Source organism: Amycolatopsis sp. GA6-003 (assembly GCF_046267895.1).
Classification (GTDB): domain Bacteria; phylum Actinomycetota; class Actinomycetes; order Mycobacteriales; family Pseudonocardiaceae; genus Amycolatopsis.
Genome location: NZ_CP176499.1, coordinates 5,911,661 through 5,967,586, shown reverse-complemented (window position 1 = coordinate 5,967,586; position 55,926 = coordinate 5,911,661). Strand labels below are relative to the sequence as shown.

Below are 55,926 nucleotides of genomic sequence, written 5' to 3'. Positions count from 1 at the left end.
CCGGCCGCGGCCGCCGCCCGGATGCCGTTGCTGGAGTCCTCGACCCCGAGGCATTCGCTCCCCGATTTGCCGAGCCGGGCCGCCGCCTCCAGGTACACGTCCGGGTTCGGTTTGCCCCGCGCGACCTCGGCGCTGGACACCGTCGCGGTGAACTCGCCGGTGAGCTGGTGCTTTTCGAGCACCGCGTCGATCACCCGGCGGGCCGCCGACGACGCGAGCGCGACCGGGACCCGCTCGCTGACCTCGCGCACCATCTCCCCCGCGCCGGGAAGCAACGGAGCCTCGCCCGCGTCGATCGAGGCGATCATGCCGTCGACCACCGCGCGTTCCACCTCGTCCGCCTGGTCCGGCACCCCGCACCGCCGCGCGAGATAGCCAGCCCATTCGGGCGCGCTCATGCCTTGTACCGAGGCCGTGTCCTCCGCCGTCCACTCGACCTGGTGGCGAGCGGCGAAAGCGACCCAGTTCTCCTCCCAGAGGTGTTCACTTTCCACCAGGACACCGTCCAGGTCGAACACCACCGCGTCGAGCGTCATCCACCAGATCCCTTCAGAGAGCGAGCCCGTTTCACACGAGCAATGTTAAGTTAACAGCGACGATGAGAAGTTAGCAAGAGTGTTCACACCAGGAGGGCACTAGTGGGCGCACGGCTGCTGCTGGCCAGGCACGGACAAACCGAATGGCACGCGGAGAACCGCTACGCGGGCACCAGCGAGGTGGCGCTGACCGAGGAGGGGATCCGCCAGGCGGAGGCGCTGGCAGCGTACGCCCGCCGGGTGAAACCGGACGCGCTGTTCTGCTCGCCGCAACGACGTGCCCGGCGCACGATCGAACCGGCGGCGCGGGCGCTCGATCTGGTCCCGGAAATCGTTCCTGACCTGCGGGAAACCTATTTCGGGATCGCCGAGGGCCGCACCCGCGACGAGGTCCGCGAGACCAATCCCGACGCGGTCGAACGCTTCCTCGCCGATCCGATCGCCGGCGCGTTCCCCGGTGCCGATGATCCAGCCGAAGCGGCCCGGCGCGGAGCCAGCGCGATCCGCGCGATCGCCGCCGCGACCAGCGGAACCGCCCTGGTCGTCGCGCACAACACGCTGCTGCGGCTCACGCTCTGCCAGCTGCTCGGCATCCCGCTGTCCCGCTACCGCACCGCGTTTCCCCGCCTGGACAACGCGGCCGTCACCGAACTGGAGGTGAGCGGTGACCGAACTGCCCTGGTGCGCTTCAACCTCCCAGTGGAACCGCGATAATCACGGCATGTCGAGCGAAAAGCCTGCCGCCCACCCCCGCGAGAACCGTCAGCAGAAGCTGACCGACCACGTGTTCCGGCAGGGTTCGGCGACCATCGGCGAGCTTGTCGACCTGCTCGGCGTCAGCATGATGACGGTGCACCGGGACATCGACGAGCTGTCCCGGCGCGGCCTGGTCCGGAAGTACCGCGGCGGGGTCTCCGCGATGCCGTCGACGGTGTTCGAGAGCAACGCCGAATACCGGATGAACGCGCACGTCGACGCCAAACGGGTGATCGCGATGCACGCGGTGGAGCAGGTCGAGCCCGGCATGTCGGTGCTGCTCGACGACTCCACGAGCGCTCTCGCGCTGGCCAGGCTTCTGGTCGACGTGACGCCGCTGACCGTGGCCACGAACTACCTCGCCGCGATCGACGTGCTCAAGAACGTGCACGAACTGCGGCTGATCTGCATCGGCGGCGACTACTCGCCCACTCACGATTCGTTCCTCGGGATGCAGAGCATCGAGTCGATCGAGCGGCTCTCGGTGGACATCGCGTTCGTGTCGACCTCGGCGATGAGCACGTCGATGAGCTTCCACCAGGAGCCCGAGATCGTGATGATCAAACGGGCGATGCTGGCCAGCGCGCGGCACAAGGTGCTGCTGATGGACCACAGCAAGATGAAGCGCACGGCGCTGCACCGGCTCGCGCCGCTGGACGACTACGACCTGCTGATCGTGGACGAGGGCGCCGATCCGCACTACGTCGACGAGATGCGCAGCCGGGTCGAAGTGCAGGTCGCCGAAGACCCCGATAACTGATCAACTTAATAACACACTTGCGTGCGAAGTTCACACGGTTCATGATACGTTCGATCTCGACGTCATGGAGGCGTGTATGAACGAGTCGGCAACAGCGGAGTTGCCCAAGTCGGGCTTCGGGCGCTTGCTCACGAAATGGGGGCTGCCCGCGCCCCTGTTCCTCGGGTATGTCGGACTGCTCCTGTTCATGATCGGCGACGGAGTGGAGTCCGGCTTCATCGCGCCGTACATGGCGGGCAACGGCGCGGGCACGGAAATCAAGGCGTCGTACGTGATCACCGTGTACGGCGTCGCCGTGATGCTGGCGTCGTGGCTGTCGGGCGCGCTGTCCGAACTGTGGGGGCCACGCCGGGTGATGGTCGTCGGCCTGGTCATCTGGCTGGTGTTCGACGCGCTGTTCCTGACGCTCGGCCTCGCCGGCGGGAACTACGCGGCGATGCTGATCTGCTACGGCATCCGCGGATTCGGCTATCCGATGTTCGCGTTCGGGTTCCTGGTGTGGATCACCGCGGTGGCCCCGGTCGCCCGGCTCGGCGCGGCGGTCGGCTGGTTCTACTTCGCCTTCACCGGCGGTCTGCCCACGCTCGGCGCACTGGTCGCGAGCTTCACCAACCCGCTGTTCGGCCACTACGGCACGTTGTGGGTGGCGGTCGTGCTGCTCGGCGTCGGCGGGCTGGTGGCGGTGCTCGGCGTCCGGCAGCGCACGGGATACCGCAGGCTCGCGCCGCCGGACGTGAAACCGGTGCAGAGCCTGGTTTCCAGCGTCTCGATCGCGTGGAAGAAGCCGCGGGTCGGCGTCGGCATGATCGTGCGGATCATCAACACCGCGCCCGAATTCGGCATGCTCGTGTTCTTCCCGACGATCTTCATCTCCCAGATCGGGTTCGGGGAAAGCCGCTGGCTGCTGCTCGTGTCGGTGATCTACGGAACGAACATCTTCTTCAATCTGATCTTCGGCGTGCTGAGCGACCGGATCGGCTGGCGCACCACGATTTTCTGGTTCGGCGCGATCGGCTGCGCGATCTCGATCCTGCTGCTGTACTTCGTGCCGGTCGCGATGGGCTCGCAGTACTACTGGCTCGCGCTGATCGTGGGTGCGCTCTACGGCGCGACGCTCGCCGGGTTCGTGCCGATCTCCGCGCTGCTGCCGTCGCTGGCCCCGGAGCACAAGGGCGGCGCGATGGCTCTGCTGAACCTTGGCGCGGGCGCGGCGGCGTTCGTCGGACCGGCGATCGTGTCGCTGTTCCTCGGACCGGCCGGTGCCGCCGGAGTCGTCATCATCTTCGCCGCGCTGTACCTGGTGGCCGCGGTGCTGGTGCGATTCCTGAAGCTGCCGGAGGAAACCGAGAAAGCACTGGCGAACGACGGCAGTCTGCAGGATGTCGAAGAGAGGGTCAGCACGGCGTGAACGAGCAGGTCTCGGTCGGCATCGACGTCGCCACCGCGGGGGTTCGCGCCTTCGCGGTGCGCGGCGGCTCGGTCCTCGCCACCGCATCGGCGTCGCTGCCGGCGCCGGTGCGCGCGGACGGTGGCCGCAGCGAACAGGATCCGTCGGCGTGGTGGCCCGCGGTCGGTTCGGTGCTGAGCGAGGTCACTGCCGCGTTGCCCAGGCGCGGCGCGGAAGTCGCGGCGGTGGCGATCGCGGCGACGTCCGGAACGATCGTCGGCGTCAACGCTGCCGGTGAACCGGTGACGCCCGCGTTGATGTACGACGACCGGCGCGGCGCGGATTACAACGCGAAAGCCGCGGAACTCGGCGCCGGACGGTGGCGGAAACTCGGCTCGGGTGTTTCGCCGACCGCGGCGCTCGGCCGGATCGCCTGGTTGGCCGAACACACCGAGGCGATCGCTGTCCGGCACACGCCGGAGATGATCGCGGCGAAACTGACTGGACATCCGGTCGCGGCGGATTGGTCGCACGCGCTCAAAAGCGGGTACGACCCGCTGGATGAGGAATGGCCAACCGAGGTCTTCGCCGGATTGGGCGTGCCGGACGAGATGCTGCCGCCAGTAGTCGCGCCGACGAGCGTGCTCGGCGAGGTTTCGGTGCCGACAGCCGGATTGCCCGCCGGATGTCTCGTGGTGGCGGGCATGACGGACGGATGCGCGGGCCAGTTGGCCGCGGGCGCGGTCGAACCGGGACGGTTCGTGGGGATTCTCGGGACCACGTATGTCTTGAAGGGCGTCACGGAGTCGTTGGTGCCGGATCCCACTGGAGTCATGTACAGCCACCGGCATCCAGACGGCTGGTGGCTGCCCGGCGGTGCTTCGAACACCGGTGGCGAGTCCGTTTCGGACAGTCCCCGGCTAGCTGAACTGGATGCCGCCGCCGCTGCCCGCGGTACGGCCGACGTGGTGGCGTTCCCGTTGCGGCGCAAGGGAGAACGTTTCCCCTTCGCGCACGGCGAGGCGGAAGGTTTCGTTCTCGGAACCCCGGCTGACGAGGTCGAGTTGCATCGGGCTCGCCTGGAAGGAGTCGCCTTCCTGGAACGACTCGCGCTGGACCACTTGCGACGGCTGGGAGTTCCGGTCCGAGAACCACTCCTCGCGGCGGGCGGTGGCAGCAAGAGTCCTTTGTGGACTCGAATTCGGGCGACAGTGAGCGGGCTGGGACTGCAGGTGGCCCCGCAAGCAGAAACGGGATACGGCGCGGCTCTCCTCGCGGCTGCGGGGTGCACGCCGAGCGGGTTGAGTGCGGTGTGCGAGGAGATGCCGGTGGGGTCGCTCGTCGAACCGGAACCCGGTGAGGCATCGGCGATGACGGCTTCGTACCGGCGGTTCTGCCGTGCGTTGCGGGACCGCGGCTGGATTGACGACGAACTGTTCGCGGTGGCGGCGGGGTGATGCGGCTGGGGAAGTGATGAGGCGAGGCGGCCCAGAAGTCTGATGGGTTTCGAGCGGCTGTGAATTGGACGAGTCGGGACTTGCGGGGTTGGCTGGGCTAGCGGGCCAGACTTGCGCGGTGGATTGGCTGGCTTGCTTGCCTGGGGTGTGGGCGAGGCTGCTGACCTGATGCTGGCGCAACTGCGGCCAACAGGCTTGCGGGCTTGCGGGCTTGCGGGCTTGCGGGCTTGCGGGCTTGCGGGCTTGCGGGCTTGCGGGCTTGCGGGCTTGCGGGCTCACGGCTCACGGCTCACGGCTCACGGCTCACGGCTCACGGCTCACGGCTCACGGCTCACGGCTCACGGCTCACGGCTCACGGCTCACGGCTCACGGCTCACGGCTCACGGCTCACGGCTCACGGCTCACGGGGAGGATAAGCCCTGCGGGGCAATAGAGAACCCTCGCAAGGCCGGAATCTGCGTGGCTAGGAGCGGCCTGCGCGGGGGCGGCCGGGGCGGCGGCCGTTGCCGTTGGTGCGAGGGGGAGTCGGCGCGGAGGGCTTGGCGGGTTGCTGCGGGTCTGCGGGTGACTGGGCGTCCGGAGTCGCGGCTGGGCGTGGGGTCGGCTGGGGCAAGGGCGGGGTGGGTGAGTCAGTCGGCGAGGGAGCGTTGGTCGGCGAGGTGGCTGCGGTCGGCGAGGTGGCCTCGGACTGCGAGGTGGATGCGGGCTGCGGAGGTGCGTCCGTCGCGGAAGACGCCGGGGGCTGCGAGGAGGTAGTCGGCGAGGGAGCGGAAGCGTCAGCGGAGGCGGGAGTCTTCGAGCGCGCATCACTCGGCGAAGAGGCGGACGCTGCTGCGGCGGCTTCCTCCTCCTGCGTACCTAGGAACCGCAGCGCTTCCTGGACTGCCTCGTTCGTGGCGGCGATTCGGTCGGCAACCTTGGTACGCAGGTCCAGGGCCAGAGTGCGCGATTCGGTGGCTTCGGTCTGCTTCTGGAGGGCGTCGGCGAGGGCGGTTTCCGCTTGGGCCTTCTTGATGGCGATCTCTTCCGACGCTCGACGGTCGGCCTCGGCTCGGGCTTGGGCGGCTTTTGCTTCCGCGGCGGCGTCGGCTTCGGCGCGGGCTCGGGCGGATTCCTCGTCGGCGGCTTGGCGGGCCGCTTCGGCTGCGGCGTCTGCCTCGGCGCGGGCTCGGGCGGCGGCTTCGTCGGCTTCGGTGCGGAGGCGGAGGGCTTCCGCGTCCTTCTCGTCTCGGATGCGGCGGGCTTCTGCGTCGGCGGCTAGGCGGGCGTGCTGGGATTCGGCGTCTGCCCTGGCTCGGGCTTCGGCGGCTGCCTCGTCGGCCTGGGTGCGGGCGGTCAGGGCGGCTTCGTCTGCTTCGGCGCGTGCCGCGGCGGCGGCCAGGTCTGCCTCGGCACGGGCGCGGTCGGCGGCTTCGGTTCGGGACGCGATCTCGGCGTCGGCCGCCGCGGTGCGGGTGGCGATGTCCTCGTTGGCCGCGGCGGTGCGGGTGGCGATGTCCTCTTCAGCCGCGGCCAGGCGGGTGGCGATCTCCGCATCAGCCGCCGCCGTCCGGGAAGCAATATCCTCCTCGGCCGCAGCCAGCCGGGAAGCGATATCCGCATCGGCCGCCGCCGTGCGAGTCGCGATATCCGCGTCAGCAGCAGCCGTGCGAGTCGCGATGTCTTCGTTAGCAGCGGCCGTCCGAGTCGCGATGTCCTCGTCGCAGGCCGCGGTTCGCGTGGCGATGTCTTCGTTGCCCGCTTTAAGCCGTGCTTCCAAATCCGCCAAGCGAGTCGCGATCTCCTCGTCCGCGGCCGCCGTGCGGGTTGCGATGTCCGCTTCCGCGGCGGCGATCCTCGACTCCAGATCCGCCTCTCGCGCGGCCAAATCCTTCTCCGCCGCCGCGACCCGGGCGTCCAAGGCCTCCGAGCGCGCGGCCAAGTCCGCGTGGGTCTCCGCGAGCAATCGCTGGCGTTCCGCTTCCGCTTCTTTCGCCGCTTTGTCCGCTGCCCGTTGGGTTTCGTGGGCGTAGCGGTCCGCTTCGGCGCGGGTTGAGGTCGCGTCCGCTTCCGCGGCGCGGCGCAGGTCGGCGATTTCCTCTTCGGCCAGCTGCACCATCATCCGCACGCGTTCGGAGATCGCGCCGGCGCCTGCTGGGCTCGAGGTGACCCGGACTAGCGCCGCCTTTGCTTCCGACAGCTCTGCTTGGGCGGTCGTCAGGGCCTTCGTGAGTTCGCCCGCCGTGGCCACCGCCTCGTCGCGGCCGTGGGAGGTCGTCTTGAGTTCGCTGGTCAGCTGGGCGATGCGGGCGTCGACCTGGTGCGGGTCGTATCCCTTCCGGGTAACAGCAAAGGCGGGGTGCTGCGGCTTCTCGGGCGCGACCATCGGGCCACCTTAGTGAGCGGAGCACCTGCGGCACGTACCGCCAAACGGCTGTATTACGAAGCGCGAAACCCGACGTCACGCATGGCATCCTGTCCCCCGACCTACCGCGCGGCGAACGGGGCAGACGCATGGACCTTCCAGCCATCGCCGCCGACCTGGCCGCGCACTGGCACGTGTACGCGACCATGCCGTTCATCGCCGCGCTCATCGGCTACCTGACCAAACGCGTCGCCATCGAAATGATGTTCCGGCCGCTCGAGTTCCGCGGCCTCCGGCCGTTCCTCGGCTGGCAGGGCGTCATCCCGGCCAACTCGCGGCGGATGGCCACCACCGCCGTCGATCTGCTCACCAAGAATCTCCTCGATCCGCGCGAGGTGTTCGCCCGGCTCGATCCGGAGGAAATGGTCGCGCAGCTGGAAGAACCGTTGCTGAAAGCGGTCGACGAGGTCACCCGCGAGGTGTTCGAGACCTACCAGCCGCGGCTGTGGGAAATGCTGCCCGCCCGCGCTCAGCAACTGCTGGTGGACCGCGTCCGCGCGCAGGCGCCCGCGGTCGTGAAGCGGCTGATGCGGGAAGTGGCGTCGAATGTGGACGAAGTCCTCGACGTCAACGACATGCTGATCAACGCCATGGTCCGGGACAAATCGCTCACCTGCCGGCTGATCCGCGAGGTCGCCGCGCCCGAGTTCCGGTTCATCGCGCGCAGCGGGATCGGCTTCGGGTTCGTGATCGGGCTCGTCCAGCTCCTCGCGTGGGCGCTCACGAAACAACCGGTGATCATGCCGATCTTCGGTTTCGTCACGGGCTTCGTCACGGACTGGCTCGCGCTCAAAATGATCTTCTACCCGCGTCAGCCGCGCCGGTTCCTCTTCTTCACCTGGCAGGGCATGTTCCAGAAACGCCGCGCGCAGGTCGCCGCGGACTACGGCGCGTTGATCGCGGAGGAAGTCCTCACCGCGGGGAATGTGCTGGAAGCCGTGCTCACCGGACCGCGCGCGGACAAGCTGTTCGCACTCGTCACGCGGGAGGTCCAGCGGACCGTCGACGCGCAGGCCGGGCTGGCGAAACCGCTGGTCGCGCTGGCTGTCGGCGGACGCGAGTACCAGCAGATGAAACAGGCCGCCGCGGAGAAGGCCATCGCGTATCTGCCGGAGACCGTCAAGCACGTCGAGAGCTACGCGACCAACGCGCTCGACGTCCGCAACACCATCGTCGACAAGATGCAGCAGCTCACCCCACTGGAGTTCGAGGGCATTCTCCGCCCGGCGTTCAAACAGGACGAATGGAAGCTGATCGCGGTCGGCGCGGTGATCGGCGGCCTCGTCGGCGAACTGCAGGTGCTGCTCCTCCTCCACTGACGCGCGGGTTACCGTTCCGTAGGCAACACGGAGGGGACACGCGTGCACACTTTCGCCGAGCACTGGCCGGTGTACGTCTCCATGCCGTTCATCGCGGCGCTGATCGGCTACGTCACCAAACGCGTCGCCATCGAGATGATGTTCCGGCCGCTCGAATTCGTCGGCATCCGGCCCTTCCTCGGCTGGCAGGGCGTGCTGCCCGCGAACGCCGAGCGGATGGCGACCACCGCGACCGACATGCTCACCACCAACCTCGTCGATCCGCAGGAGATCTTCGCCCGGCTCGACCCGGAGCAGGTCGCGAAGGAGATCGAACAGCCGCTGCTGCGCGTGGTCGAGGACGTCACCCGCGAGGTGATGGAGACCTACCAGCCGCGGCTGTGGGAAATGCTGCCGTCCGGCGCGCAGCAACTGCTGCTGAAACGCGTGCAGGCGGAGGCGCCGCGGGCGATCACGAAGATCATGCGCGAGATTTCCCGGAACATCGAGGACGTGCTCGACCTCAAGCACATGGTCGTCACGAACCTGGTGCGCGACAAGGCTTTGCTGAACCGGCTGATCCGCGACATCTCGCGCCCGGAAATGCGGTTCATCGCCCGGTCGGGCATCTGGTTCGGGTTCATTCTCGGCTGCGTGCAGCTGCTGGTCTGGTCGCTGACGAAGTCGCCGATCGTGCTGCCGCTGTTCGGGCTCGGGATCGGCTGGCTGACCGACTGGCTCGCGCTCAAAATGATCTTCCTGCCGCGCGAGCCGAAACGGTTCTTCGGCTTCTACACCTGGCAGGGCGTGTTCCAGAAGCGCCGCGACGAGGTGGCCGCCGACTACGGCGACATGATCGCGCGCGAGATCATCACCGTGCCGAATCTGCTGGAAGCCGTGCTGCGCGGGCCGAAATCGGACCGGCTGTTCTCGCTGATCAGCCGCGAGGTGCAGAAGACGATCGACGCGCAGGCCAGCGTCGTGAAGCCGTTCGTCGCGATCGCGGTGGGCACGAAACGGTTCCAGGAAATGAAGCAGGTCGCCGCCGCGAAAGCCGCCGAGCGGGTGCCGGACACCATCCGGCACGCGGAGACTTACGCGGTCAACGCGCTCGACGTCCGCAACACGATCGTGGACCGGATGCGCCGGCTCAGCCCGCTCGAGTTCGAGCAGCTGCTGCGGCCCGCGTTCCGGCAGGACGAATGGAAGCTGATCGCGGTCGGCGCGGTGATCGGCGGGCTCGTCGGCGAGCTGCAGGCGTTGCTGCTCCTCGGTTAGGACGCGCGCGCGATACGGTTTCCTTCCGGAACGGGGAGGGAGGCCCGGTGAACGCGGTGCTGGACGAACTCGCGCGGCACTGGCCGGTGTACGTCTCGATGCCGTTCGTCGCCGCGCTGATCGGCTACGTCACCAAGCGCGTCGCCATCGAGATGATGTTCCGCCCGCTCGAATTCATCGGCATCCGGCCGTTCCTCGGCTGGCAGGGCGTGGTGCCGAAGCACGGCGGCCGGATGGCCGCGATCGCGACCGAGCTGCTCACCGCGAACCTGCTCGACATCAAAGAGGTCTTCGCCCGCGTCGACCCGGTGATCATCACCCGGGAACTCGAGCAGCCGCTGCTGCGCGCGGTCGACGGAATCGCCCGCGACGTGCTCGAACAGCATCATCCGCGGCTGTGGGAGGTCATGCCCACCCTCGCCCAGGAACTGCTGATCAAGCAGGTGCAGGCCAGCGCGCCGCAGCTGGTGCGGGACTTTCTGGACGAGGTGCGCGACAACCTGGACGAGGTCCTCGACGTCCGGCACATGACGGTCGAGAGGCTTACTCGCGACCGCGCGCTGCTGGTCCGGCTGATCCGCGAAACGTCGCGACCGGAGATGACGTTCATCGCGCGCGCCGGGATCGTCTTCGGCTTCGTGCTCGGTCTCGTCCAGGCGCTGGTCTGGGCGCTGACCCACCAGCCGCTGGTGCTGCCGATTTTCGGCGGTGCGATCGGATTGTTCACCGACTGGCTGGCGATCAAGATGATCTTCCTGCCGCGCGAGCCGGTGCGGCTGGGCCGGGTCGTCCTGCAGGGCAAGTTCCAGCGGCGGCGCGCCGAGGTGGCCCGCCAGTACGGCGAACTGGTCGCGGGCGAGGTGCTGACCGTCCCGAATCTGCTCGACGCCCTGTTGCGCGGCCCGAAGTCGGACCGGCTCGTGGCGATGGTCGAACGCGCCGTCGGACACGCGGTGGACGCGCAGGTCAGCGCCGCGAAACCGGTGGTCGCGCTCGCCGTCGGGACGAAGCGGCTGCAGGAGATGAAGCACGCCGCGGCGCAGCGGGCGCTGGCCGAACTGCCGCTGACCGCGCGCTACGCCGAGGGGTACCTGACCGAGGCGATGGACGTGGCGAAGATGGTCGAGCAGCGGATGCTCGCGCTGACGCCGCTGGAGTTCGAGGGCCTGCTGCGGCCGGCGTTCCGGCAGGACGAGTGGAAGCTGATCGCGGTCGGCGGCGTGATCGGGTTCCTCGTCGGCGAACTGCAAGTCCTCCTCATGCTCGGCTGATTTTTCGGTGGTTGTTCGCGCCGGGCTCACTCGAATTGACTAACCTCAGTGCCGTGTCCGAGCCACCGCAGCTGCCCGCAGTCCACGAGGCCTACCTGCCCCGCGAGCACGCGCTGCATCGCCCGCGGCACGGCAAACGGCAGCTGACCGCACTGGTCAGCGCCCTGTTGTTCTTCGCGACGCCGACCCTGCTGTGGGTGGTCGGGGTCCGGCCGAGCGAGATCGAAAACCACAAGCTCGCCGGATTCCCCAGCCTCGGCGAAGGGTTCGGGTTCTTCACCAATCTCCCCAAATGGGCGACGGACCAGCTGTCGTTCCGGGCGGGCGCGATCAACGCGGCGAACGGGATCAGCGAGGGCGTCTTCGGCGAGGCCGCGCCGCTCGACCAGGGCTCGACGGCGAACACCGGCCCGATCCCGGCCCCGCCGCTGCAGCAGCCGGGCGCGCCGAACACCGGCCCGTCGCTGCCGAGCGGACCGGGCTCCAGCCAGGCCGGGTACCGCAAGGTGGTCCAGGGCACCGACGGCTGGCTGTACTACGGCTATGACTCCGAGGCGAAGTGCACGCCGACCCAGGACATCGACACCACGATGAAGCGGATCGGCGAGCTGCGCGCGGCGGTCGAGGCGTCCGGCCGGAAGTTCGTGTTCGTGGTGACGCCGGACAAGACGACGATGGTGCCGCAGTTCCTGCCCGCGAGCTATCCGGGCAAGGAGTGCTCGCAGGCCGCCTCGCCGAACGACTGGTACAAGATCACCACCGAAGGCCATTCGCTCGACCTGCGCCCGCAGCTCGCCGCGGAAGCGGCCCGGGTCGGCCACCCGATCTACGCCCCGAACGACACGCACTGGCGCGACGAAGGCGGCCTCGTCCTGACCCGCGCGCTCGCCGACACGATCAAGCCGGGCACGACGAGCACCTGGCAGAGCGCCCCGGACGGCCAGTACGACGCGGTCGCGGACCTGCCGTTGCTGCTCGGGCAAACCGGCGTCAAGTCGAACACTCGCTACGACCTGCGTCCGGACGGCGTCACCGACCGGGCGGGGGAATTCGTCGGCAGCATCGACGAACCGGTGCACCGCTCGGCCCCGCCGATCGTCGGCACGATCGACCAGCCGACCCTGGTCTACGGCGACTCGTTCAGCCTCGCGTCGTCGCGGTATCTGGAGGCGGCGTTCACGAACCTCACGTACCTGGCGTATTCGACGGACAAGACGCCGCAGTCGAAGGCGGTGGACCAGTTCGTGAACTCGCACGTGGTGGTGTTGCAGGCGGTGGAGCGGAATGTCTCCGGCGGGCTGGTGCCGTTCACCGACGAAGGGTTTATCGCGGCGGTGAAGTCGGCGCTGGCGCAGCATCCGATCCGGTAACGGGCGAGTGGGCTTGGCGGTGCGCCAGGAGATCGGCGAGGTGCTGATCGCTCCACTCGCGCATGGCGTCGATGACCGGCAGGAGGCTGCGCCCGAGGCCGGTCAGCTCATAGGTGACGTGCGGCGGATTGGCCTGGTGGTCGGTGCGGATGACCAGCCCGTCGCGGGTCATGTCGCGCAGGGTTTCGGCGAGGACTTTCGCGCTGCTGACGCCCAGGGTTTCCCGGAGGTGGCTGAAGCGCAGCGGGCCGTCCAGCAACGCGACGACGACCATTCCGGTCCATTTCCCGCCGACCTGGAAGGGGAAGGCGGCCATCGGGCACGACGGGTCCATCCGAGCGTCGGCAGTCATCTCGCCAGCCTCCGGTTTCGTTGAAGTAACCAGTTTCCCGTCGATACCGTCCAGCTCATGGTGCCTGAACAGCGAAACGCTCCGCTCGTCGTTTTCGGCGCTGGCGGCCGAGCCGGGCTCGCCGTCGTCGCCGAGGCACTGCGTCGCGGACGCCCGGTCGTCGGAGTGGTTCGCGACCCCGCCCGGCAGGAAAGGCTGGCCGCTCTCGGGGAGGACGTCACGGTCGTCGCGGGTGATCTGACTGATCAGGACAGCGTGGCGGCGGTGGTGCCGGGCGAGGTCGCGGCGGTGGTGAACGCGGTGACGCCGTTTACCGCGCCGCCTGAATCGTTCGAAGACTTCGACCCCGACTACTACGTGCGTTTGGCAGAGAACCTCGTTCAAGCCGCGCGGGGATCCAGGGTGCTCGAAATCGGTCTCGCCGCGACGCTTCGCACCGGCAGCGGCCGGGTGTTCGAAGACCCCGCGGCGTTCCCGGCTTTCCTGCGCCCGTTCGCCGAAGCCCGGATGAAGGGCCTAGCCGCTTGGCGGGAGCAGCCCGCGGAGGTGGACTGGCTGGTCCTCACTCCGCCACCGGGGTTGTCGCTCGAAGCGCCGGCCACCGGCGAGTACCGGCTTGGCGGAGACGTGCTCGATTCCCCGGCAGCGGATCTCCCACTGTCCTATGCGGACCTGGCGACCGCCGTCCTCGACCAGATCGACCGGCCGACCGTGTCTCGCCAGCAGGTGTCCGTCTACCGCTAGCCGACCGGAACCGGGGCCGCTTCCGCCGGGCTGGTTCGCACCCCGCGCCGCCGGTCGCGGACCCACGCGAGCACCCGGCACACCAGGTAGATCAAGAACGAAATCGAAGTCACGAACGCGCTTACCGGCAGTCCCGGGGCCAGCGACAGCACGATCCCGCCCAGAGCGGCGACCTCCGCGAACACCACCGACAACACCGTCGCGCGCAGCGGACTAGCCGTCACCCGGGCGGCGGCCGCGGCGGGGGTCACCATCAGAGCGACCACCAGCAGCGAGCCGACGACCTGCACGCTCAGCGCCGTCGCGACCCCGACCAGCAGGGAGAACAGCACCGTCAAGGACTTGACCGGAACCCCGCGTGCCTCGGCCACCGAGCGGTCGACGCTCGCGAACAGCAGCGGCCGGTAGATCAGCGCCAGCACGGCCAGCACCGCGGCGGCGGAGATCACCAAGGCAGTCAGGTTCGTGCTGTCCACGGTGATGATCTGGCCGGTGAGAATCCCGAATTTGTTCGCTGACCGTCCTTTGTAGAACGACAGCAGCAGGACGCCCATGCCCAGCCCGAAGGACAGGATCACGCCGATCACCGAATCGCGGTCGGCGTCGCGGATGCCCAGGATTCCCAGCAGCAGCGCGGCGGCGACGGCGCCGGCCAGCGCGCCGTATTCCACCCCGACGCCCAGCAGCAGCGCGCCGGCCGCTCCGGTGAACGCCAGTTCGGACGTTCCGTGCACCGCGAAGGACATGCGGCGCATCACGATCAGCGGGCCGAGGACGCCGGCCAGCAAGCCGAGCACCGCGGCCGCGATCAGGGCGATGCGGACGCTGTCCAGTTCCGCGATCAGCTCCCACGTCTTGGCGAAGTCGAACATGCCGTCCAAGGCTCAGCCCACTGCTTCCTGCTCGTGGTGATGCGGTTCGTCCTCGCACAGCGCGCTCTGCGCACCGGCGATGTGGATCTGCCCGCCGACGCGCAGCACCTCGATCTTCGTTCCGTACAGGTCCGACAGCGTCTCCGAGGTCATCACCTCGTCCGGCTTGCCGATCCGGAACTGGCCGTTCACCAGGTACAGCACGCGGTCGACGAACTGCAGGACCGGGTTGATCTCGTGGGTCACGAACAGCACCGCGGTCCCGGCTTCGCGCCGGCGCACGTCGATCAGTTCGCTCACCGCGCGCTGGTGCGCCAGGTCGAGCGACAGCAGCGGTTCGTCGCACAGCAGCACCGACGGGTCGCCGACCAGTGCCTGCGCCACCCGAAGCCGCTGCTGCTCGCCGCCGGAAAGCCGGCCGACCGGCTGCTTCGCGTACCGCGTGCCGCCGACCGATTCGATCACCGACGCCACCCGGCGCTTCCGCTCGCGCATACCGGCGAGGCCGGGGCCCCAGCGGTGGCCGTCCAGTCCGAGCCCGACCAGGTCGACGCCGCGCAGCGTGAGCGAATCGTCGATCGCGCGCTGCTGCGGGATGTAGCCGACCTCCCGGTTCGCGCCTCCCGGACGCCCGCCCGCGATTTCCACCGTGCCCGCCGACAGCGACTGCATGCCCAGCAACGCCTTGAGGAAGCTGCTTTTGCCGGACCCGTTCGGGCCGAGGACGGCCAGGAATTCGCCCGGCTCGACGTCCAGGTCCAAACCGGACCACAGGGTGCGGTCGCCGAAGGCGAGCCCGGCCCCGCGCACGCGGACCGCGGGGCCTGCTTCCGGAAGCTGGACGGACATCAGCTGTTCAGCGCCCCCGCCAGCGAGTCCACATCCTTGGTCATCCAGTCAATGTAGCCCGTGACGTTCGCCGGGAGCGTCTCGGATACGTCGACCACCGCGACCCCGGACGCCTTCGCGTCGGCGACCGCCTGCTTGGTCAGCGGCGTGACCGTCTGCACGTTGTTGACCAGCGCCTTCACCTGCTTCTCCTTGATCAGCTTGGTGAATTCGGAGACCGCCGCGGCGGGCACGTCCGTCTCGTTCTCGATCGCGTCGGAGAACGCCTTTGGGGTGGCGTCGGCGATGTTCGCGGTCTTGAGCAGGTAGTGCGCGACCGGTTCGGTGACGACGACCTTCGTGTCCGGGTGCGCGGTGCCCAGCGCGGCCGCCTTCTTGATCAGGCCGTCGAGCTGGGCCTTGAAGGTCTTGGCGTTGTCGTCGAACTTCTGCTTCGACGCGGGCTGGATCTCGCCGAGCGCGGCCGCGACCTGGTCGGCGACCTTTTCCACGCCCGGCAGGTCGTACCAGACGTGCTCGTTCTCCTCGCCCGGCTTGGCGATGTCGTAGGCGACCAGCTTCTTCGCCGAAGCCGCTTCACCCGAAAGCTTGGTGAAGAACTCGTCGTACCCGCCGCCGTTGCCCAGCGTCAGCTGCGCCTTCTTGGCGGCGAGCGCGTCGTCGGCGGTCGATTCGTAGGAGTGCGGATCGGCCGACGGATCGTGAATGATCGACGTGACCTGCACTTTGTCCCCTCCGACGGCGGACACGACGCTGCCCCAGACATCGGTGGAGGCGACGACCTTCACCTGATCGCCCGTTCCCCCTCCCGCCCCGGAACCGGTCGAGGACGACGTGCTGGAGCACGCGCCGAGCGCGAACACAGCCAAAGCCGACGCGGCGGCGAGGACGCTCGTGGTGCGGCGGGAAGTCATCGGGCTCTCCTGAGTCGAACTGCTAATGGAAACCGTTGTCAGATTCACTTTACCCCATCCGAACGGCGAGCCTCACTCCACCGGGTGGCCGTACCCGCTCTTGATCACCGAACGGATCGAGACGCTCACCACAGGGGTGTCGCTTCTGGAAAACGATCTGAACCGTTACGGTTTGCGGATGGGCCGTCCTATTCGCACCCGGAGGCAGGCGACATTGGCGTCGCTCGCGGCGGAACTCGGGGTGTCCAGGACCACCGTGTCCAACGCCTACAACCGCCCGGACCAGCTCTCCCCCGAACTGCGCCGCAGGGTGCTCGAGACCGCGCGGCGGCTCGGCTACCCCGGACCCGATCCGGTCGCGCGCTCGCTGCGCACCCGCAAGGCGGGCGCGGTCGGACTGCTGCTCACCGAGAACCTCTCCTACGCCTTCCGCGACCCGGCCGCCGTCGGCGTGCTCGAAGGGCTCGCGCTGGCCTGCGAGGACGCGGGCGTCGGCCTGCATCTCGTGCCGGCCAGCCCCGGTCGCGAGGACCTCGCCGCGGTGCACCGCGCGGGCGTGGACGGGTTCGTCGTGTACTCCGTGCCGGACGACGATCCGCATCTCGCGGCCGTCCTGGAACGGCCGGTGCCGACGGTGATCATCGACCAGCCCCGGATCGAGGGCGTGGACCGCGTCGGCCCGGACGACGCGGCCGCCGTGACGCAGCTCGCCGACCATCTGGTCGCGCTCGGCCATCGGCAGATCGGCGTGCTCTGCATGCGGCTCGGCCGCGAGCGCAACGACGACTTCGTGACCGCCGAACGCCAGAGCGGCGCGCACTTCCACGTGCAGCGCACCCGGCTGGAGGCGCTGGCACAGGCGTTCTCCTCCGCGGGCGTCGACTGGGCGACCGTGCCGGTGGTCGAGCGCTTCGACCACACGGTGGACGACGGGGCCTCGGCCGCGCGGCAGCTGCTGGACGCGTATCCGCAGGTCACCGCCCTGGTCTGCACGTCGGACATCCTCGCCCTCGGCGCGCTGGCGGAGGCGGCCCGACGCGGGCTGCGGGTGCCGCTCGACCTCACCGTGACCGGGTTCGACGGGATCGCCGAGGCGGAACGCTCCGGGCTCACCACGGTGCATCAGCCGGTGCTGGAGAAGGGCAAGGTGGCCGGACGGCTGCTGCTCAGCTCGGCCGAGCGGGTCGGGCCGAAGGTGATCACGCTGCCGACCGAGCTGCGGGTCGGGAGGACGTCGGCGCCGCCGCGAACGGTCGAGGAGCCCTGGTTCGGCGGGTGAGTCGTGAGTGGCGATCGCGGTTAGAACCGTGATCAGCACGCACGAGTCACCCCAGCCTTTGCCGTGATTTCCCGCCCAGCGCGTTGTGCGGGCGCGCCGGGGCAGGTTGCATGGACGCCACGCCCGTGTCCCGCGGGAAGCACAGGCCGAAAGGTGTCCCATGACCTCCATCGACGTGCTGCTCAAGCGCAATCGGGAAATCGGGAACATCGTCCCCGGCGACCGGTCCTCCCCCAAGCCGTCGCTGCAGGTGTCGATCCTGACCTGCATGGACGCCCGGATCCGGGTCTTCGAGATCTTCGGGCTGCTGCAGGGCGAGGCGCACGTGCTGCGCAACGCGGGCGGCGTGGTCACTGACGACGTGATCCGGTCGCTCGCGCTCAGCCAGCGCAAACTCGGCACCCGCGAGGTGCTGATCGTCCAGCACACCGACTGCGGTCTCTCCATGGTCACCGACGAGGAGTTCAAGGACGAGCTGGAGTCCGCCACCGGACTGCGGCCGACCTGGGCGGTCGAGGCGTTCCGCAAGGTCGAGGACAGCGTGCGCACCTCGATGGAACGCGCCCGGCGCAGCGACTTCCTCCTGCACAACGACAACGTGCGCGGATTCGTCTACGACGTGCGGGCCGGGAGCCTGACCGAGGTCAAGTAAGGGCTTTCGTATTCAATGGTGGAGTGGCAGTAGACACCGATGTTCTGATCGAGTGGTTCGCCGACGTCGGCCGGGACCTGCCGTGGCGGGAGCCGGACTGCTCGGCGTGGGGCGTGCTGGTCAGCGAAATCATGCTGCAGCAGACGCCGGTCTCGCGTGTCCAGCCGATCTGGCTGGAGTGGATGGCTCGCTGGCCGGTGCCGTCCGCGCTGGCCGCGGAGACCACTGGCGAGGTCGTGCGTGCGTGGGGCAAGCTCGGCTACCCGCGTCGCGCGCTTCGGCTGCACGCCGCCGCCACCGTCATCGCCCAGGAGCACGGCGACGTCGTGCCGTCCGATGTGGACACGCTGCTCGCGTTGCCCGGCATCGGCGCGTACACGGCGCGCGCGGTGGCGGCGTTCGCGTACGGCAAGCGCGCGCCGGTGGTGGACACGAACGTCCGACGCGTCGTCGCGCGCGCCGTTCATGGTGCGGGCGACGCTGGCCCGGCGTCGAATACCCGCGACATGGCGGATGTCGAAGCGCTGCTTCCCGCCGAGGACGCGCCCGCGGCGAAGCTGTCCGCCGCGCTGATGGAGCTGGGCGCGCTGATCTGCACCGCCCGGTCGCCGAAGTGCGTGGACTGCCCGATTTACGCCGAATGCGCGTGGCAGCTCAACGGCCGTCCCGAATACGCCGGTCCGGCCAAGCCAGTGCAGAAGTTCGCCGGCACCGACCGGCAGGTGCGCGGGTTGCTGCTGGACGTCCTGCGCGGCGCCGAGGGACCGGTCGAGAAGGCGCGGCTGGATGTCGTGTGGCACGAAGCCGGTCAGCGCGACCGGTGCCTGGATTCGCTGCTCGTGGACGGTCTGCTGGAGCAAACCCGCGACGGGCTGTTCGCGCTTCCCGGGGAACACTGACGCACTACGACGAAAGTCGGCAAAAAGTTGTCCCCTCCGGAGCGCCGGGTTAGCTTTCCCCCGTCGCACTCGCAGGCTGAGGAGTTCCGCATGGGGGAAGCAACGCGTCGTGCCGTCTTGAAGGGCGGCCTCACCGTCACCGCCGTGGGCGCTTTGGGCTTCGCCACGGCGAGATCCGCGGCCGCGGTGACCACTCCGGTCATCCATTCGACGGCCGAGTGGAACGCCCGGCCGCCCTCGGGCGCGATCGTGGTGGAGAACCACAAGCCCACGTACATCGTGGTGCACCACACCGTCGACCCGGGCAACAACACCGACTACTCGCTGGCGCACGCGCTGCAGATCTCGCGGGACATCCAGAACTTCCACATGGACACCCGCGGCTGGATCGACACCGGCCAGCAGTTCACGAACAGCCGCGGCGGCTTCGTCACCGAGGGTCGGCACCGCAGCCTCGAAATCCTGCGCGGCGGGAAGCAGCACGTGCAGGGCGCGAACGTCGCCAACCACAACAGCGAATGCATCGGCATCGAGAACGAGGGCCTCTACAGCACGGTCGACGTGCCGGCCGCGCTGTGGAACTCGCTCGTGCAGCTCGTCGCCTACATCGCGCACCAATACGGCATCACACCCGAGTTCATCAAGGGCCACCGCGATTTCAACTCGACCGAGTGCTGTGGCCAGGTGCTCTACAACCGGCTGCCGGAGCTGCGCACAGCGGTCGGCCAGCAGCTCGGCCTGTCCGTCGCCCGGCTCGACGCGCCGGAGTGGCCGCTGCTCAAACCGGGTGACACCGGCCCGCAGGTGCAGACCGCGCAACGCTTCCTGCGCGCCGCCGGGTTCGGCGTGCCTACCGACGGCGTGTTCGGCAAGGCGACCGCGGCCGCGGTGTCCGCACTGGCCGCCGAGCACGGGCTTTCCCGCGACAGCTGCACCGCGGCCCGGGCCAGCGACGAATCCGCCTACCTCGGCTCGGACGTCTGGCCGTTGATCGTGCCGGCGGACCGCTCGACCGCCGCGTGGCGCACCGAGCTGGCCCGCTGACTGGGGACGCCTCACGCGTGCCAGCGAGGGCGGCACACGTGAGGCGTCACAGGCCGGACAGGAACGCCTCCACCGCGCCGCGGTAGGTCTCCGGCGCTTCGGCGTGCGGCAGATGGGCCGAACCGGGCACGACCAGGTGCTTCGCGCCGGGCACCCGCGCCGCGACCTCGGCCTGCTGCCCGGCCGGCATCGCGGTGTGCTCGCCCTCGACCAGCAGCAGCGGACAGCGAATACCGTCCACAATGGACCAATAGTCGCGGCGGCCCCATTCGGCGGCGATCTCGTAGAGGTTCTCCAGGTCGGCGATCAGGTGATAGCCGTCCTCGCGCTCCTCGACGCATTCGGTGAAGTAGTCGCCCGCGGTGCCGAAGAACTCACGCACGTGGGCCAGCGATTCGAACGGCACCGGCCAGCTCTCGAAGTAGCCGCGCCAGGTCTCGACGGTGCGTCCGCGCTGGTCCGGGGCGAAATCCTCGCTGACCACCGCTTGCACCAGCTCCGGGTATTTCGCCGCAGTGGCCCACGCGTGCAGCCCGCCCATCGAATGCCCGATCAGCACGGACGGACCAAGGTCGGCCAGCACGTCCGCGACGTCCTCGGCGAACTGCTCGGTGGTCCACGGTCCGGTGTGCGGCGCGCGCCCGTGCCCGCGGGCGTCGAGGGCACGCACCCGGCCGTACCGCTTGAGCCATTGCGCGACCGGCCACCACGTGCGAGCGCGGCCCATCAGCCCGTGCAGCAGGAGGATCGACACGCCGGGGCGTTCGTCGCCGCCGAAGTCGATCAGGCCTGGTCGCATTAGTCCTCCCGGGTTTCTGCGGCTACTTCATCACAAACCTGCCTTTAGGGTGAAGGAATGCGCTGCCGCCGAACCGCCGTCCTCGCCCTCGCCGGCGTGCTTGCGCTGTCCGCGTGCAGCCCCGCCGAACCCGCTGCTCCGCCGCCGCCCCCGATGCATCCGGCACCGGGCGCGAGCAGCGCGGGCGACCCGTACTTCCCGGAAGACGGCAACGGCGGGTACGACGCGCTCGACTACCACGTCGACGTCAGCTACGACCCGCCGAGCGGCCGGCTCGACGGCGACACCACGGTTTCCGCCAAAGCCACCCAGGACCTCAGCCAATTCGGCTTCGACCTGCGCGGGCTGGAGGTCACCTCGGTGGAGATCGACGGAAAGCTCGCGAAGTACAGCCGGGAAAAGAACAAGCTGGTCGTGACTCCGGCCGAACCGCTGCGGTCGGGCACGACGTTTCGGACGCGCATGCGCTATTCGGGTGTTCCGGCGCAAACCCCGCACGACGGCGGGTCGGAGAACGGCTGGGCCCGCTCCGAGGACGGCGGCGCGTACCTGGTCGGCGAGCCGCATTCGGCGTCGTTCTGGTACCCGGTCAACGAAACCCCGCGCGACAAGGCGACCTTCACGCTGACCGCGCACGTGCCCACCGGCTGGACGGTGCTGTCCAACGGCCGGGAGCAGGGTACGAGTGCCAAGGACGGCAAAACCACCGCGACGTGGGCGGATCCGAATCCAGTGGCCAGCTACCTGACCACGATCGCGATCGACAAGTTCACCGTGCAGCGCTCCACGCTCCCGGACGGCACGCCGATCGTTTCCGGCTACGCACCCGGCGCCGAAGCCCGCGAGGCCACCGGCGGCCGGCTGCCCGAGGTGATCTCGTTTTTGGAGAGCAAGTTCGGCAAGTACCCGCAGAGCGCGGCGGGCGGCATCTACCTCGACGAGAACATCCACTTCTCCCTGGAAACGCAAACCCGTCCCACTTATGCGAAATGGGCGGAAATCCTGACTCTGGTGCACGAGAACGCACACCAGTGGTTCGGCGATTCGGTGTCGCTCAACTCGTGGGCGGACATCTGCCTGAACGAATGCTTCGCCTCGTACGCGCAGTGGCTGTGGGGCGAGCGCGAGGGGCAGAACCTGGACGACCGCTACCGCGCGGCCGTCGAGATCACCAGGGGCAGCACGGATTTCTGGGGCCAGAAACTTGTCGACATGGGGCCGGAGCACATGTTCGAGGGCGCGTACGACAAGGGCATCCTCGCCATGCACGCGCTGCGCCGCGAACTGGGCGAGCCGGGGTTCGACAAGGTGCTGCACGAGTGGGTCGCCCAGCACCACAACAGCAACGCGACGTGGGCGGACTTCGAAAAGCTCGTGTCGCACGTCGCCGGACGCGACTTGAGCGGGTTCCTGAACGACTGGTTCCACGGTTCGAAGCTGCCGTCGGACGCCGATCTTTACCCAGGCCCGTTGCGGCCGTGACTGCCGAGCAAAGACCTGGTCAGACCGCTGTCGTTCATCTCGGCTAGGGCCGCGCCCAGTTCGGGGTCGCCGACCCGGACTGGTTCGTCGGGCCGAAGCGCCAGCGCGCGCAGCGACGCTCGGCGGAGCAGTTCCTTCATGAACGACGCCGTGACGCCGTCGGTCGCCTCGACCACGGGGGTGAGGTCTGCGGTCAACTCCAGATCACGCGAGTACAGCCGCAGCAACGCTTCCCGCCCCGCCGCGTCCGGCAACGGCACCTCGACCGCTAAGTCGACTCGGCCGGGCCGGTCGGCCAGCGCTTTCTCCAGACTGCTGGCCCGGTTGGTGGTGAGCAGAAAGGTGACATCCGCGTCGCCGCCGACGCCGTCCATCGCGTCGAGCAGGCTGAACAGCAGCGGCGTCGGACCGTGCACGAGGTTGCGGTCCTCGGCGATCAGGTCGACGTCCTCCAGCACCACGACGCTCGGCTGCAACCGGCGCGCCAGCGAAGCGGCTTGCGAGATGAACCGCAGGGCAGCGCCGGTCAGGATCACGACCGTGCAGCCCGGGAGCTGCCCCATGAGGTAACGCACGGTGTGGGTTTTCCCGGTGCCGGGCGGGCCGTGGAGCAGAAGGCCGCGCTTCAGGTGCTGACCCGCCTCGGCGAGCCGCGCGCCGTGTTCCGCGATGCCGAAGGTGTGCCGTTCGACCGCTTCGAGAACGCCTTCCGGCAGCACCACGTCTTCTTTGCGCAGCTGCGGCCGCGGCAGGAAGGTGACCAGCTCGTTGTTGCGGTGCTCGCTCAGGCCGAACGCGATCACCTGGCCGCGCAGCACGTCGTGCTCGGTCATCAGCGCTTCGATGCGGTCGCGAGTCTCGGTGGCCGCCCGCCGGTCCTCGGCGATTACTTCGAGGCGGCAGTTCGCCTGGCCGTACTGCGGGGCCGAGCCGCGGACGCCGACCAGCACCGGCGAGCCGTCCGGCGCGGTTGTACCGACCAATCCGAGCTGCACGACGTCCGCCGCTTCGTCCGGGCCGACCGCCACCGTCGCGTAGTCGACCGCGCCCAGCTCGTAATTGCCGTGCTGTTTGGCCGTGACCAGCATGCCGACCAGGTCTTCATGGCCGCGCAACCCGCCGGCGATGCCGAACCAGTCAGTGCCGATCCCGTGCTCGGCGAGATACGCGTCGACCCCGGCTTGAATGGTCGCGTGCTCCCAGTTCTCGAAGGTATGCGTGACCACCAGCGCCTGCGCGAGCGGCACGCCAAGGTGCCCGGTGACGCGGTCGATCAACTCGCTGGACCTGCCCGAACCGACCGATTCGGCCGCGGCTTTCACGAGCCTTTGCAGGTTGCGGGCCAATTCGGTGCCAAAGACTTCGTCGTCCCCCATGTGAGCAGAGTGGCACGAACCGCGAAAACGGGCCAGCCGTTAGTACGCTAGGGAGATGGCAGTGGTCAAGATCAACGCAATCGAGGTCCCCGAAGGCGCCGGTCCGGAGTTGGAGAAGCGTTTCGCCGCGCGGCTGCACTCCGTCGACAACCAGGAGGGGTTCCTCGGCTTCGAGCTGCTCCGCCCGGTCGCGGGCGAGACGCGCTACTTCGTGTACACGAAGTGGGAAACCGAGGAGCACTACCAGGCCTGGGCGAAGGGTCCGGCTCGCGAGGCGCACGCCGGTGAGCGCCAGAAGCCGGTGGCGAGCGGTGCGAATCTGCTGGAGTTCGAGGTCGTCCAGGCATCTAAGCCGGGTGAGTGACGAACTCGCTCGTGCCGCCGAGCTGATCCGCGGCGCCGGCGCGCTGCTCGTGTGCGCCGGCGCCGGGATGGGCGTCGATTCCGGGCTGCCCGATTTCCGTGGCGGGGAAGGGTTTTGGCGGGCATATCCGCCGTACGCCGGGCTCGGGCTGCGGTTCGAGGAGCTGGCCGACCCGCGGCATTTCGCCTCGGATCCGGAGCTGGCCTGGGGGTTCTACGGGCACCGGCTCGAGTTGTACCGGAAGACGGTGCCGCATCGCGGATTCGGTCTGCTGCTCGAATGGGGACTGGCCAAACCTGGCGGGGTGCGCGTTTTTACGTCCAATGTGGACGGACAATTCCAGGCCGCGGGGTTTCCGCACGTCGCCGAGGCGCACGGGTCGATCCATCACCTGCAGTGCCTGGCCGGGTGTTCGCGGGAGATCTGGTCGGCGGACGAACTCGCGATCGACCTGGACGAGACGACGATGCGCGCCCGGCCGCCGCTTCCGTCCTGTCCGCGTTGCGGCGGTCTGGCCCGGCCCAACATCCTGATGTTCGGGGATTTCGACTGGATCCCCGACCGCAGTCAGGAACAGCTGGACGAGCTGGCGGCCTGGCGGCGCGCGCATCGCGACGCGGTGGTGGTCGAACTCGGTGCCGGGCAAGCGGTTCCGACAGTGCGGCGGTACGCCGAACTCGCCAGCGCGGCGACGGGTGCGTTGGTCCGGATCAACCCGCGCGAGCCGCGGATCCGGCACGGACGCGGGATTTCGATCGCCGCCGGTGCGTTGGAGACGCTGGTCAAGCTCGCTTGAGCTCCAGCAAGGGGAACGGGCGGCCGTCCGGATCGGTTTCCTGCCTGCCGACCACCTCGAAGCCGTGGTGCAGATAGAAACCGACCGCCTGCGGGTTCTGCTCGTTCACGTCCAGGGTGAGAGCCGGGTAGCGGTCCAGGGCCGCGCGCAGCAACGCCGTTCCGATCCCGCGGCCGCGGAAATCGTCGTGCACGAACAGCATTTCCAGCTTTCCCTCGGCGATTCCCGAGAAACCCGCGGCGACTCCGTCGACCTCCGCCACCGTCAGCTCCACCTCGGCGAAGTAGAGCGGGACGCGCGTGGCGTAGTACTCGACGTCCGACGGGGCCAGAAAGTCGTGCGTCGCCTCGACGGCGCTGCGCCAGATCTCCAGCAGCCGCGGGTACTCGGCGTCCCCGACGCTCGGCCGCAAGGTCGTCATGGCAGTTGTACCTCCGCGTAAACCGCCCGGTGATCGCTGCCGGGCACGTCGAACGCCTGGTAATCCCGGATCGCGATCCGGCGGTCCACCAGCACATGGTCCAGCGACACTAGCGGGACCGAAGACGTCGACCAGGTCGGGACCAGGCCGTCGCCGCGTGCCTCCGCCGCGTCGACGTATCCGCGGGACAGCACCGTGCGCAGCGCGGCGTGGTCGAGAGTCGCGTTGAAATCGCCGGCCACCACGCGCAGGCCGTGCTCGCCGATCGCGCGTGACAGGTCCCGCATCTCCTGCTCCCACAGGTGATACCCGGAGTCCGGCGAACGCGGATGCGCCGCCACGATCTCCAACGTCGTCCCGCCGCCGAGGTCGGCTTCCGCGCCGGGCTGTTTCTGGGCCGAATCGCCGGTGTAGTCCTCTTCGGTCAGCGGATAACGCGACACGATGCCGGACCCGTCCACCCCGGACGCCGGGTGCAGCACCCGGTACGGCAGCGTCTGGAACAGCCCGGCCTTCTCCAGCCCGGACATCGCGGCCGGGGTCATCTCCACCAGGTTCAGCACGTCGATCCGGTGCTCCCGGACCAGCCGCACGAGCGCCGCCGGATCGGCCTGGCCGAGGTACAGGTTGGCGGCCAGCACGCGCACCGTCTTCCCGTGCGCCGCCGGCTGCTCGTCGGACATCACCCGCGGCGCGACGTACACCGCCAGCAGCGCGGACAACGCCAGCGCGACCCCGCCGGTCCACCACCGCCGCAGCACCAGCGCGAGCGCGGCGAGCAGCAAGCCGTAGCCGACGACGTACGGAGTCAGCGCCAGCAGCGCGGTCAGGTACCAGCCGCTGCCGTCCCAGCCGATCGTGCGCAGCCCGGCCACCGCCAGCAGCGGCAGGCCGACCAGCACGAGCAGGCCCGTGACCAGCCGGGTTCGCGTCCGCGCCGCCATCACCATGATCGAAGAGTATGCCGGGCAGGCGCTGACAGGTCCGTGTCAGCGCCGTGTGCGCGGCTTGCCAGCGCCTTAGCCCACTGTGTGCTGGAGCGACACAGGAGGAGGCGACAATGTCGCACGCGATCCAGGCCGAGGGCCTGGTCAAGCATTTCGGGGAGACGAAGGCGCTGGACGGCGTGGATCTGGAGGTCCCGTTCGGGAAGGTGGTCGGGGTGCTCGGGCCGAACGGCGCGGGCAAGACGACCGCGGTCCGCATCCTGGCCACCCTGCTGAGACCCGACGCGGGCCGCGCCACGGTCGGGGGTTACGACGTGGTCCGCGACCCGGTCCGGGTGCGCGGCCTGATCGGGCTCACCGGGCAGTACGCGTCGGTGGACGAGGACCTCAGCGGCACCGAGAACCTGGTGCTGATCGGCAAGCTGCTGAACCTGTCCCGGGCCGACGCGCGGGCGCGGGCGGCCGAACTGCTGGAGCGGTTCGAGCTGACCGACGCGGCCAAGCGGCCGATCCGGACGTATTCCGGCGGCATGCGGCGCAGGCTCGACCTGGCCGCGAGCCTCGTCGGCCGTCCCGCCGTGCTGTACCTGGACGAGCCGACCACCGGACTCGACCCGCACGCGCGCAACGAGGTGTGGGCGGTCGTCCGCAGCCTCGTCGCCGACGGCGCGACGGTGCTGCTGACCACGCAGTACCTGGAGGAGGCCGACCAGCTGGCCGACCGGATCACCGTGTTCGACCACGGCCGCGTGGTCGCCGACGGCCGCGCCGACGAGCTGAAGCGGCGGGTCGGCGGGCAGACGCTGCAGGTGCGGCCGACGTCGCTGAACGACCTCGACGAGGTCGACCGCATCCTGGCCGACCTCACCGGCGTCCGGCCCGCCCGCGACAACGCGACCGGGCTGCTGACCGCACCGGTCTCCGACCCAGTACTGCTGTCCACGCTGGTGCGCCGCCTCGACTCGGCGGGCATCACCTCCGACGAACTGGCCCTGCGGCTGCCCAGCCTCGACGAGGTGTTCCTGGCACTGACCGGGCACGCGGCCGAGGAGCCGAAGCCGGAGCGCGAACTCGAAGGGAGCCGGTCATGACCACCGCGACCGCCGCGGCCCCGCCCCGGCACATCAGCCCGGTACTCGGCGCGAAACACGCGTTTTCGCTCGCCTGGCGGGGAATCCTGAAGATCCGCAAGAACCCGGAACAGCTGGCCGACGTCACGCTGATGCCGATCATCTTCCTGCTGATGTTCACCTACCTGTTCGGCAACGCGCTGGGCGGTTCGATCGAGAACTACCTGCAGTCGTTCGTGCCGGGCCTGATCGTGATGAACGTGCTGCAGGCGTCGCTGACGGTCGGCACGCAGCTCAACACCGACATCACCAAGGGCGTCTTCGACCGCTTCCGCGCGATGCCGATCGCCCGCTCGGCGCCGCTGATCGGCGCGGTGCTGGCCGACCTCGTGCGGTACGTCGTGTGCCTCACCGTGCTGCTGACCGTGGCGACCGTGATGGGCTTCCGCGTGCAGACCGGTCCCGGGGAGTTCGTCCTCGCGATCCTGCTGGCGGTCGCGTTCGGCCTCTGCTTCTGCTGGGGTTCGGTGTTCGTCGGGATGCTGATGAAATCCCCGGGCGCGGCGCAGGGCCTGATGTTCGTCTTCATCATGCCGCTGACGTTCGGCAGCAACGTGTTCATCTCGACCGCGACGATGCCGGGCTGGCTCAAGGCCTGGGCCGACATCAGCCCGGTGAGCCTGATGTCCGACGTGATGCGCGGCCTCCTGAACGGCGGCGCGTACGGCGGTTCCCTGCTGGGCGCACTGGCGTGGATGGCCGGTGCGGTAGCGGTGTTCTTCCCGCTCGCGACGTGGGCCTACCGCAAGCGGGTCTGAGGGCGTCCTTCACGGGGGTGTGGACGCTGGTGGGGAGTGTCTGTGTCCGGGTTCCACAGCCGGGCACAGACACTCCCTTTTCATCGGGCGGCCGCGAGATGGCCAGTCAGCCGTTCCCAGTTGCCCGACCCGATGGCGGCTTTCTCTTCCTCGCTGAACGGCGCCTTCTCCAAAAACGACCGCGCGACCCCGCCGCTCGTGTCCAGGTAAGGAAATCCGCCCGGCCGCGTGCCGAAGGTGTAGGGATAGTCGGTCGAGTACAGCATCCGCTCCGTCCCGACCACCTCGGCCGCCCAGCGCAGGTACCGTTCGCTGACCGTGCCGCTGCCCGCGATCCAGAAGTTCTCGCGGAAGTAGCCGGCCAGCGGTCGCCGCAGGCCGGCCATCTCCCGCAGGAAGCCGACGTGGTCCAGGTAGAACAGGACCACCTCGCCCCAGTGTCCGGCGATCACCTGCAGTCCGGGGTGCCGGTCGAAGACGCCGGAGAAGATCATCCGCAGGTACTGCACGCCCAGGTCGTAGTACCAGCCGAGGCCGGCGGTCGCCAGAGCCGCGCCGACGCCGTTGGGCAGACCCGAGTAGTACGCGTCCTGTACCGCCTGCACCGGCGCTTGCGGGTGGAAGTGCAGGGGGACGTGAAGTCGCGCGGCGGTTCCGTAGAGGTCGTCGAATTCCGGTGCGTCGGCCAGTTTGTCGCCGGTTCGGCCGTACAGCATCGCGCCGCGGAAGCCGAGGGCGACCGCGCGTTCCAACTCTTCGACGGCGGCTTCGGGCGAGGACGTCGGGAGCGTGGCGAAGGCCTGAAACCGCGTCGGATTGGCCGCGACGATCTCGGCGAGTGCGTCGTTGGCCTCGCGGGCGACGGGCACGGCGTCGGCGGCCGGGAGGTTCTGCACGCCGGGGGTGGACAGGGACAGCACCGCGACGTCGATGCCCTGCTCGTCCATGTCGGCGAGACGTTCTTCGCCGACGTCGCACAGGCGTCTCGTGACCGGATGGTCCTCGGGATAGCCGTGCGGCTGCACTCCGGCCTTCGCCCACGCTTCGCGCAGAACGGGCAGGAGCACGTGTTCTTCCAGGGCGACGATGCGCATGACAGCTCCTCGATGTTTCCAGTGATAACCACTTGAGCGTATCACCGAAAACATCAGCGGAAGCAAGTTCGTGTTATCACTGATAACGGGCTACTCGCGGCAGCGCTGCGCCAGAACCTCCTCGATCGCTCCGGCCCGGTCCATCCGCGCGGTCTCGGCCACGAGCGCCTCGTACCGTTCCGGGCCCAGCTCCCGCGTCAGGTTCTCGATCAGCGTGCGGACCTCGGGACTCCCCAGATCGAACCGGCCCCGCACCACCGCGCTCAGCGCCAGCATCCGCGCGGACGCCTCCAGCCGCCCCTGTGCGTACCGGATCCGCGCCAGCAGCTCGACCATGCCGGCCAGGTCCGGCATGTCGAATCGCCCGGCCGCGCGTTCGATCACCGTGAACACCGGCGCTTCCGCCTCGTCCGGGCGGCCTTCGGCGAGCAGCAACCCGGATTCGATGGCCCCGAGCCATTCCACCTCGAAACCCTCCGGCGTCGGCCAATCCGCCCGCGCCGACTGCATTTCCCGGAACACCTCGCGCGCCTCGGCGAGGTTGTTCTCGCGGATCAGCAGTTCCGCGCGGCCGAGCAGCACGATCAGGCGCAAACCGTTGTTGCCGCCGGAAGCCGCGTAGCGTTCCGCGGCTTCCATGTCCCGCCACGCGCCCTCCTGATCGCCCGCGCGCGAACGTTCGACCGCCAGCCGCCACCACTGCTGCACGATGTCGTCGCGGGACCGCAGCTCCATCACCAGCCGCAGCCCCTCGGTGTACCCGGCGATCGCCGCCTCGTGGTCGCCGGACTGCGATTGCGCCGCGGCCCGGAACCCGTGCGTCATGCCGAGGCCCCAGCGGTCGCCGACCTCGGCGAAGCCCTGGTGGGCGAGGTCTCGCGCCCGGTCCGCGCCCTCGAGGTCTCCCATGTCGCCGAGGACGAAGCTCTCCGCCCAGTGCCCGGCGGCGCGGCTCCAGAGGTCGTCCCGTTCCACCGCCCGGCGAATCTCGCGCTTCGCCAGCTCCCGCTCGCCGTTGAGGTAAGCCACTATCGGCAGCCCCACCCACAGCCACGGATTCCGTTCCGCCGCACCGGTCCGGACGCAGTCCTCGACCAGCTCGGGGACGTCGACCTTCTCCTGCGGACCGGACATGGCCAGCATCAGCACCTGGCTCAGCCGCAGGCTCGCCGCCACGTCCGGCGGCAGGTCCCCGCCCAGTTCGAGCACCTCGTCGACGAACTGGGCGGCCCGCTCGTTCTGCCCGACGATGTTGAGATACCAGAACAACCCGAAGAGCAGCCGGGCCGCCGTTTCCGCGGCTCGCGATTCGATCGCCGCCCGCAGCGCGGACGTGAAGTTGTCGCTGTCGTGCTCGTAAACGTCGATCGCGCGCAGCTGGTCCCGTCCGCGCAGCAACGGCTCGTTGCGGTACGCGAGATCCGCGTAGTAGCCGACCATCGCGGCCCGCATCCGCTCTTGCTCTCCGGACTCGGCGAGGCGCTCGGACGCGTACGCGCGCAAGGTTTCCAGCAGGCGGTACCGCAGACCCACTACGTCCACAATGGACTTCTCTACCAGCGAGCCCAGCACGTACACGATGTCTTCCGCGGGCAATTCCTCGTCCGCGCAGACGTTTTCCACCGCCTCCTCGGAAAAGCTCGCCGCGAACACCGCGAGCCTGCGCGCGAGCCGGACCTCCGCGTCGCTCAGCAGATCCCAGCTCCACTCCACCACCGCACGCAGCGTGCGCTGGCGCGGCAACGCCGTCCGGCTGCCGGAGGTGAGCAGCCGGAACCGGTCGTCGAGGCGTTCGGCGATCTGCTCGGCGGTCATCGACCGCAACCGCGCGGCGGCCAGTTCGAGCGCGAGCGGCATGCCGTCGAGCCGGCGGCAGATCTGCCGCACGGAGTCCACTGTGGACTCGTCAAGCCGGAAGCCGGGCCGCACCGCCATCGCGCGGTCAAGGAACAGCCGGACCGAATCGAGCGTGCCGACGTCCGCGGGCGGCGCGGTCTCGTCCGGCACCGGCAGCGGACCGAGCGGGCACAGCGTCTCGCCGGTAATCGCCAACGGTTCGCGGCTCGTGGCCAGCACGCGCAGCGCGGGCAACCGGCGCAGCAGATTCTCGGCCAGCTCCGCGGCGGTGTCCACGACGTGTTCGCAGTTGTCCAGCACCAGCAACGTTTCCGCGCCGCCGAGCGCCTCCACCGCGTGTTCGAACGGATCGACCTGCCACCGCCGCGCGTCGGTCTCGGTCGTCCGAAGGTCGCGCACCTCCAGCGCGTTGAGCAAGGCGGACAGGACGTCTTCGGCCTCCCGTACCCCGGCCAGCGGCACGAACCACACCAGACCGCGCGAATGCGCCGGATGCCGCGAAGCCGCTTCCGTCGCGAGCCGGGTCTTGCCAGCGCCGCCCGGGCCGACGAGCGTCACCAGCCGAGCGCCTTCGAGCAACTCGGCCAGCAGCTTCAGCTCGTCGGTGCGGCCGATGAAGCTGGTCAGCCGCTGCGGCAACCGGTCGGCCACCGCGGCGACCGGTGTGTACTCGCCGCGCAGCGCGCGCAAATGCACTTCCTGCAGCTCCGCCGACGGGTCGACACCCAGCTCGTCGGCCAGCGTCGCGCGGATCGCGGAGTACGCGGCGAGCGCGTCAGCCTGCCGTCCGGCGGCGGAAAGCGCACGGATTCGCAAGCCAGCCAACCGTTCCCGCAGCGGATGCGCTTGAGCGGCGGCGGTGAGGTCCGCGAGCACCTCCGCGTGCCGACCCAGCCGCAACTCGGCTTCGAACCAGTCCTCCGCGGTCTCCGTGCGCCGCTCCTCCAGCAACGTGGCGGGCGCGGCGGCGAACGGCGCGTCCAGCACGTCCGCGAGCGCGGGCCCACGCCACAACGCGAGCGCGGCGGCGAGCGCGTCGGCGGCGGTACCGTCCCGCCCAGCGGCAAGCTCCCGGCGCCCCTCGGCGGACAACTGCTCGAACCGGTGGAGATCCACCGCCTCCGGCGGCACCCCGAGCCGGTAACCGCCGTTGGCGGACTCCACTTCGGCCCCCGCCTGCCGCAGTGCGCGACGCAGCCGCGAGACGAGCGATTGGAGCGCGTTGGCCGCGTCGGCCGGGGGTTCCGCGCCCCACAGCCCGTCGATCAGCGCCTCGGCGGAAACCGCGCGACCGGCGTCGAGCGCGAGCCGGGAAAGGAGCATGCGAAGGCGGGCTCCGCCGATGTCGATCGGCGTGCCGTCCTTGCCCTCCGCTCGCAGCGGGCCCAGCAGCGCGACGCGCATGCGGTCCAGCTTTCCAGACAACGCCCGGTCCGTGCCGGGGCCCGACGTAAGTGTGGACTTTCGGGACAATCTGCCGCCAACCGGTTACCGCCCGGCTTCCCGGCGCTACGTTGCGGAGGATTCACCCGCAGACACAGGAGCGCCCATGAGAGCACTGCACCGCTGGCATCGCCCGGCAGTGACCGTCGCAGCCACCCTCACCGCGTTGACGCTCGGCACCGGGATCGCGTCCGCCGGACAGAACGGCTGGGACAAGCCGACCCCCGGCTCGGACGGCGCCGGAGACAGCTACTACCCGCAAGACGGCAACGGCGGGTACGAGGTCTCCGACTACGACCTCAAGATCAACTACGCTCCGGACACCCACCAGCTCGCCGGCGTCCAGACGGTCCACGCGAAGGCGACCCAGTCGCTCAGCTCGTTCGACCTCGACCTCCGCGGCCTCACCGTCGACGCGGTCCGGGTCAACGGCGCGCCCGCCAAGTTCACCCGCACCGGCGACCACGAACTCGTGATCACGCCGAAGATGCCGCTGTGGAAGGGGCTGCCGTTCACCGCCGAGGTCGCCTACCACGGCGTTCCGGTGGCGATCGAGGACCCGAACCTCGGCAAGAACGGCTGGCAGTTCACCGAGTCCGGCGGCGCGTTCGCCGCCGGCGAGCCGAAGTCGGCCACCACCTGGTACCCGGTCAACGACACCCCGCGCGACAAGGCGAGGTTCCGGCTGTCGATCACCGTCCCGAGCGAATGGGGCGTGATCGCCAACGGCCGCGAGGTCGCCAAGTACCGGACGCGGTCGGGCACCACGCACGTCTGGGCCGAAAACACCCCGACCGCCTCCTACATGACCACGGTCGCGATCGACAAGTGGACCTTCAACAAGCGCCAGCGCGCGGACGGCACCCCGATCGTCAGCGCGTACGCGCCGGGCACCACCGACGCCACGAAGCAGGCCGACGCGCAGCTGCCCGAGGTGATCGACTTCCTCGAATCGAAGTTCGGCAAGTACCCGGTGGACGCCGCGGGCGGCATCTACCTGACCGAGCCGATCGGGTTCTCGCTCGAGACGATGAGCCGGCCGATCTACTCCGGCCGCGCGGGCAACATCGGCACGATCGTGCACGAGAACGCGCACCAGTGGTGGGGCGACACCGTCGCCGTCGACCACTGGAAGGACGTGTGCCTCAACGAATGCTTCGCGTCCTACGCGACCTGGCTGTGGGCGCAGAAGAACGGCACCGACCTCGACGCCAAGTACCTCAACACGGTCGCGTCGGCCAGCGACGCGTTCTGGGACGGCAAGCTGTACGACATGGGACCCGGCCACGAGTTCACCTACGTGTACTCCAAGGGCCCGGTCATGCTGCACGCGCTCAGCAAGTATATGGGGCAGGATGCGTTCGACCAGGTGCTGAAGACCTGGAACTCCGTGCACCACGACGGAAACGCGAGCATGCAGGACTTCCAGAAGTACTGTGAGAAGGTGTCCGGCATGGACCTGCAGGGCTTCTTCGACGCGTGGATCTACGGCAACGGCAAGCCGTCGGACGAATTCCTTTACCCGGGCGACCTGAAGCCGGCCGCCAAGTGACAGTTCTGCTGACCGGGTTCGCGCCCTTCGACGGAGCGGCGACGAATCCTTCTTGGCAGGCAGCTTCGCTGGCAGCGGCGCGGCGGACGGACACGGTGGCGGTAGAGCTGCCGTGCGAGTTCGACGCGTCGCTGCCGGCGCTGCGCGCCGCGATCCTGGCGCACCGGCCGGAACTGGTCGTGTGCGCCGGGCTCGCCGGCGGGCGCGAGCACGTCACGCCGGAGCGGGTGGCGATCAACCTGATCGACGCCCGGATCCCGGACAACGCGGGTGCCCAACCGGTCGACGTGCCGGTGGTCCCGGGCGGGCCGTCCGCGTACTTCACCACGCTGCCGGTGAAAGCGGCGGTCGCGGCGATCGAGTCGGCGGGGCTGCCCGCGGCCGTGTCGTACACCGCCGGGACGTACGTGTGCAATCAGGTCTTCTACGGCCTGCTGCACCTGATCGCGACGGAGTTCCCCGGCCTGCGCGGCGGTTTCGTGCACGTGCCGGAGGAAGCGCGGCTGCCGCTGGACTCGACCGCGCGAGCGCTCGAACTCGTGGTGGACACCGCGCTGACCGTGCACGAGGACGTGGCGACCTCGGCAGGCACCCTGCACTGAGCCTTTATTCGCCAGGCTGGACGGTCTGCTCGAAGAACTGCACCAGATCCCGCGGCCGCCGGCTCGTGTGCGACGGGCTGGTGTCCATCACCGTGCCGACCACCGGAATGCCGTCGGCCTGGTAAACCAGCAGCCCCAGCTTCGGCCCGACCCCGGCGACGTACCGGCCGCTGAGCCCGGTGCGGGTGCGCCAGGTGTCGGTCTCGATCCGGCCGGTCATGTCCTTGCGCGCGCTCGGCTCGACCTGGGCGAGCGTCAGCCCCTCGTGGAACGCGACGGTGGTCTTGTCCGGGAAACGGCACAGCGCGGTGCGTACCGCGCCCAAGGCTTTCGCCAGCTCGGGGTCGTCCGAGCAGGTGGCGCGGGTTTGGATGGTCGGACCGGCCAGCCGGCGGATGCACTTGGTGAGGCCGTTTTCGCCGGGGAGCGCGGGCTGGGATCCGGCGCAGGTGACGGTGTTCGGCGGGGTGACTGGTTGGTTCGCGGCGGGTTTGTCGTCGCCGCGAGTGGCGAGAACGGCGGTCACGATCCCGGCGACGACGAGCACGGTCAGTGCGATCGCGCCGAGGACGACAGGTTTGCGGGACTTCTTCTGGGGCGGCCGCGGCCATCCCGGAGGCGGCATGGGTGCTGGTGGCCGCTGGTTCAACGCGGGCTGCTGCTGGACGGGTTGTTGCTGAACGGGTTGCTGCTGGACGGGTGGCCAGGAGGCCGGAGCCTGCGGTGCCTGCACAGGTGCCCGCTCGTCCACGTGATGCAACCCGAACGCGACGGCCGTCTCCGGCTGGTCCTCGGTAGTCGGAACCACGCCCAGCGTCGACCCGACCAACGAGGCCAGCAACGGCATCCGGCTGGGCCCGCCGACCAGATACACGCCGCCGAGCCGATCCGGCGTCAGCCCGGCCCTCGCGATCGTCGCCGCGAGCATTTCCGTACTGCGCAACAGATTCGGCCGGACCAGCGCTTCCAATTCGGCCCGGGTGACCAGAACGTCGCCGAACGGATCCGGCATCGGTACTTCGGTGTGCGCGTGCCGGGAGAGACTTTCCTTGGCGTCGCGGACATCTTGGAGCAAGACCCGCCGCATCCGCCGGTCGCTGGTCGTCTGCGGACGCAAAAGCCGTTGCCACTGCGCCGGATCCGCGTGCGAGACCGACCGTCCAATGTGTACTAACAGGGCTTGGTCGATGTCAAGACTGCCGAGATCCGGCAACCCGTCCTCCGCCAGCACCGCGGTACCCGCGCCGACGACCGCGCAGTCGAACGTGCCCGCCCCGAGGTCATACACCGCGATCGGGCCGCTGGGCACGCCTTGCTCGCGCAGAGTCGCGTAATGCGCCGCCGCCGCGACCGGTTCCGGCACCAGCCGCACCTGGACGAACCCAGCCTTCCCCGCCGCCGCGCGCAGAATCTGCTGCCGCTGCGCGCCCCAGCCCGCTGGATGCGACAACCGCACCTCGTCCGGAACGCCGGAAAGCTGCCGCTCGGCCTCCTCGCCCATCCGCCGCAACACCGCGGCGAAGGCGTCGACGACCGGCACCACCCGATCGCCGAGCAGCAGCTCACCGTCGTCAATCCGCCGTTTGGGATACGGCTCGAACCGGCTGGGATCCAGCCGAGCCCGCCGCTCCGCGTCCTGCCCGACGACGAGCCGCCCGTCCTCCTCCGCGTACACCGCGGACGACATGGTGACCGACCCGTCGACCTCAATAGCCCGCGGGCCACGCCCAAAGGCCGCCAAGACGCCGACCGTGCTGGAAGTACCGAAGTCGATCGACAGGACGTCCACGCAGCTCCCCTCCCCGAAACCCCCACCGCATCGTCTCACGATCGTCGGTGACAGATGTAGAGGCGCACGCCGCCGCGGAACTGATCGCCGAATGAGGCGGCCAGGTCACGCTTGACGGCTGGGTGGAGAGATCCGGCTGCCCTGCTTCACCGAGCGAATCACCGGGCGCTGCCGCGGGATCGCCCTCGGCCAGTAGCCGCCGCCTACCCCGCGAAAGTCGCCGCCGGAAAAGGCGTCTCCCGGTCCTCCAGCAACCGCCCGTAAAAATCGTTCATCACCACCGCCACCGCGGCATGCCGCGCCACCAGACCGGCTACCGGGGCGGGCAACGGAAGCTCCCCAGCGGCCGCGCGGCGCACCGCGGTCAAGCGGCTCTCCCGGTCCCACGTCCCGCACACCTGGGTCACCAGCCAGTTCACCAAGTGCATCGACCCGTAAGCCCGGTCATGCTCCGCGTTCAGCTCCGCGAACGCCAGTTCCTCCGCCGTCAGATCGAACCGCCGCGCGAACGCCAGCCCGAAATCCGTCAGCACGAACCGCTCGCCGTCGGTCAGGAAGTTCTCGAAGTGGTTGTCGAAGTGCAGGACGCCCTGTGCCCGAAGGAACGAGAGCGTCTGGTCGACCTGCGCCGCGAGTCGTTCCGCCTGATCCAGATGAGCAGGCAGCCACCGGTGCACGTTGGCCGGAAAATACTCACAGAACAAAACCACGCTCGAAGACGAATCCCGCAATTCCGTGAGCCGCCGGCGGACCGCGGCGGAACCGCCCCAGTATTCGACGTCCTCCTCCAGCGGCCGGTCCGGCACCCGGCCAGCGGGGACCGGCAGGATCCGCCAGTGGTGCAGCAGGGGGAAGTTCTCGCACGAACCACTGAGCACCCAGCCGTTCGCCATGACGTGCAGCGCCAGCTCCCGCCACGCCGAACCCTCCGGCGAGCCGAGGCCGTAATGGCAAAAGGCGGGCAGGCCATACAGATTGGCAGTGGAACGCGGATGCTGAAGCTCCAGCGAAGTGAGCGGCACCCGCTTCGCGAAAACCGGAACCCCGTCGACGTCCAGCCGCGACCCAGTGCCGCCGATTCCCTCGGACAGCACCTCCGCGGACTCCAGCCGCTCAGCGAGCTGACGGTCGCTCAGCAGCGAAAGCGCGGTGCTCGCCGTGGCGTGCCGCGAGATTCTCGAAGAAGTCCCCATGAAGACGACAGTAGAGAAAAAGGGCGGCCCCAGACCTGGGAGCCGCCCTTTTTCCGCTAGCTAATTCACTCGTTCTCGGCTTCGCCGTTCTCGGCGGCGCCGATGCTCACCGGCGGAGCGTCGGGAACCGAGGACGGACGCTTCTCCCCGCGGAAGGTGAAGTGCGCCTCGTCGTCGCGGTCCTCCGGGTTGCCGCTCCAGCCCTCGACGTCGACCACGATGATCTGCCCCGGCTCGACCTCGCCGAACAGGATCTTCTCCGACAGCTGGTCCTCGATCTCGCGCTGGATCGTGCGACGCAGCGGCCGGGCGCCGAGCACCGGGTCGAAGCCGCGCTTGGCCAGCAGCGCCTTCGCCTTTTCGGTGAGCTCGATCTCCATGTCCTTGGCCTTGAGCTGCGTCTCGACCCGGCCGATCATCAGGTCCACCATCTGGATGATCTGTTCCTGGTTGAGCTGGTGGAAGACGATGATGTCGTCGATCCGGTTCAGGAACTCCGGGCGGAAATGCTTCTTCATTTCCTCGTTGACCTTCTGCTTCATCTTCTCGTAGCGGTTGGTCGAATCCGCTCCGGAGGAGAAGCCGAGGCTCACGGACTTCGAGATGTCCGAGGTGCCCAGGTTCGAGGTGAAGATCAGCACGGTGTTCTTGAAGTCGACCGTGCGGCCCTGGCCGTCGGTGAGGCGGCCGTCTTCGAGCACCTGCAGGAGGGTGTTGTAGATCTCCTGGTGCGCCTTCTCGATCTCGTCGAAAAGCACCACCGAGAACGGCTTGCGCCGCACCTTCTCGGTCAGCTGCCCGCCCTCTTCGTAGCCGACGTAGCCCGGAGGGGCGCCGAAGAGCCGCGAAGCGGTGTAGCGGTCGTGGAACTCGCCCATGTCGATCTGGATGAGCGCGTCGTCCTCGCCGAACAGGAAGGACGCCAGCGCCTTCGACAGCTCGGTCTTACCGACACCGGACGGGCCGGCGAAGATGAACGAACCGGACGGGCGCTTCGGGTCCTTCAGACCCGCACGCGTACGGCGGATCGCCTGGGAGACGGCCTTGACCGCGTCCTCCTGGCCGATGATGCGCTTGTGGAGCTCGTCCTCCATGCGCAGCAGCCGGGTGGTCTCCTCCTCGGTGAGCTTGAACACCGGGATGCCGGTCCAGTTGGCCAGCACCTCCGCGATCTGCTCGTCGTCCACCTCGGCGACGACGTCGAGGTCGCCGTCCTTCCACTGCTTCTCGCGCTCGCCCTTCTGGCCGAGGAGCTGCTTCTCCTCGTCGCGCAGGCGCGCGGCCCGCTCGAAGTCCTGCGCGTCGATCGCGGACTCCTTGTCCCGGCGGACGTCGGCGATCTTCTCGTCGAACTCGCGCAGGTCCGGCGGAGCGGTCATCCGGCGGATGCGCATCCGGGCCCCGGCCTCGTCGATCAGGTCGATCGCCTTGTCCGGCAGGAACCGGTCGTTGATGTAGCGGTCGGCCAGCGTGGCGGCCGCGACCAGCGCCGAGTCGGTGATCGAGACGCGGTGGTGCGCCTCGTACCGGTCGCGCAGGCCCTTCAGGATCTCGATCGTGTGCTCGAGCGACGGCTCGCCCACCTGGATCGGCTGGAAGCGGCGCTCCAGCGCGGCGTCCTTCTCGATGTACTTGCGGTACTCCTCGAGCGTGGTCGCGCCGATCGTCTGCAGTTCGCCGCGGGCCAGCATCGGCTTCAGGATCGACGCCGCGTCGATCGCGCCCTCGGCCGCCCCCGCGCCGACGAGCGTGTGCAGCTCGTCGATGAACAGGATGATGTCGCCGCGGGTCTTGATCTCCTTGAGCACCTTCTTCAGGCGCTCTTCGAAGTCGCCGCGGTAGCGGGAGCCGGCGACCAGCGAGCCGAGGTCGAGGGTGTAGAGCTGCTTGTCCTTGAGCGTCTCGGGCACCTCGCCCTTGACGATGCTCTGCGCGAGCCCCTCGACGACGGCGGTCTTGCCGACGCCCGGCTCGCCGATGAGCACCGGGTTGTTCTTGGTCCGGCGGGACAGCACCTGCATGACCCGCTCGATCTCCTTGCCGCGCCCGATGACCGGGTCGAGCTTGCCCTCGCGGGCGAGCACGGTCATGTTGCGGCCGAACTGGTCGAGCACCAGCGAGGAGGACGGCGTGCCCTCGCCGCGGCCGGAGCCGCTCTCGGTGGACTTCTCGCCGGTCTGGTAGCCGGACAGGAGCTGCAGCACCTGCTGGCGGACCCGGTTGAGGTCCGCGCCCAGCTTCACGAGCACCTGGGCCGCCACGCCCTCGCCCTCGCGGATCAGGCCGAGCAGGATGTGCTCGGTGCCGATGTAGTTGTGGCCGAGCTGCAGCGCCTCGCGCAGCGACAGCTCCAGCACCTTCTTCGCCCGCGGCGTGAACGGGATGTGCCCGCTCGGAGCCTGCTGGCCCTGGCCGATGATCTCCTCGACCTGCTGGCGCACGCCCTCGAGGGCGATGCCCAGCGACTCCAGCGCCTTGGCGGCGACACCCTCACCCTCGTGGATCAGACCCAGGAGGATGTGCTCGGTGCCGATGTAGTTGTGGTTGAGCATCCGGGCCTCTTCCTGGGCCAGGACGACCACCCGCCTCGCGCGGTCGGTGAACCTCTCAAACATGCGCACTCCCTCGACTGCTGCGTCGGCGGCCCGTAACCTCCGCGGATCGCGCCCGCGGCGGACAGCACCGTGAGACCACTCTAGTAGCCAAGCGGACGCGCTTGCGTACCACTACGGCAACCGGGCAGCCCGTTCGCATCCGGGCGGCGACCCGGTCGGTCGCCGCTGTCCATCCGGTTGCGCTGCATCTTTACTCCTCTTCGAACGTACGGGACCGGATCAGGATTCCGCTGGGATACCCCTGTCCGCTCAGCGCGAACACCCCTGCGCGTCCGGGTGGTCTCCCCCCTTGGCCACCCGATTGGCGCAACCTTCCCCCGTCTGTAAGGTTAGGCACACCTAATGAGACGGGAGGTGGTCAGTGAACCCGCAGCGCTCGCGCGACGACGCCCGCGAGATCGGCGACGGTCTCGATTCCTCCCTGCGGCGCGTCAGCGCCCGGTACGAGTTGCGCCGCGACGTCCCCGAGGACTGGTTCCGCTGCGCTGACCTGCTGGACCAGCCCGAGTTGTTCGGCGAATGGCGCTCCCGGCTGACCGACTGGCTCCTCGACCAGCACGGCGCGGCACCCGCGCGAACCGCGGCCAGCTACGTGATGTCTTGGTACCTGTACGTCCCCGCGTACGTAGGCGCGTTGCTGCTGCACCACGAGCGCCGGGTGCCGTCGCTGAAGCCGGAACAGCTCGCGTTCGGCCTCGGCCCCGATCGTCCGCACCCCGAGGGCATGGCCGTGCTCAGCGACGCCTTCTACTGCCTGCCCACCGACCCGGGCAGCGTCCGTCCAGAGGCCACCGTCGTGCGCGACGAACGCGCGCTGGCCGCGGTGCTGCGCGCGCAGTTCATCGGCCACGCTGCCCGCTTCGTCCGCGCCTATGCCCCCGGCACCCGGCTCGGCCGCCGCATGCTCTGGGCGGCCGCTACAGACGCGCTGGACGGCGCGCTGTGGCGGGTCGGCAAGCAAGGCGGGACGACCGAGGCCGAAGGCGCTGGCGTCGCGGACGCCGTGCTGGTGCTCGACGCGCAGTACCGCCCGCTGACCTCGGCGTCCACCTTGCGCATGGCGATCAACGACGAAGGCCACCGGGTTTGGGAGCGACGACGGGAGAGCTGCTGCTTCTCCTATCTCCTGCCCGGCGAAGCGGAATGCGAAAGCTGTCCGCGCGTCTGCCGCCGATGATCTCCATCGAGTGAAATCTCAGGCGTACGGGTCCCGGCCCGTCGCGCCCAGCGCCCGGTGCAGCACCGGCGCGGTTTCCGGCACCGGAACCTCCGGGCCGAAGACCCCGCCCTTGCGGGCCTCTTCGCCCATCCCCTTCGCGAACGCGAGCACCGCTTCGGCGGTTTCGTCCGAGCAGTTCAGCTCGGTACCACTCGCCCGCGTCAGGTCCCAGGCGTGCACGACGAGTTCGCCGAGCACCATGTCTCCGACAACCGCGGCAGGCAGTTCCGAGCCGCCGAAGGTGATAGTGCCGGTCCACGCTTCCGGGGGAGCGAGCGCGGCGAGGACGTCGTCCAGCATCGCTCCCAGAGACTTCGGCCAGTCTTCCCCGACGAGAGAGGCTTCGGCTTCGGTCGGCGCGGGCGGTTCGTAAGGCTCGTGCCGGATCGCGGCGGCGAGCCACGGGCCCCAGTAGAGAAGGTGGTTGAGAAGGCCGCGAACGTCGTAGTCGGCGCATGCGGTGGGCGCGGTCAGCGACGGGGCGGCCGCCGCGACGCGCCGCAGTTCGGCGGCGGCCGGGGCGAGCAGTCCGGAGTGATTCGACATGCGCCCGAGCCAACCACCCGGGCTCGGCGGCCGTCTTGAAATTACGCGACGCACTACTGTTTTCAGCCATGCGGCGGATCCCGAGCGGCATCCTGAACGAGCGGACGGCTCGCACCAAGTTCACGCTGACCCGGCATCCGCCCGCCCCGGAACTGCGCGATTTCGTGGAACACCACTGGATCCTGCGCTGGGACCTGACCGAACCCCACGAACAGCACGTGCTGCCGAATCTGTCGGTGCACGTGACGTTCTTCCCCGGCGCGTGCGGGGTTTACGGTCCGGCGCACCAGCTTTTCACGCACCGGCTCAGCGGACGCGTGCACGGGATCGGGGCCCGGATCCGGCCCGGATGTTTCCGTCCGTTCCTCGGCGCCCCGGTGCGTACGCTCGCCGACCGCTCGGCCGGCGTGGCCGAGATCTTCGGGCCGGACGCCGCGGTCGCGGAAAAAGCCGTCCGGAATGCGCGGACCGACGCGGAAATGATCACTGCAATCGACAACTTGCTGATCGCATCCCGCCGCCCCATTCCCCGGGCGACCCGGCTGGCCGCGGAGGCGGTGGAAACAATCGCGGCGGATCCCGAGATCACCAAGGTCGCGGAACTGGCCTCGGCACTCGGACTGTCGATCCGGGCGGTGCAGCGGTTGTTCGCCGAGCACGTCGGAACAACGCCGAAGTGGGCGATCCGGATTTACCGGCTCAACGAAGCCGCCCGGTTGCTCGCCGCACCGATCCCGCCGGATTACGCGGATCTGGCGACTCGGCTGGGCTATAGCGACCAACCTCACTTCATCCGCGATTTCCGCGCGGTGACCGGAGCCCCGCCGGCGGAGTACGCCCGTTCGGCTCGGCGGCTGATGTCGGGCACGCCGGACGGCGCAAAGCCGGGAAACTAATCCGGAACGGCAAACGGCCGCCGGGAATGTTCCCGACGGCCGTTCGGCGTGGAGCCGCGAAGACTGGCCTCTCCCGGTTCGCTAACCGGAGGACCGCATCCGCGAGTTCCGGAAATGCCCGGTCAGTTCTTCTTGTGGTAAGCCTCGACGACCTCCGACGGGATGCGCCCGCGGTCGGAAACCTGGAAACCGTTCTTGCGGGCCCACGCGCGAATCGCCTGGTTCTGCTCGCGGTCGACCGCGGCCGGGCGGGCCGGGGATTTGCCGCCGGCGACCGGGCGCAGCGGCGCGCGCTTGCGGCCGCCCGCGCGGCGCGCGTGCTCGACATACTGCGCCAGCGCGTCGCGCAGTTCCTCGGCGTTTTCGCTCGACAGGTCGATCTGGTAGCTCACACCGTCCAAACCGAACTCGACGGTCTCTTCCGCCTCACTGCCGTCGAGGTCGTCGACCAGAGAGACCAGCACCTTCTGTGCCATCTGATTCCTCCTGCGGGGCTTGCCCGAATGATCTGGCTACATGATCTGGTTTCGGGGCAAGCCCCGAGCTACAGAAGTCTTTGACACCCATATTAATACCCGCTTGCCCCGCCGTAGGCAAATCCGCATTGAGAAAATCTCGACCGCGCGGCGAACGGCGACCTATTCGGGCCGGACGAGCGGGAAGAGGATCGTCTCGCGGATACCGAGCCCGGTGAGTGCCATGAGCAGCCGGTCGATCCCCATTCCGACCCCGCCGCTCGGCGGCATTCCGTACTCGAGCGCGCGCAGGAAATCCTCGTCGAGACGCATCGCCTCGCTATCCCCGGCCGCGGCGAGCCGCGCCTGTTCGGTGAGCCGCTGCCGTTCCACGACCGGATCCACCAGCTCGGAGTATCCGGTGGCGAGTTCGAATCCGCGCACGTACAGGTCCCACTTCTCGGCCACGCCCTCCCGGCTGCGGTGCTGCCGGGTGAGCGGCGACGTCTCGAGCGGGAAATCCCGGACGAATGTGGGCGCGTGCAGTCCGTCGCCGACGAGGTGTTCCCACAGTTCCTCGACCAGTTTGCCGTGCGCTAGCTTGGGATCCACCTCGATCTCGCGCGCCGCGGCGATCTTGTGCAGTGCTTCGGCGGGAGTATCCGGCGTCACTTCCTCGCCGAGCGCTTCCGACAGCGACTCGTACATCCCGAGGGTCGTCCATTCGCCGGAAAGGTCGTACTCGGTTCCGTCGGCGAGAGTGACGACCTGGGTGCCGAGCACGTTCTCCGCGGCCTCCTGGATGAGTTCGCGGGTCATCACGGCATTCGTGTCGTAAGTGGCGTACGCCTCGTAGTACTCGAGCATCGCGAACTCCGGCGAGTGCGAGGAGTCGCTGCCCTCGTTGCGGAAGTTCCGGTTGATCTCGAAAACCTTCTCGATCCCGCCGACCACGCAGCGCTTGAGGTACAGCTCCGGCGCGATGCGCAGGAACAGCTCGAGGTCGAACGCGTTGGAATGCGTGACGAACGGCCGGGCCGCGGCCCCGCCGTGCAGCGTCTGCAGCATCGGCGTCTCGACCTCGGTGAATCCCCGGCGGTGGAACGACTCGCGCAGCGAACGCATCACGCCCGACCGCGTGCGCACCACGTCGCGGGCGCGCGGGCGCATAATCAGATCGACATAACGCTGCCGGATTCGCGTTTCCTCGGCCAGCTCCTTGAACGCCACCGGCAGCGGGCGCAACGCCTTCGCCGCGATCTGCCAGCTGTCGGCCAGCACGGAAAGCTCGCCGCGCTTGGAAGTGATCACTTCGCCGTGCACGAATACGTGGTCGCCGAGATCGACATCGGACTTCCACGCGGCGAGAGACTCGGCTCCGACCTGGGCGAGACTCAGCATCGCCTGCAGTTCCGTGCCGTCGCCCTCACGAAGAGTGGCGAAACAGAGTTTGCCGGTATTGCGGAGAAACATGACGCGACCGGTGACGCCGACCATCTGACCGGTGCTGGTGTCGGCTTCGAGACCGGAATGTTCGGCACGGATCTGCGCGAGAGTGTGCGTGCGCGGAACCTCTACCGGGTAAGGATCGGCGCCCTCCGCGATTATCCGGTCGCGCTTGTCCCGGCGCACCCGCATCTGTTCGGGCAGGTCGGCATCGGGCAGTGCGTCGGACGCGGGGAATTCGGTCATGGCCATAGCGTACGAAGCCGCTGGTGAACCGCGTCAACCGGATTCCCCTTACGGGGCACTCACGGTATTAGGGTGGTTACTCGTGAGCGATCCCGACGCGGAACTGCGCGCCCGGCGGGCTTCTTCGTTCGGCGGCCAGGCGAGCGCCTACGCCCGGCACCGCCCGGACTATCCGCGGGCGGCACTCGAATGGGGCATGTCCGGAGCAAACCGACCGGTACGCGAGGTGCTGGACCTGGCGGCGGGCACCGGAAAACTCACCGAGGGACTGGCCGGGCTCGGCCGCTCGGTGACCGCGGTGGAACCCGATCCGGGCATGCTCGCCGAACTGACGCGGCGGCTGCCCGGCGTGCGCGCGCTGCCCGGCAGGGCCGAGGACATTCCGCTGCCGGACGAATCAGCGGACGCGGTATTCGTCGGCCAGGCGCTGCACTGGTTCGATTTGGCCCCGGCGTTCGCGCAGATCCGCCGGGTGCTGCGGCCCGGAGGGGTGGTGGCCGCGCTGTGGAATCACGACGACGAATCCGTGCCGTGGGTGCTCGAATTCTCCCGGCTGATCCGCACCGGCGTCAGCCGCGGGTTCGCCGATCCGGACCGGCGGCTGCGCGCGGACGGCTTCGGCCCGTTCGAACACGCCCGCTTCGCCCACGCTCACCGCCGCTCGATCGAATCCCTGCTGGCGACCGTGGCCACGCATTCGCATCTGCTGGTCGCCTCCGCACCAGAGCGGGAGCGCCGGCTCGCGGAAGCGCGGGCGTACCTGGAATCTGTTCCGCATGCCGGAACGGGCGAATTCGACTATCCACTGGTCACCACGGTTCTGCGGGCCCGCCGAAGCTGAGCCGGCGACCGAAATCACCACCTCGCGCCGGCTCCGGAGTGCTAATTTCGGAAGCGGCGGTGCTGCCGCCCCGGACGAGCGCGTCGTACCCGGTCACGACAAGACGGCGCAGTGGACGTATCCGTCACTGCGAAAGGTTCTCCTGCCATGGCCTGGCTCGTTCTCGTTGTTTCCGGATTTCTCGAAACCGTGTGGGCCGCGGCGCTCGGCGCCTCGAAAGGCTTCAGCAGGCTCTGGCCGAGCCTGCTCTTCGGCGGTGCGCTGCTGCTCAGCATGTCCGGCCTCGCGTATTCCTTGCGCGAAATTCCGCTCGGCACCGGATACGCGGTGTGGGTCGGCATCGGCGCGGTGGGGACCGCGGTTTACGGCATCGTCGCGATGAACGATCCGCTCACCGTCGGCCGGATCACCTGCCTCGTGCTGATTGTCGCCGGGGTCGTCGGGCTGAAACTGTTCCACTGACCTTCACCCGAGCGCGATCTCCAGCCCGCGCAGCCGCTCCGGCGCGGAAATCACGTCGATCCCGGCGATCAGGTCGCCGTCGAAAGCGAACTTGAGAACCACGGCGAGCCGGCCGCGCGGGGCGAGCACCAGGCCGGGAACGCCGTCGACCACCGCGACCCGCGTGCTGCGCGCGAGTTCCGAAGCGAGCAGCGCGCCCTTGCTGACCGCTCGGACACCGCGCAGCACCACCGGCGCCGCGCCGGTGTCCGAGTGCAGCACGACGTCGGGATCGAGCACTTTCAACAGTCCCGCGAAATCTCCCTCGCGAGCAGCGGCCAGGTACGCCTCGACGACGCCACGCCGCTTGCTCGCGTCCGCTGGCGCGGCTTCTCCTCCGCGCACCCGGCGACGGGCCCGGCTGGCCAGCTGCCGGACCGCCGCCGGGCTGCGGTCGAGAATCTGCGCGAGGTCCTCGAACGGCACCGCGAACATGTCGTGCAGCACGAACGCGATCCGCTCGGCCGGGCCAAGGACGTCGAGCACTACCAGCATCGCCAGGCCGACGGAATCGGCTAACTGGGCTTCTTCGGCGAGGTCCGCGCTGTCGTCGCCGCGGTCGAGCGGGAACGCGTCCAGGGAGTCCTCGCGACGGCGTTCCCGCGAGCGCAACAGGTTCAGGCAGACCCGCGCCACCACAGTCGTGAGCCAGGCGGGGAAATTCTGCACTTCGGAAAGGTCCGCGTGGTCGACGCGCAGCCAGGCTTCCTGCACCGCGTCGTCAGCCTCGGCGAGCGAGCCGAGCATGCGATAGGCGACCCCGCGCAACCGCGGCCGCTGCTCCTCGAATTGGACCGCGAGCAGGCCTTTTCGGTCCACCTGTCACATCTCCTTCACGGCCGGGTTCATCCCAGTAGGACACCCCCAGTGCCCGACCAGCGGCACTGTACCCGGAAGGAAATGCCCATGACGACGATCTTGGTCACCGGCGGCACCGGAACTCTCGGCAAACTGGTCGTTCCCGCCCTCCACGACGCGAAGGTGCGCATCCTCAGCCGCAAAGCAACCGGCCCCGACCGGTTCGCCTGCGACCTGACGACCGGCGAAGGCCTTGCCCCCGCGGTCGACGGAGCGGACGTGATCGTGCACTTGGCAGGCGGTCCCAAGGGCGACGACGTGGCGACCGCGAATCTGGTCCGCGCCGCCGAACGCGCCGGAGTCAGCCACCTGGTTTTCATTTCGGTGATCGCCGCCGACGCGGTGCCGCTGGGCTATTTCCGCCGCAAGCACGAGGCCGAAAAGCTCGTCGCCGCGTCGGAAGTGCCGTCGACCGTCCTGCGCGCGGCCCAGTTCCACGGGTTCTGCCTCAATGCCGTGCGGGCGGTGGCGAAACTGCCGGTCGTGCCGGTGCCCGCGATCAATTTCCAGCCGGTCGACGCCCGGGAAGTGGCCGAGCGGATCGCGCGGCTGGCGCTCGGCGACCCGGCCGGGCGGGTGCCGGATCTGGCCGGGCCCAAGGTGTACGGCATGGGCGAACTGGTCGACAAGTATTTGCGGGCCAGCGGGCGACGGCGGCTGAAAATGCCGATGCGCGTTCCCGGAGCGGCCGGAAAGGTCTATCGCGCCGACGGCAACCTCAACCTCGACGCGGACACCGGCGTCCGCACCTTCGAGGATTACCTCGCCGAGCAGTTCGGCTAACGCACATTCCGTTCGTACACCAGCCGGAGGCCGAGCAGCGTCAGGTCCGGCACGTGCTCCTTGATCGTCTCGGATTCGCCCAGTACCAGCGGGGCGAGCCCGCCGGTGGCGATCACCGTGACCGGATCCGTGCTGTCGGCCTGCAATTCGCGCACGATCCGCCGGACGAGCCCGTCGACCTGGCCGGCGAAGCCGTAGAGGATGCCGGACTGCAGGCATTCCACGGTGTTCTTGCCGATCACCGAACGCGGCGGGACGAGTTCCACCTTGCGCAGCGCGGCCGCGCGGGCGGCGAGCGCGTCCACCGAGATCTCGATGCCCGGGGCGAACGCCCCGCCGAGGAATTCGCCCCGGGCCGAGATCGCGTCGACGTTCGTGGAGGTGCCGAAATCGACCACCACGCACGCGGTGGCGTGCAAATGGTGCGCGGCAAGGGTGTTCACGAGCCGGTCCGCGCCGACTTCCTTCGGATTGTCCACCAGCAGCGCGACGCCGGTGCGCACGCCGGGCTCGACGACGATCTTCGGCACCCGCGCGTAATAGCGGCCGAGCATCACCCGCAATTCGCGCAGCACCGCGGGCACTGTGGACAGTGCGCTGATCCCGGTGACCGCGTCGGCGTGCGGGCCGAGCAGTCCGCGCACGGTGAGCGCGAGTTCGTCGGCGGTCATCCGCGCGTCGGTGCGCATCCGCCAGTCACTGACCAATTCGGTGCCGTCGTAAAGCCCGAGCACGATATTGGTATTGCCGACGTCGACAGTGAGCAGCAACGAGGTCTTCCTTACTGCGGCTCGCGACCGCCGCCGGTACAGGTCAGTTTTCGGCGTGCAGCAACGCGTCGAGACGGCGCGCGTCCGCGGTTTCGGCCACCGGGAAGGTCATCGTGTCCTCTTCGGGCAGCGTGACCGTGCCGCTCAGCAGGCCCGATCCGTCCGGGGCGTGCGCCGGGTCGGTTCCGCGTTCGACGATCCGGTTGTAATCGTCCACAAAGATCACTCGCGGCCGGTAGGCGCGCGCCTCCGCGTCGTCCATCTGCCCGTAGGCGATCAGGATCACCAGGTCGCCCGGGTGCACCAGATGCGCCGCGGCGCCGTTGATGCCGATCACTCCGCTGCCGCGCTCGCCGGTGATGACATAGGTTTCCAGCCGGGCGCCGTTCGTGACATCCACAATGGACACCTGCTCGCCCTCGAGCAGATCGGCGGCCTCCATCAGGTCCTCGTCGACCGTGACCGAACCCACGTAGTGCAGGTCGGCCTGGGTCACCGTGGCCCGGTGGATCTTCGATTTCAGCATCGTGCGATACATCGTGGACTCTCCCTATTCCCCTGCGTCCGGATCCCCGCTCGGATGTTCCACGGCTTTTCCGAGCAGCACTCCCGCGTTGTCGATCAGCCGGGTACTCCCCACCCGGGCGGCGACCAGCAACCGCGCCTCTCCGTCGACGGGCGCCGGCCCCAAATCGGTTCCCCTCAATTCCAGGTAATCCACTTCCACCTGGGGACGGGCCGCGAGCGTCTTCCGCGCCATCTCCAGCACGGCCTCCGCCCCGTCCCGCCCGACGTGCGCCCCGGCCGACAACGCGGACGAAAGCACCACCGCGTCTTCCCGTTGTTCCGGCGTCAGGTAGACGTTGCGCGAGGACAGCGCGAGGCCGTCCCGTTCCCGGACCGTCGGCACCCCGATGACGCGGGTGTCGATGTTCAGGTCCGCCACCATCCGCTTGATCAGCACCAGCTGCTGGTAGTCCTTCTCCCCGAAGAACGCGTAATCCGGGCGCAGCAGGTTGAACAGCTTCGCGACGACCGTCAGCACCCCGGAGAAATGCCCGGGCCGGACGGCTCCCTCGAGTTCGTCGCCGAGCGGGCCGGGGTGCACGGTGACCATCGCGTTGTCCGCGTACAGGTCCGAGGCCTTCGGCGTGAAGGCCAGTTCGACGCCTGCTTCGGACAAAGTCGCCAAGTCGGCTTCGAGCTGACGCGGGTACGCCTCGAAGTCCTCGCCCTCGCCGAACTGCAACGGGTTCACGAAGATCGACGCCGCGACGACAGTGTTCGGCAGCCGCTTCGCGCGGCGCAGCAGTTCGCGGTGGCCGTCGTGCAGCGCGCCCATGGTGGGCACCAGCGCGACCTTCCGGCCGACGCTGCGCAGCGCCTGGCTCACCTTGCTGATGTGCTCGGGCGGCTGGAACGTGTTGAGCGTTCCGCGCTGGAATTTCGGTGTCGTCACGGGGTCTGTCCTTCGGCGGGGTCGGCGAGAAGATCGGTCAGTTCGCCCGCGGCCGCGGGATCGAGCAGGCCGGCGGCGCGAGACCGTTCGGCTGTGCGCCGGGCCAGCGCCCGGTAGGCCGGGGCGATCTGCGGCGCCCGCTCCGTGAGCACGTCGAGGTGCTTGCGGACGGTGCCGAGATCACCACGCGGGACCGGTCCGGTGAGGGCGCGGTCCCCGTGGCGAAGGACATTGTCCAATGCCGCCGAAAGCAGCGGTGCGACGAGTCGTTCCGGTTGTCCGATTCCGGCCCCGCGCAGGGTTTCCGTGCAGTCGGCGACCAGCGTCATCAGGTGATTCGCGCCGTGCGCCAGCGCCGCGTGGTACAGCGCCCGCGCGGATTCGGGGACCCGCACCGGCTCGGCGCCCATCTCGACGGCGAGCGCCTCACCGACGTTCCACGCCGCGTCGTCGTCCGGTGCCGCGGTGACGCCGATGCTTGCCGCGACAAGACGTTCGAGGTCTTCCTCGCGGCCGGTGAAGGTGAGCACCGGGTGCAGCGCGAGCGGCAGCGCACCGGCTTCCGCGGCCGGAGCCAGCACGTCGATGCCGTGCGCCCCTGAGGTGTGCACCACGATCTGCCCCGCCCGTACCGAATTCGTAGCGACCAGACCACGGACGGTGCCGGCGAGCGCGTCGTCCGGCAACGCGAGCAAGACGAGATCAGCTCTCCGCACGACCTCGTCGGGCGGCAGCAAAGGCACCTTCGGCAGCAACCGTTCCGCACGGTTCAGCGAGGCCGCGGACAGCCCCGAAGCGGCGACTACGGTGTGGCCTGCCCTGGCCAATGCCGCGCCGAGGACACTGCCCACGCGGCCGGCGGAAACGACGCCCACGGCAAGGCGGGCCGGTCGGTTCATGGCGTGCGCCTGTGGACGCTCATGGCTCGAAACTCCTCATGTTCGTTCCAGTCCCGCTCTTTCGTCGCGGGTACCAGACGACGGCGCGAGAGTAGCCCCGACCCGGCCGGATCGCGGTGCCTGGGTGACCAGCTTCACCCGGGGCGTCCCATCGCGCCCGTACCTTATTGGCGCTCGGCCGCCGGCGAGCACCGTGGCCGCTAATCCCCCGGTGGGACGCCACTTTTGGCACGGTAGAGCTACCCCGGACGGGGAATGTTCACCGACTGTCGCGATTGTTCGCCAATCGCACCGCATCCGCCCGGGCGTCCCGCAGTGCCTGCAGCAACTCTTCCTGCCGCTGCCGGTCCTGCTCGGTGCGCAACCGCGTACGCCGAAGGAATGCGAGTTCGGTCACGCTCGCCTGATACCGGCCCACCGCCCGCGCCGCGGCCCGCCCGGACTGCTTGCGCGCCTGCTTCCGCCACTGCCGCCGCCCGGGCAAACTGGCGAGCAGCTCGACCTCCGACGGCGCGATCCACCGCGCAGCAGCCATCTTCGGCAACGCGGCGGCGACGATCCGCTGTTCCCTCCGGCGCTGCAGCACGATCACGTAGATCGCGGCGATCAGCAGCGGCAGAATCACCAGGAAATACAGGGTGAGGAAGGACTTCCCGCCGTTGAGCGTGGCCGCGGCGTTCCAGAGCGCGTGCAGGAAGACCCCGGCGAGATACCCGGCGAGCGGCGCGAGAATCCGGACCCACCGCTGCGCGTAGCGAGCCGCGATGCCGAACCCGATGCCGGTCATGGCGGTGAACAACGGATGCGTGAACGGAGAAAGCACACCGCGCACGAGGAAAGCGGCGAGCACCCCGGAACTGGTGCCGTTGCCGAAGCCGTGGTCAGCGAAGGCGCGGCCGAAGTAATAGATGTTCTCGGTGAAGGCGAACCCGGCGGCCGCGAACCCCGCGTAAACGACGCCGTCGACGATCCCGTCGAATTCCTCGTTGCGCCGCCAGAAGACCAACAGGACAAAGACACCCTTCGCGGCTTCCTCGACCAGCGGCGCGGAGACGAGCGCACTCACCTTGCTGCCATTGCCCCCGCCGAGAAGCAGGTCCCCGAACGCCTCGGCCCCGGTGTTGATCAGCAGCGCGGTGACGGTGGCAATGCAAGCGCCCCAAGCGAATGCGAGAAGAAGCAACTTGGCCGGCTCAGGCTCCCACCGATCAACCCAAAGCAACCCGGCGACCACCACGCCAACCGGCAGCAGCGCCGCGACCACCCCGATCGCGACAGCCATCCACCCGACGCGCGCAGTAGCGAGCCCGAAGAGAAAAAGCCCGCACAACGCCACGACGATCAACCCGAGCACCGGAAGGAGCACGGTGACATGCCGAGAACGAGGCGGCGTGGACGCAGAACCCGACGAGCTGGCAGAAAGGGTGCCGTTCACGAGCGGTCACCATACGCAGGCCCCAAAACCCACGCCGGTTGGACGTACCGGGTTCAGCCCTACGCGGGATACCCCCCGGCAACACTCACCCCGGTCCGTGAGGGCCACCTTCACAGACCACCCGCCGCCAGCCCACCACACCGGATGCCCCTACGCCCCGAAACCGCAGCCGCTGCACCCACGAGCGGGCACCCAGCCCTAAAACCGCACCACTGCACCCAACGAACGACACACCCAGCCCTAAAACCGCACCACTGCACCCAAAGAGCGAGGCACCCAGCCCCAACCCGCAGCCGCTGCACCCAACGAGCGAGGCACCCAGCCCCTCCCCCAACCCCGATACAAAGCCGCCCTGCGGTTCGGGGGTGCTTGTCAAGGCATCTTTCCCGCCTTGACAAGCACCCCCGAACCGTCAGCACAATGAAAAATCGGGGTGCCCCACGCAACCAACGAGGCGCAATGTCGCCCGCCAGGGCGACGAGCCGCCCGAGAACGCACCAATCAATCCTCAGCCCGACGCCGCCTACGAGGAGTCCCATCGGCCTTCCCATTAGCCGCAAGCAACTCGGTCACCGACCGCCCAGAAGCATGATGCCCCCCAGAGCCCGCCTCCTCAGCAGCCTCCCAAGCAGGCGGCTCCCCCTCCGGCCGCCTCCGCCGCCCACCAGGCGACGGAGCCGATTCAGCATCGGGCCGCCGCCGACGCCCGCCAGTCCCACTGCTCACCGAACTCCGCACCGCCTCCGGCAACGTGGGATTAACCGAGTCAGCCCCATGCCGCCCAGTAGGCGTGTCCTCAGCCAACGGCGACAAATCCGACCGGGAGAACTGCTCCAACCGAGACGGCGCCCGAACCTGCGCCTCCCCGACGCTTTCCTTCTCCGGCGCGTCCGAACCAGGCTCAGCATGCCGAGCAGCCTCAACGGGAGCGGAAACCGCAGTCTGCTCAACAGCTTCATCCCGCGGAGGAACCGACCGCGCCGCCAACCGAGGCACCGGCCGCTCGTCCTTAACCGGATTGACCGGCTTCACGGGCGCCACCGGCGGCTCCGGCTTACTCACCGGCGCCACAGTCCGAGTCGGCTGCGCCTCAGTCCGCCGAGCCACCTCCGGCACATCCTTCGACGGCCGAGCCGCCCGCGGACGCGCCTCCCGAACCCGCTCAGCCTCCCGCGGCAACGGCTCAGTCACCTTGCGCGGCCGGACGCTCTCCTGCTCAACCGGCTCCGGAAGGGCCTGCGCCCCGGAGTCCCCAGCCGAACGACGCTCAGCTTCATACGGCTTCGGCGCACCGCCCCGAGGACCACGCTCGGCCTGCGAACCACCCCGAACCGGCCGCCCAGCCTGCGGTTCCGGCGCACCGTTCCGCGGCTCCCGCGCGGCGAAAGCGTCCGCCACACTGGCCCGCCCCTCGTGCGGACCCGAATCGCTGCGAGGCACGAACGCCTCCGCCAGGTTGGCCCGGGGATCGCGCCGCGGAGCGGGGTGGTCCGCTTCGACGTCGTCCTCGAACGGCTCCGGCTCGGCGGGCGGTTCCGGGCGCTTCGGCTTGAGCCGCGGCATCTGCTGGGTGCGCAACTGAGTGGAACGGTCGCCATTCGGTCCGGAACCGTTCAAACCAGCGCTGATCGAGCCGTTCGCGCCAGAAGTCCCGTTGGTCTTCGCGGTCCCGTTCACCGGCGGCCGGCGGCGCTCCGCGGGATTCGCGTCGAGCACCCGGTCCATCAATTCGGTCGGCCGCTCCGGAACATCGACCACCTGCTTCTTCGGAGCGAGCAGCTGAGCCGGTTTCTTGCCATTGCCGTTCTTGGCTTCCGCACCCGCCGAAACGAGCCGCTGCTCGTCGTTCAGCGAGCGCATCCGGGTGGCCTGCGCGGTCAGCGCGACGCGCTCGAGCAGCACCTCGCCGCCGAACAGCGATTGCAGGCTTTCGCGGAGCGCAGCCACTTCGGCACGGAGCGCATCCAATTCTTCGCGCGATCGTGCCTCGGCGGCCTCGCGCGTTTCCGTTTCGAGTTCGAGTTCGTACTCCCGCCGGGCCGCGATCTCGCGTTCCAGCTCGAGTTCGTATACCGCCTGCGCCTCGGCGACCGCCTCCTCGCTGTGCGCCGCGTTCTTGCGGGCCCGGACAGCCAGGAAGGCGCCGATCAGGGCAGCCCAGAGCGCCGCGACGATCCCGAGCCGGAGGTACCGGAGGTCGTCGCTGAGCACCAATGCGAGGGTGGCGCCGACGGCGAGGAGCAATCCGACGACAAGCCACGGCCTGCCAGGGCGGCGGCCGTGCGAGTCGTCACCCACGCCAGTCATGCCTGACACCGTACCTTCTGGTGATCCGAATGAGACCTAGTCGGTACTTCGAGCGGCGCCATCGAAGCGTTAACCGGTCGTTCCCCCGCGCTCCTCCGGCGGCGTCCGGCAGGAGTGCTCGAGCCACAAACCGGCAGCTACGAGCAGCGCCGACGACACCACCCCGACGACCGCCGACTTGCTGTCCGAGACCGCGGCGACGAGTTCGTCACGTCGGGGGAAAACATAGAGGAACGCGGCCAGCCAGCCGCCGCCGAGAAACGCCCCGGCCAGCGACGACGCCTTCGCCAGCGCCACCGCCCTGGCGATCCCGACCGCCTCGCCGCGCACCCGGCCGGACTTGATCCGCGACCGGATCGACACCGCCAGCCCCGTCTCGGCGACCGCGAGCACCGCGAAGGTCACCCCGGCGAGCAAGGGCAGCTGCGGCAGATCGCCGTAGGCGGCCTGGAACAGCACGTAGACCACGGCGAGGCCGAGGACCGCGGCCACGACCAGGTCCCGGGACCGCGTGAAGTGCATGCCTCCACCGTACCGAGCCCGTTCTGGCAGGCTTGACTCTCCAGCGACTGGAGACTCCACCATGCCTGACATGCCTGCCCCCACGGTCTTCACGATCGGCGAACTGTCCCGGCGCACCGGGCTGCCGGTGAAGACCATCCGGTTCTACTCCGACGAGGGCCTGCTCCCGCCCACGCAGCGGACCGGAGCCGGCTACCGGCTGTACGACGCGCACGCGCTCGCCCGGCTGGAGCTGGTGCGGACGCTGCGCGAGCTGGGCATCGGCCTGCCCGATGTGTCCCGCGCGCTGGCGCGCGAGACGACGGTGCGCGACCTGGCGACGAGCCACGTCGACGCCCTCGACGAGCAGATCCGGCGGTTGCGGCTGCGCCGCGCGGTACTGCGCGCGGTGCTGAAACGGGAT

Annotated in this window: 51 protein-coding genes, 1 pseudogene and 1 riboswitch (2 of these 53 only partly in view); of the genes and pseudogenes, 26 read left to right on the top strand and 26 right to left on the bottom strand. The window is 69.1% G+C overall.

The annotated features are described in order from the left end of the window. Nucleotides 1-536: the 5' portion of an HAD family hydrolase gene (locus F9C12_RS27000; protein ID WP_409184591.1), read on the bottom strand. 148 nt of this gene lie to the left of the window's left edge; the window shows 536 of its 684 coding nt (coding positions 1-536); its start codon is at nt 534-536; its stop codon lies beyond the left edge, outside the window. A gap of 102 nt (nt 537-638) precedes the next feature. On the opposite strand from F9C12_RS27000, the gene F9C12_RS26995 reads away from it, so the two are divergent. The 4 genes from F9C12_RS26995 (at nt 639) to F9C12_RS26980 (ending at nt 4,896) form a co-directional block, all read left to right on the top strand. Beyond that, nucleotides 639-1,250, top strand: a complete 612-nt coding sequence (locus F9C12_RS26995; protein ID WP_409462224.1) for a histidine phosphatase family protein — start codon at nt 639-641, stop codon at nt 1,248-1,250. Between the two features lie 7 nt (nt 1,251-1,257). Further along, nucleotides 1,258-2,052 carry a DeoR/GlpR family DNA-binding transcription regulator gene (locus F9C12_RS26990; RefSeq protein ID WP_409184589.1) on the top strand — a complete coding sequence of 265 codons (795 nt, stop codon included), beginning with the start codon at nt 1,258-1,260 and terminating at the stop codon, nt 2,050-2,052. A gap of 76 nt (nt 2,053-2,128) precedes the next feature. Continuing rightward, the gene (locus F9C12_RS26985; protein WP_409184588.1) at nt 2,129-3,460 is read left to right on the top strand and encodes an MFS transporter; all 1,332 of its coding nucleotides are present in this window, start codon (nt 2,129-2,131) and stop codon (nt 3,458-3,460) included. Then, nucleotides 3,457-4,896: an FGGY-family carbohydrate kinase gene (locus F9C12_RS26980; protein ID WP_409462223.1), complete on the top strand. Its 1,440-nt coding sequence runs from the start codon at nt 3,457-3,459 to the stop codon at nt 4,894-4,896. The genes F9C12_RS26985 and F9C12_RS26980 overlap by 4 nt, the downstream gene beginning before the upstream one ends. 463 nt (nt 4,897-5,359) lie before the next feature. Here F9C12_RS26980 and F9C12_RS26975 read toward each other — a convergent pair whose 3' ends face one another. Continuing rightward, nucleotides 5,360-7,261 (bottom strand): hypothetical protein, encoded by a 1,902-nt coding sequence (locus F9C12_RS26975; RefSeq protein ID WP_409462222.1) that lies wholly within the window; start codon nt 7,259-7,261, stop codon nt 5,360-5,362. A 128-nt stretch (nt 7,262-7,389) separates the two neighbouring features. Here F9C12_RS26975 and F9C12_RS26970 point away from each other — a divergent pair, with 128 nt between their 5' ends. From F9C12_RS26970 to F9C12_RS26955, 4 genes are all read left to right on the top strand, one after another. Further along, nucleotides 7,390-8,619 (top strand): DUF445 family protein, encoded by a 1,230-nt coding sequence (locus F9C12_RS26970; protein ID WP_409462221.1) that lies wholly within the window; start codon nt 7,390-7,392, stop codon nt 8,617-8,619. Between the two features lie 81 nt (nt 8,620-8,700). After that, nucleotides 8,701-9,876, top strand: a complete 1,176-nt coding sequence (locus F9C12_RS26965) for a DUF445 family protein (protein ID WP_409467080.1) — start codon at nt 8,701-8,703, stop codon at nt 9,874-9,876. 47 nt (nt 9,877-9,923) lie between these two features. Further along, nucleotides 9,924-11,147 carry a DUF445 domain-containing protein gene (locus F9C12_RS26960; RefSeq protein ID WP_409462220.1) on the top strand — a complete coding sequence of 408 codons (1,224 nt, stop codon included), beginning with the start codon at nt 9,924-9,926 and terminating at the stop codon, nt 11,145-11,147. 53 nt (nt 11,148-11,200) lie between these two features. Continuing rightward, the gene (locus tag F9C12_RS26955) at nt 11,201-12,517 is read left to right on the top strand and encodes an alginate O-acetyltransferase AlgX-related protein (protein ID WP_409184583.1); all 1,317 of its coding nucleotides are present in this window, start codon (nt 11,201-11,203) and stop codon (nt 12,515-12,517) included. On the opposite strand, the gene F9C12_RS26950 is transcribed toward F9C12_RS26955, so the two are convergent. Beyond that, nucleotides 12,471-12,869, bottom strand: a complete 399-nt coding sequence (locus F9C12_RS26950; protein WP_409462219.1) for a winged helix-turn-helix transcriptional regulator — start codon at nt 12,867-12,869, stop codon at nt 12,471-12,473. The two genes, F9C12_RS26955 and F9C12_RS26950, sit on opposite strands and share 47 nt — an antisense overlap. Before the next feature lie 57 nt (nt 12,870-12,926). Between F9C12_RS26950 and F9C12_RS26945 the strand changes: the two genes are divergently transcribed. Beyond that, the gene (locus F9C12_RS26945; protein WP_409462218.1) at nt 12,927-13,613 is read left to right on the top strand and encodes an NAD(P)-dependent oxidoreductase; all 687 of its coding nucleotides are present in this window, start codon (nt 12,927-12,929) and stop codon (nt 13,611-13,613) included. On the opposite strand, the gene F9C12_RS26940 is transcribed toward F9C12_RS26945, so the two are convergent. Genes F9C12_RS26940 through F9C12_RS26930 form a run of 3 tightly spaced genes read right to left on the bottom strand, consistent with a single transcriptional unit; the run spans nt 13,610 to nt 16,248 of the window. Then, nucleotides 13,610-14,494 carry a metal ABC transporter permease gene (locus F9C12_RS26940; RefSeq protein ID WP_409184580.1) on the bottom strand — a complete coding sequence of 295 codons (885 nt, stop codon included), beginning with the start codon at nt 14,492-14,494 and terminating at the stop codon, nt 13,610-13,612. The genes F9C12_RS26945 and F9C12_RS26940 overlap by 4 nt on opposite strands. Nucleotides 14,495-14,497: 3 nt before the next feature. Next, on the bottom strand, nt 14,498-15,334 hold the full coding sequence (locus F9C12_RS26935) for a metal ABC transporter ATP-binding protein (RefSeq protein ID WP_409462217.1): 837 nt from the start codon (nt 15,332-15,334) through the stop codon (nt 14,498-14,500). Continuing rightward, the gene (locus F9C12_RS26930) at nt 15,334-16,248 is read right to left on the bottom strand and encodes a metal ABC transporter solute-binding protein, Zn/Mn family (protein ID WP_409462216.1); all 915 of its coding nucleotides are present in this window, start codon (nt 16,246-16,248) and stop codon (nt 15,334-15,336) included. Before F9C12_RS26930 ends, F9C12_RS26935 begins: the two co-directional genes overlap by 1 nt. A 178-nt stretch (nt 16,249-16,426) precedes the next feature. Here F9C12_RS26930 and F9C12_RS26925 point away from each other — a divergent pair, with 178 nt between their 5' ends. From F9C12_RS26925 to F9C12_RS26910, 4 genes are all read left to right on the top strand, one after another. Next, nucleotides 16,427-17,527, top strand: a complete 1,101-nt coding sequence (locus F9C12_RS26925) for a LacI family DNA-binding transcriptional regulator (protein ID WP_409184577.1) — start codon at nt 16,427-16,429, stop codon at nt 17,525-17,527. A 160-nt stretch (nt 17,528-17,687) separates the two neighbouring features. After that, nucleotides 17,688-18,179 (top strand): beta-class carbonic anhydrase, encoded by a 492-nt coding sequence (locus F9C12_RS26920; protein ID WP_409184576.1) that lies wholly within the window; start codon nt 17,688-17,690, stop codon nt 18,177-18,179. A 23-nt stretch (nt 18,180-18,202) separates the two neighbouring features. Further along, a complete protein-coding gene (locus F9C12_RS26915; protein ID WP_409462215.1) occupies nt 18,203-19,078 on the top strand; it encodes an A/G-specific adenine glycosylase in 876 nt (291 codons plus the stop codon). Nucleotides 19,079-19,168: 90 nt separating this feature from the next. Then, complete coding sequence (locus tag F9C12_RS26910; RefSeq protein ID WP_409184574.1) at nt 19,169-20,122, top strand: N-acetylmuramoyl-L-alanine amidase; 954 nt, start codon at nt 19,169-19,171, stop codon at nt 20,120-20,122. A 46-nt stretch (nt 20,123-20,168) separates the two neighbouring features. Here the strand turns inward: F9C12_RS26910 and F9C12_RS26905 are convergent, their stop codons facing one another. Next, on the bottom strand, nt 20,169-20,921 hold the full coding sequence (locus F9C12_RS26905) for an alpha/beta fold hydrolase (protein WP_409462214.1): 753 nt from the start codon (nt 20,919-20,921) through the stop codon (nt 20,169-20,171). 57 nt (nt 20,922-20,978) lie between these two features. On the opposite strand from F9C12_RS26905, the gene F9C12_RS26900 reads away from it, so the two are divergent. Further along, the gene (locus F9C12_RS26900; RefSeq protein WP_409462213.1) at nt 20,979-22,403 is read left to right on the top strand and encodes a M1 family metallopeptidase; all 1,425 of its coding nucleotides are present in this window, start codon (nt 20,979-20,981) and stop codon (nt 22,401-22,403) included. Here the strand turns inward: F9C12_RS26900 and F9C12_RS26895 are convergent. Next, a complete protein-coding gene (locus F9C12_RS26895) occupies nt 22,379-23,779 on the bottom strand; it encodes an AAA family ATPase (protein WP_409462212.1) in 1,401 nt (466 codons plus the stop codon). The two genes, F9C12_RS26900 and F9C12_RS26895, sit on opposite strands and share 25 nt — an antisense overlap. Before the next feature lie 55 nt (nt 23,780-23,834). On the opposite strand from F9C12_RS26895, the gene F9C12_RS26890 reads away from it, so the two are divergent. Further along, complete coding sequence (locus tag F9C12_RS26890) at nt 23,835-24,143, top strand: antibiotic biosynthesis monooxygenase family protein (RefSeq protein WP_009084240.1); 309 nt, start codon at nt 23,835-23,837, stop codon at nt 24,141-24,143. Beyond that, nucleotides 24,136-24,939 (top strand): SIR2 family NAD-dependent protein deacylase, encoded by an 804-nt coding sequence (locus F9C12_RS26885; protein ID WP_409462211.1) that lies wholly within the window; start codon nt 24,136-24,138, stop codon nt 24,937-24,939. Before F9C12_RS26890 ends, F9C12_RS26885 begins: the two co-directional genes overlap by 8 nt. On the opposite strand, the gene F9C12_RS26880 is transcribed toward F9C12_RS26885, so the two are convergent. Then, nucleotides 24,926-25,360, bottom strand: coding sequence for a GNAT family N-acetyltransferase (locus tag F9C12_RS26880; RefSeq protein ID WP_409184568.1), 435 nt, complete (start codon nt 25,358-25,360; stop codon nt 24,926-24,928). The genes F9C12_RS26885 and F9C12_RS26880 overlap by 14 nt on opposite strands. Then, nucleotides 25,357-26,310 carry an endonuclease/exonuclease/phosphatase family protein gene (locus F9C12_RS26875; RefSeq protein WP_409462210.1) on the bottom strand — a complete coding sequence of 318 codons (954 nt, stop codon included), beginning with the start codon at nt 26,308-26,310 and terminating at the stop codon, nt 25,357-25,359. Before F9C12_RS26875 ends, F9C12_RS26880 begins: the two co-directional genes overlap by 4 nt. 110 nt (nt 26,311-26,420) lie before the next feature. Here F9C12_RS26875 and F9C12_RS26870 point away from each other — a divergent pair, with 110 nt between their 5' ends. Next, nucleotides 26,421-27,398: an ATP-binding cassette domain-containing protein gene (locus tag F9C12_RS26870; RefSeq protein ID WP_409462209.1), complete on the top strand. Its 978-nt coding sequence runs from the start codon at nt 26,421-26,423 to the stop codon at nt 27,396-27,398. After that, nucleotides 27,395-28,195, top strand: coding sequence for an ABC transporter permease (locus tag F9C12_RS26865; protein ID WP_409184565.1), 801 nt, complete (start codon nt 27,395-27,397; stop codon nt 28,193-28,195). The genes F9C12_RS26870 and F9C12_RS26865 overlap by 4 nt, the downstream gene beginning before the upstream one ends. Before the next feature lie 80 nt (nt 28,196-28,275). On the opposite strand, the gene F9C12_RS26860 is transcribed toward F9C12_RS26865, so the two are convergent. Beyond that, entirely contained in the window at nt 28,276-29,289 is a 1,014-nt protein-coding gene (locus F9C12_RS26860; RefSeq protein WP_409462208.1) for an amidohydrolase family protein, read from the bottom strand. A 90-nt stretch (nt 29,290-29,379) separates the two neighbouring features. Continuing rightward, entirely contained in the window at nt 29,380-32,550 is a 3,171-nt protein-coding gene (locus F9C12_RS26855) for a BTAD domain-containing putative transcriptional regulator (protein ID WP_409467079.1), read from the bottom strand. Nucleotides 32,551-32,695: 145 nt separating this feature from the next. Here F9C12_RS26855 and F9C12_RS26850 point away from each other — a divergent pair, with 145 nt between their 5' ends. Together F9C12_RS26850 and pcp are read left to right on the top strand one after the other, a co-directional pair. Beyond that, entirely contained in the window at nt 32,696-34,141 is a 1,446-nt protein-coding gene (locus F9C12_RS26850) for a M1 family metallopeptidase (protein WP_409184563.1), read from the top strand. Next, nucleotides 34,138-34,743, top strand: coding sequence for a pyroglutamyl-peptidase I (pcp, locus tag F9C12_RS26845; RefSeq protein ID WP_409462207.1), 606 nt, complete (start codon nt 34,138-34,140; stop codon nt 34,741-34,743). The genes F9C12_RS26850 and pcp overlap by 4 nt, the downstream gene beginning before the upstream one ends. 4 nt (nt 34,744-34,747) lie before the next feature. On the opposite strand, the gene F9C12_RS26840 is transcribed toward pcp, so the two are convergent. The 3 genes from F9C12_RS26840 to F9C12_RS26830 form a co-directional block, all read right to left on the bottom strand. Continuing rightward, entirely contained in the window at nt 34,748-36,532 is a 1,785-nt protein-coding gene (locus tag F9C12_RS26840) for an Hsp70 family protein (RefSeq protein ID WP_409462206.1), read from the bottom strand. Nucleotides 36,533-36,735: 203 nt separating this feature from the next. Beyond that, complete coding sequence (locus F9C12_RS26835; RefSeq protein WP_409462205.1) at nt 36,736-37,725, bottom strand: hypothetical protein; 990 nt, start codon at nt 37,723-37,725, stop codon at nt 36,736-36,738. A gap of 65 nt (nt 37,726-37,790) precedes the next feature. Continuing rightward, nucleotides 37,791-40,340, bottom strand: coding sequence for an ATP-dependent Clp protease ATP-binding subunit (locus tag F9C12_RS26830; protein ID WP_409184558.1), 2,550 nt, complete (start codon nt 40,338-40,340; stop codon nt 37,791-37,793). A 361-nt stretch (nt 40,341-40,701) separates the two neighbouring features. On the opposite strand from F9C12_RS26830, the gene F9C12_RS26825 reads away from it, so the two are divergent. Further along, nucleotides 40,702-41,517, top strand: coding sequence for a (2Fe-2S)-binding protein (locus F9C12_RS26825; protein WP_409462204.1), 816 nt, complete (start codon nt 40,702-40,704; stop codon nt 41,515-41,517). Nucleotides 41,518-41,535: 18 nt separating this feature from the next. Here the strand turns inward: F9C12_RS26825 and F9C12_RS26820 are convergent, their stop codons facing one another. Further along, nucleotides 41,536-42,105 carry a TIGR03086 family metal-binding protein gene (locus F9C12_RS26820; RefSeq protein ID WP_409462203.1) on the bottom strand — a complete coding sequence of 190 codons (570 nt, stop codon included), beginning with the start codon at nt 42,103-42,105 and terminating at the stop codon, nt 41,536-41,538. Nucleotides 42,106-42,173: 68 nt separating this feature from the next. Between F9C12_RS26820 and F9C12_RS26815 the strand changes: the two genes are divergently transcribed. Then, entirely contained in the window at nt 42,174-43,001 is an 828-nt protein-coding gene (locus tag F9C12_RS26815) for a DUF6597 domain-containing transcriptional factor (protein ID WP_409184555.1), read from the top strand. A 122-nt stretch (nt 43,002-43,123) separates the two neighbouring features. On the opposite strand, the gene F9C12_RS26810 is transcribed toward F9C12_RS26815, so the two are convergent. Together F9C12_RS26810 and lysS are read right to left on the bottom strand one after the other, a co-directional pair. Continuing rightward, complete coding sequence (locus F9C12_RS26810; protein WP_037354752.1) at nt 43,124-43,477, bottom strand: histone-like nucleoid-structuring protein Lsr2; 354 nt, start codon at nt 43,475-43,477, stop codon at nt 43,124-43,126. A gap of 162 nt (nt 43,478-43,639) precedes the next feature. Then, the gene (gene lysS / locus F9C12_RS26805) at nt 43,640-45,148 is read right to left on the bottom strand and encodes a lysine--tRNA ligase (protein WP_409184554.1); all 1,509 of its coding nucleotides are present in this window, start codon (nt 45,146-45,148) and stop codon (nt 43,640-43,642) included. Between the two features lie 82 nt (nt 45,149-45,230). Between lysS and F9C12_RS26800 the strand changes: the two genes are divergently transcribed. After that, entirely contained in the window at nt 45,231-45,989 is a 759-nt protein-coding gene (locus tag F9C12_RS26800; RefSeq protein WP_409462202.1) for a class I SAM-dependent methyltransferase, read from the top strand. A gap of 49 nt (nt 45,990-46,038) precedes the next feature. After that, a riboswitch (guanidine-III (ykkC-III) riboswitch) is annotated at nt 46,039-46,102 on the top strand. Nucleotides 46,103-46,136: 34 nt separating this feature from the next. Continuing rightward, on the top strand, nt 46,137-46,451 hold the full coding sequence (locus tag F9C12_RS26795; protein WP_409184552.1) for a DMT family transporter: 315 nt from the start codon (nt 46,137-46,139) through the stop codon (nt 46,449-46,451). Nucleotides 46,452-46,454: 3 nt separating this feature from the next. Here F9C12_RS26795 and F9C12_RS26790 read toward each other — a convergent pair whose 3' ends face one another. Then, the gene (locus F9C12_RS26790) at nt 46,455-47,309 is read right to left on the bottom strand and encodes a sigma-70 family RNA polymerase sigma factor (RefSeq protein WP_409462201.1); all 855 of its coding nucleotides are present in this window, start codon (nt 47,307-47,309) and stop codon (nt 46,455-46,457) included. A gap of 87 nt (nt 47,310-47,396) precedes the next feature. Between F9C12_RS26790 and F9C12_RS26785 the strand changes: the two genes are divergently transcribed. After that, the gene (locus F9C12_RS26785) at nt 47,397-48,131 is read left to right on the top strand and encodes an SDR family oxidoreductase (protein ID WP_409184550.1); all 735 of its coding nucleotides are present in this window, start codon (nt 47,397-47,399) and stop codon (nt 48,129-48,131) included. Here the strand turns inward: F9C12_RS26785 and F9C12_RS26780 are convergent. The 7 genes and pseudogenes from F9C12_RS26780 to F9C12_RS26750 form a co-directional block, all read right to left on the bottom strand. After that, nucleotides 48,128-48,901 carry a type III pantothenate kinase gene (locus F9C12_RS26780; protein WP_409184549.1) on the bottom strand — a complete coding sequence of 258 codons (774 nt, stop codon included), beginning with the start codon at nt 48,899-48,901 and terminating at the stop codon, nt 48,128-48,130. The genes F9C12_RS26785 and F9C12_RS26780 overlap by 4 nt on opposite strands. 43 nt (nt 48,902-48,944) lie before the next feature. Further along, nucleotides 48,945-49,439 (bottom strand): aspartate 1-decarboxylase, encoded by a 495-nt coding sequence (panD, locus tag F9C12_RS26775; protein WP_409184548.1) that lies wholly within the window; start codon nt 49,437-49,439, stop codon nt 48,945-48,947. Nucleotides 49,440-49,451: 12 nt separating this feature from the next. Further along, on the bottom strand, nt 49,452-50,360 hold the full coding sequence (gene panC / locus F9C12_RS26770) for a pantoate--beta-alanine ligase (protein ID WP_409184547.1): 909 nt from the start codon (nt 50,358-50,360) through the stop codon (nt 49,452-49,454). After that, nucleotides 50,357-51,271 (bottom strand): annotated as a pseudogene (locus F9C12_RS26765) (Rossmann-like and DUF2520 domain-containing protein); the annotation flags it as partial. The gene panC and the pseudogene F9C12_RS26765, both read right to left, overlap by 4 nt. 247 nt (nt 51,272-51,518) lie before the next feature. Beyond that, complete coding sequence (locus F9C12_RS26760) at nt 51,519-52,625, bottom strand: PrsW family intramembrane metalloprotease (protein WP_409184546.1); 1,107 nt, start codon at nt 52,623-52,625, stop codon at nt 51,519-51,521. Nucleotides 52,626-53,195: 570 nt separating this feature from the next. Beyond that, nucleotides 53,196-55,001 carry a DUF6779 domain-containing protein gene (locus tag F9C12_RS26755; protein WP_409462200.1) on the bottom strand — a complete coding sequence of 602 codons (1,806 nt, stop codon included), beginning with the start codon at nt 54,999-55,001 and terminating at the stop codon, nt 53,196-53,198. A gap of 69 nt (nt 55,002-55,070) precedes the next feature. After that, on the bottom strand, nt 55,071-55,523 hold the full coding sequence (locus tag F9C12_RS26750; protein WP_409462199.1) for a DUF3180 domain-containing protein: 453 nt from the start codon (nt 55,521-55,523) through the stop codon (nt 55,071-55,073). Between the two features lie 70 nt (nt 55,524-55,593). Here F9C12_RS26750 and F9C12_RS26745 point away from each other — a divergent pair, with 70 nt between their 5' ends. After that, on the top strand, nt 55,594-55,926 hold the start of the coding sequence (locus F9C12_RS26745) for a MerR family transcriptional regulator (RefSeq protein ID WP_409462198.1). It continues 606 nt past the right edge of the window; only the first 333 of its 939 coding nucleotides appear in the window; it begins with the start codon at nt 55,594-55,596; its stop codon lies beyond the right edge, outside the window.

What these genes read in the sequence shown, in the direction of transcription:
- F9C12_RS26990 (WP_409184589.1), top strand. Translation starts at nt 1,258, where the DNA reads ATGTCGAGCGAAAAGCCTGCCGCCCACCCCCGCGAGAACCGTCAGCAG.
- F9C12_RS26985 (WP_409184588.1), top strand. Translation starts at nt 2,129, where the DNA reads ATGAACGAGTCGGCAACAGCGGAGTTGCCCAAGTCGGGCTTCGGGCGC.
- F9C12_RS26975 (WP_409462222.1), bottom strand. Translation starts at nt 7,261, where the DNA reads ATGGTCGCGCCCGAGAAGCCGCAGCACCCCGCCTTTGCTGTTACCCGG.
- F9C12_RS26970 (WP_409462221.1), top strand. Translation starts at nt 7,390, where the DNA reads ATGGACCTTCCAGCCATCGCCGCCGACCTGGCCGCGCACTGGCACGTG.
- F9C12_RS26965 (WP_409467080.1), top strand. Translation starts at nt 8,701, where the DNA reads ATGCCGTTCATCGCGGCGCTGATCGGCTACGTCACCAAACGCGTCGCC.
- F9C12_RS26950 (WP_409462219.1), bottom strand. Translation starts at nt 12,869, where the DNA reads ATGACTGCCGACGCTCGGATGGACCCGTCGTGCCCGATGGCCGCCTTC.
- F9C12_RS26945 (WP_409462218.1), top strand. Translation starts at nt 12,927, where the DNA reads ATGGTGCCTGAACAGCGAAACGCTCCGCTCGTCGTTTTCGGCGCTGGC.
- F9C12_RS26935 (WP_409462217.1), bottom strand. Translation starts at nt 15,334, where the DNA reads ATGTCCGTCCAGCTTCCGGAAGCAGGCCCCGCGGTCCGCGTGCGCGGG.
- F9C12_RS26930 (WP_409462216.1), bottom strand. Translation starts at nt 16,248, where the DNA reads ATGACTTCCCGCCGCACCACGAGCGTCCTCGCCGCCGCGTCGGCTTTG.
- F9C12_RS26925 (WP_409184577.1), top strand. Translation starts at nt 16,427, where the DNA reads ATGGGCCGTCCTATTCGCACCCGGAGGCAGGCGACATTGGCGTCGCTC.
- F9C12_RS26920 (WP_409184576.1), top strand. Translation starts at nt 17,688, where the DNA reads ATGACCTCCATCGACGTGCTGCTCAAGCGCAATCGGGAAATCGGGAAC.
- F9C12_RS26910 (WP_409184574.1), top strand. Translation starts at nt 19,169, where the DNA reads ATGGGGGAAGCAACGCGTCGTGCCGTCTTGAAGGGCGGCCTCACCGTC.
- F9C12_RS26905 (WP_409462214.1), bottom strand. Translation starts at nt 20,921, where the DNA reads ATGCGACCAGGCCTGATCGACTTCGGCGGCGACGAACGCCCCGGCGTG.
- F9C12_RS26900 (WP_409462213.1), top strand. Translation starts at nt 20,979, where the DNA reads ATGCGCTGCCGCCGAACCGCCGTCCTCGCCCTCGCCGGCGTGCTTGCG.
- F9C12_RS26895 (WP_409462212.1), bottom strand. Translation starts at nt 23,779, where the DNA reads ATGGGGGACGACGAAGTCTTTGGCACCGAATTGGCCCGCAACCTGCAA.
- F9C12_RS26890 (WP_009084240.1), top strand. Translation starts at nt 23,835, where the DNA reads ATGGCAGTGGTCAAGATCAACGCAATCGAGGTCCCCGAAGGCGCCGGT.
- F9C12_RS26880 (WP_409184568.1), bottom strand. Translation starts at nt 25,360, where the DNA reads ATGACGACCTTGCGGCCGAGCGTCGGGGACGCCGAGTACCCGCGGCTG.
- F9C12_RS26875 (WP_409462210.1), bottom strand. Translation starts at nt 26,310, where the DNA reads ATGGTGATGGCGGCGCGGACGCGAACCCGGCTGGTCACGGGCCTGCTC.
- F9C12_RS26870 (WP_409462209.1), top strand. Translation starts at nt 26,421, where the DNA reads ATGTCGCACGCGATCCAGGCCGAGGGCCTGGTCAAGCATTTCGGGGAG.
- F9C12_RS26865 (WP_409184565.1), top strand. Translation starts at nt 27,395, where the DNA reads ATGACCACCGCGACCGCCGCGGCCCCGCCCCGGCACATCAGCCCGGTA.
- F9C12_RS26860 (WP_409462208.1), bottom strand. Translation starts at nt 29,289, where the DNA reads ATGCGCATCGTCGCCCTGGAAGAACACGTGCTCCTGCCCGTTCTGCGC.
- F9C12_RS26855 (WP_409467079.1), bottom strand. Translation starts at nt 32,550, where the DNA reads ATGCGCGTCGCGCTGCTGGGCCCGCTGCGAGCGGAGGGCAAGGACGGC.
- F9C12_RS26850 (WP_409184563.1), top strand. Translation starts at nt 32,696, where the DNA reads ATGAGAGCACTGCACCGCTGGCATCGCCCGGCAGTGACCGTCGCAGCC.
- F9C12_RS26835 (WP_409462205.1), bottom strand. Translation starts at nt 37,725, where the DNA reads ATGGGGACTTCTTCGAGAATCTCGCGGCACGCCACGGCGAGCACCGCG.
- F9C12_RS26830 (WP_409184558.1), bottom strand. Translation starts at nt 40,340, where the DNA reads ATGTTTGAGAGGTTCACCGACCGCGCGAGGCGGGTGGTCGTCCTGGCC.
- F9C12_RS26820 (WP_409462203.1), bottom strand. Translation starts at nt 42,105, where the DNA reads ATGTCGAATCACTCCGGACTGCTCGCCCCGGCCGCCGCCGAACTGCGG.
- F9C12_RS26815 (WP_409184555.1), top strand. Translation starts at nt 42,174, where the DNA reads ATGCGGCGGATCCCGAGCGGCATCCTGAACGAGCGGACGGCTCGCACC.
- F9C12_RS26810 (WP_037354752.1), bottom strand. Translation starts at nt 43,477, where the DNA reads ATGGCACAGAAGGTGCTGGTCTCTCTGGTCGACGACCTCGACGGCAGT.
- lysS (WP_409184554.1), bottom strand. Translation starts at nt 45,148, where the DNA reads ATGACCGAATTCCCCGCGTCCGACGCACTGCCCGATGCCGACCTGCCC.
- F9C12_RS26795 (WP_409184552.1), top strand. Translation starts at nt 46,137, where the DNA reads ATGGCCTGGCTCGTTCTCGTTGTTTCCGGATTTCTCGAAACCGTGTGG.
- F9C12_RS26785 (WP_409184550.1), top strand. Translation starts at nt 47,397, where the DNA reads ATGACGACGATCTTGGTCACCGGCGGCACCGGAACTCTCGGCAAACTG.
- panD (WP_409184548.1), bottom strand. Translation starts at nt 49,439, where the DNA reads ATGTATCGCACGATGCTGAAATCGAAGATCCACCGGGCCACGGTGACC.
- F9C12_RS26755 (WP_409462200.1), bottom strand. Translation starts at nt 55,001, where the DNA reads ATGACTGGCGTGGGTGACGACTCGCACGGCCGCCGCCCTGGCAGGCCG.
- F9C12_RS26750 (WP_409462199.1), bottom strand. Translation starts at nt 55,523, where the DNA reads ATGCACTTCACGCGGTCCCGGGACCTGGTCGTGGCCGCGGTCCTCGGC.